The sequence below is a fragment of the Pseudoalteromonas luteoviolacea genome (assembly GCF_001696455.1).
Taxonomy (GTDB): Bacteria; Pseudomonadota; Gammaproteobacteria; order Enterobacterales; family Alteromonadaceae; genus Pseudoalteromonas; species Pseudoalteromonas luteoviolacea_C.
This window is the reverse complement of the sequence record NZ_MAUJ01000016.1, coordinates 1-57,671: the sequence shown is the minus strand read 5'-3', so window position 1 is coordinate 57,671 and position 57,671 is coordinate 1. Positions and strand designations below refer to the sequence as shown.

The following is a 57,671-nucleotide window of genomic DNA, read 5'->3' as shown; positions in this document are numbered from 1 at the left end:
TGTATTGCCAAAACTCTTGTTGGCTAGGAAAAAAGAAAAACGGTTGTGACAGCCCTGTTGCATCTAAATTATGTTGTCTCAAATACGTATATTGAATTTCAAGCCAGCGCTTTGACACCCAAGCCTGCGAATTGGGCCAGTTCATGACGTAGTCGCAATTTATTAGCCCTGCAAGCCTTTCTTCAAACCATGTCGATAATTGAGTGCCTTCCTCGTAGGGTAAGAAGTGAATAATATTTACACTGATAAAAAGGTTTTCAATGGGCAGTGTATCGGGGTGATATACGATGATCTCTTGGGGTTTCACGGTTTGCTTTTCAAGCAGTACAAGCGCACGCTTAAATTGAGAACACTCTGTAATATGCAACACACAGCTCAATTCAACAACGCTGGACTCTTCAACATTAAGGGGGAGCGATCCCGTATATTGCGAAAAATGCGCTTGTTTTACTTGGTTATAAAAACAAAGATCTTCCTTTATCCAATCGGGAGTCGAGACTTTTTGCCATGCACTGGCCTGAATGAGCTTACCACTGACGAAGCTCCAAGTATTATTGAGATGTCGTAGATAAACAAAATGCGCGTACCCATCCACTGCAAAAAGGTTGGCGCCAGCACTGATCATACACTCCATAAAGTCAGCATCTTCGCGAAGTGAGCTGTCTTGGTAGTCTAGTCTCCCTTCGCACCAGTACTCGCGTTTGAATACCAAAGTGCCCCCTGCAATACCGCGTCGAAACATGGCATCAAATAAGCATTCATCCGCTTGCCAAAATTGAGCGCGCCAAACATCAAAAAACAAATGATTTTTTAGACCTGTAATATCAGCCTTGCCTTCAATAATCGGCTCTAATTGAATGGCTAAGCGTTCACTTGAATACCAATCATCATCGTCCCATTGGGCGATAAAAAGACCTGTCGCATGCTTTGTTCCAAGGCTTCTCTTATATCCAATTGAGGCATTCTCTGGCGCTTGAATTAATTGGATATTATCTTGTGCGGGAAGTTTGTCGGGCAAATCGCTATTCTGTTCATAGACAATGACCAATTCCTTGTTGCCATAACTTTGTCTGTTAAAATAATCGATGCTCTGCAACAAGTAGTGAGCACGTCTGCAGGTTGGCATAACACAGCTCACTAACGGTAACACTTCGTACTGCGCTTGAGATTGTATCATGATACGCACCTTTGGCTATGCAACCACTCCTTGAGTTCAAACCAGATAGGAATAAGCGCCTGTTCCGCTTCACACAGTTGCACAATACGCTGGTAGATTTGATCACCCGTTACTGATTTCGAACGACATGATAGACGCATCAACACCTCCACTTCTTTCCAACTCTTGGCCAGATGTGGCAAAACTTCTGTCATAGGTGAACATATGTGCTTAAGTGTGGGGTCAGGAAAATCGTGTTGTAATGCCATCAACCAATCAAACGTACTGGCACGCTGCAAAGAAAATACCCACAGTCCCGGCACTACATAAGGTCGCTCCATAGTTTGTAAACATGAAATATACGCTAAACACTCAGATACAGCGGATACCCCGACGTGCGCTTTATCGGAAGTCAGCCCTGCAATATTTTGCTCGACTTGCTTGATTGCCCAATCCAGTGTCAATGGACTAGCCGGCCCAACTTGATCTAACTGGTAAACACGCACACACCCTTCATGGGCAAGTACATTTTGGAATGAGAGTTGATAATCCGATGCACTAATATAGACATCTTGCTTAAGCGCGTCATCCACCATAAATGACCCGGACGCCTCATCATAAGATTTGAAAGTCACTATGTGGTAGCCATAATGTTTATGGTAGTCTTCAATGCGATAAGGCACATGCTTAGCACTAAACTCGCAAATGACTCGCTGACTTTTGGCAAGCTGCGCTGCTAAGTATTGATCTAATGTTTCTTGTTTTGAGAAAGGTAAGGCAATGACTTTAAGCCCATACAATGCCAAAAGTTTATCACCCACATAACCCGAAAGCAGATTGTCTTTAAGGGCATAATACTGTCTGTCTTCATATCGACCAAACAAGACATCCAAGCCCTTTTTTTGTTTGCAATCAAAATAATATGAATGCTCTCCAAATAACCGTGCCATGTTTGGTATTGCAAACTCTTTTCTCGCTTCAAGTTCGATTGCCATAAAGAGACAATCAGGCAAACTCGAATGCCAAGCCTGTGTTGTATTTGCGACGCCCATTCCTATGGCATCTTTATCTGTTACTCCTTGCCCCTTTGTTAATTTCATACTCCACCATTTCCTTGTTGCCTTTTCTAATCCTCACCTATTTCTAATCACGACCGTACGAAATGGTGGCGCATTGCGATGCGCCACCTTTACTGATACTTAAAACTTATAGATTCGATTGATTTTCTATATCAGCCAGCTCAATCCGCCCTGGGCGGCGTCTGTCCGGAGATAAGGCTCTCAACTCAATGTTTTTGCCAGCCTTTAAATCCACAGGAGCGGTGTACTCTAGCCAGCTACCGTTACCAATGCGATATTGGATAGGTAGCCCCGGTATGATAGTCGACGCATGTAGCTTATTGTCGATCACTTTACTAACTACATTAGGGATACGATAAAACACACCTAACTTATCGAATTTTTCAAGCTCTTTGTGACCAACAGCATGAATAAAGTCCTGCCACTGTCTGTCGCGTAACGCACGCTTCTGAGCAGTTAAAAAATTCGTCGTATGGTCATACTTTTCACCCGCATAGTTGTATGGCACTTCCCAACTCGCGCGGTGCCATGCTTTTTCTGCAAGCGCGAGTAAACGTGGAAATAGCATGTACTCAGCAAGGTGATCTTTACGAATAACTTCAGACCACAAGTGACCTTGAATCCCTGTCACACGGAACCCTTCAGGTAACGGTTGGTGTACGAACTTACCATTTTCATCGACCTGTGTACGGTCATCAGCTACGTAGTTGCGACCGATGGTATCTTTCTTAAATTCAGCGTTGGCTGGCAAATTATCTGGCATAAACTCGAAGATAGTTTGACTGTTGGTACGTCTAGAGCCCCATTTATAGCCACTCTCTTTAGGATCAAGCTCATAAGGAAAATCTAAATATGTAACATCAGGGGTTGCAAGGATAATGTCCCAGCCACGTCTGGCATGTGCACTCACAACTTTGTGCGCATTTTGTGGCAAAGTCGCCCAAACATATGACGCCACTTTATTTGGCATCTTGTCCTGTCTCGTTTCAGACAGGCCATCATTCCACCCCGCAACTTCTATTCCTTTCGCCGCGATCATTCTCGACACACGCTCTATAAAGTAACCCGTCAACTCTTCGACTTCGTGTACATCATTTGATTTATCCGCGATGAATTGTTTACAAGCCGGAGATTCAATCCAAGCGCCCGCAGTCTCATCAGCACCGATGTGATAGATATTTAACGGTGAGCCGGCTTTTTTGTGCTGATTAGCCACTTCCGAAATCACTTTGTCTACAAAGGCGTAAGTTGACTCCATGCACACGTTCAACGTGTTGTCGTTGTAGTGTTGGATAGAGCGGTATTCAGTCACATCCTTAGGGTCGCTCACTAGATACTGTTTTGCAGCGGCATGCTCACCTTGTTTAGTCAGCGTATAGAAACGCTTTTCCATTGCTTTTACAGCTGCACGAGAGTGGCCTGGCATATCCAATGACGGGATAACCTCAATGTGATGTTGCTTAGCAAAGTTCAGAATTTCCTGATAGTCACTCAAAGAATAATAGCCATCACGACCCGCATTCAAAGCCGACCCTAATTGTGGCTGTAGGCAATCTTTATCATCCAAATCAATACAACGATGAGATGACAACTCGGTTAGTTCAGGCAGGCCAGGGATCTCAATTCGCCACCCTTCGTCATCTGCCAAATGGAAATGTAATTTATTTAATTTGTACGCTGCCATTTTACCGAGAAGGCGCAGCACAAACTCTTTTGAGCGAAAGTTTCGCGCCACATCCAAGTGTAAACCTCGGTACTCGTATCTAGGTTCATCCACCACCTTAACCGCTGGCACTTGCATGGTATCTAATGACAGCAAACTTGCCAGCGATTGAAGCCCATAGAAAGCGCCTTCGCTGTCTTGCGCTTCAATAAATACTTTGCCTTTTCGCGTATCAAGTTGATAGCTGCCCGCCATGCCCTGTGCAGTGCCTGAGACTTTCACGATGACCTTAACGCCCTCATGGCTTTGCTTTGCGCCCAATTCAGCCAAGCGAGACAAAGCCGCAGCCACCTCACCATACTCTACACCGACAAGATGTACATTGAGTCCTTTTTTAAGGTCAAGGGGTGCTGACCTTTCAAATACCTCGATGGCATTAGGTGTGGGTACAATGGCATGTTTAACCGAGTCAACGGGATAGTTATCAATGGTATACTTCTCAAATAAAGCCGCCGAAGTATGCTGCCCATATTGGTCTTCAGGGTGAGATTTCATCACACTTTCACTGTCACTGACGGCAGCATAAGGTTTAATCTCTAGCCCAGTATCCGCTTCAATATACGATTGCGTACTTTTGATGACCTTGGGGTCTAATCCGTCTGCGGTCAAAATATAATTTGGCATCAGTTCGCCTTCATTTAACAACGAACTGCCCACCCACATCTCGATAACTTGGCTTTCACCCGCTTTGAAGCCATTAAATGCTTGATTGGGTGCAATATGGTTCAAGTCGCCATTAAAATGACGCAAAGTAAGCTGCTGACTTTTGGTCTCTGAGGAAGGGTATACCTGACTGTAAAGGATTTTCCAGCCATCAACATTCACAGTGAAAGGGCTAGTGAGCTCTATTTGAGCATGATAACAAAACTCTGCTGTTGAACCAGGACATTGCTCTGGCATGTTACTTAACAAACGATACTTCACATCTAATGTATCGGCTAATCTGTCGAGTTGCTGTTGATTTATTTTGGTTAAGCTGTTGTTTGCCCACACTGGGCTTGCCAACATAATTGAAGGCAACAACATAGCTACAACACGTCCTGTTAATGCTCTTTTATGTACACGCATAAGTCAGATCCTGCTTTATCATTTTAATTTAAAACATTAAATTGGCTAAAAAATAGCTAAACCAAATCAATCTAGTGGTTTTATAAACTTGTTTCAATTTCAAAACATTCAAGTTCCTTGAATAATTTAGTTAATGACAACAAAGTGTTAAATTGCATCCACGTTCGCTCTTGGGATATAACTGCCACACCGCATTTTTAAAGAGTGGTGACAGATTTCAGACCAACTCTTGGTCGCCAACATATCGATCCATTGATCTGAATACTTGTTCATTAAGTAGGCAACATTTCCTTTGGCCTGTTGCTCTTTGTTTTCGATGTCTTTCTCATGGGGGTAATGAATTGTTAAAAGCGATTGATCTAAAACAAATTTACAGCCGTGGTGATAGAGGCGATAACCGAGGTCAACATCTTCTCCACCCCATGCACAAAAGTTCTCATCATAACCACCCACACGCTCTACATCACATCGTGAAACACTGATGCAACTTGTCCAAAAGACCACCCATGGCGCATTAAACAGCGCTAAGTCGTAATCAAACTCAGCAAAAAATCGGCCTCGACAATCCATTAATTGATGATTTTTTGAGAACAATTCAAACACAGTACTTATGTCGTTTTCTGCCACAGTCGATTTGATGAGATCACACTCACTCAACTCCACAGCTTCAATCCCATAAGACATGCCAATTAATACTAAGTTGTTTGTTTTATTGTGACGATCGAGGTGACTGCTCAATAGCAATGGGTGGGCAAGCATGCCACAATCTAGAAACAGTACAACATCAAAGCATGCTCTGGACAGCCCTTTGTTCCTAGCTTTTGCGACCTGAAATCCCTCATCTGGTTGGTACAAATAATGAATATTCGCACTACCTTTATATGCAGCAACCATCTCACCTGTGCCATCACTTGAACCGTCATCTACGATGATCACTTCATAATTTTTCGTGTCTAATATCTGGTTGCAGAGTGAATCCAAGGTTCTTTTTAGGAGCTCTCGGCGGTTATAAGTTGGGATAATCACCGAGATGCCTGTTCCTTTTTTTATAGTGCCAATATGATTTTTATTCATTTATGTACCTATCACTCCTTTAGCCAATACCAAAACCGAACTTTAAACGATGTAAACAAACATACTTTTTGGCACTTTATCCTCCCCCACTTTCATACGTTGAGATAGCGCGTCGCCATCCCCAGCAGGTCAATAAGAATAAAAACAATGGTGCCAAAGCACCCCAAATCATTTCTCCTAAGCTTAACTGCCCCATAATTGCCAAAGGCGAAAAGTTAGTGATCAAAAAAATGGGGAAAAACACAGTGCCTATGATTTGTATAGGTGAAGGAAAAATACGATGAGGTAAATTATTAAAGTCCCACAAAGCCCATATCAAGCTATGAAACGCGGATATATTGTGTAACTTGAATGCTAATAACAGTGGCAATGTAAATACACAGTACATAGTCAGAACACCAAGCACTGCATACAGCAAATATAACCCGACATGGAGTAAATCAAATGCGATTCCAGATGCGTACCATCCATACCCCACTAATCCAAGCCCAACGATAACATTCGGTATGACCATCCAAGTCTCAACATATTTTAGCGTCGCTAAGAATTGAGCCGATACCGGTTTGGTCAATATGAGGTCAAACTCCCCTTCAATAATCTGCCTGTCAAATGCCATGATATTGAACTGCAACATGGCCACAAAAAAGACGGTCATCAAAATGAATGTGCCGATAAATAAATATAAGCTCTGAGGTGCAAACCCTGAAATGTGCACACCAGTATCATGAATGATATAGGCATACAGCAACTTAACGCCTAGATATCCAATCTCAACAAGTAGCCCAAGTACAATATTGACTCGATATTCCAACTGGCGCATGGCGTTGAGTTTAATGAGTAGCGCATAGATTTTTAAATGCTTCAGAAACTGCTGCCACATAGCTAGCCCCCTAATGCGAGATAGGAGCGACTGCCTCGTCGCCACACCACGGTGGACAACAGGAATAACCCGAGGGTCCAAAACAGTTGCAACACTAAACCTGACAGCACTTGTTCAGTACTCAGTACACCCATCAGCGTCTGTAATGGAAAATATATAAGGTATTGAAATGGGAGTAAGCTAAGGTAATATTCGAACGAGGTCCCAAAGACACTCAGCGGCACCACCCCTCCAGACAGCACTAGACTGATTACTCGAACTGACTCAAACAAAGCCCATACTTCATGGAGCCAAAATGCCGTCAGGCTCAGTAAATAAAAAAGCATAAACTGTAAAAAAAAAGCGCCGACAGCTGAGAGTAAGAACAGGGCAACATGAGTCACATCAATTGATAGCGCCCAGTATGTCGTAGCAACCCATAAAGCAACCGCCATCACGATTAGCGTCGTAACAAAGTAGCCCAAATTAGTGCCAACAAACACACTCAGCCGGTAACCAAAATACGACAATGGCTGTACGATAAAACGATTTAAACCGCCGCTTTTAATATCTTCAGCCATGTCATACTCAAACCCTGTACGCAGGGCTTGCGCCATCAATGCAGCCAGAACGACATAACTGAGCATATCGGAATAAGACAAGCCATATAACTTGTCTGCTTGAGTATACGTATAAATTGATTGCCACAACATCCACTGTAAAATGATAGGGAACGCCGCTGCCAGAATAGTGACTAGATAATTAACGCGATAAGTTAGCGCTTTTTGCAACCCCATACCTAGTAACCACATGTACTTATTCACGCTACTTGCCCTTGACGCTGGTACAAGCGCTCCAAACTGTCTTCAAGCGGAGGCGCGGTTATTCGTACATCTTTCACCATGATGTCTTTGAGCAGTTGCTGTAAAACCTCATTTGCGACCCCATCATTCACTTCAAGTTCGGCGCGATGAACTTCATTACTGATCACTTTGCCATACCGACTGAGAAGCTCAGACCGTAGTGCTGATTCACTCTCAATATGGATCCGCCGCAATCCGCCCAAGCTATCTTGTAAATTTGCAATGCAATCATCGAAAATGAGTTGGCCATTTTGAATAACTAATACCCGCTCACACAATGCCGATATGTCTGCCATATTATGGCTGGTAAGCAATATTGTGAGATTATCTTCTTTTACAAGCTGCTGTAAGAATCGCATCACAGCACGCTGTGACAAAAAGTCCAAGCCAATGGTCGGTTCGTCTAAAAACAATAACTCAGGCCCATGCAACAAAGCAGCAATCAGCTCCATTTTCATTCGCTCCCCCAAAGACAGGCGACGAACTTGAATGTCCAACAAATGAGAAACACCTAAAACTTCTGACAAGCGACTCAGGCGCTGGCGAAAAAGTGGCGTTGGAATTTCATAAATGCGCTGACATAGGGCAAAACTGTCTATGGCTGGTAAGTCTGGCCACAACTGATGCTTTTGCCCCATCAAGATAGAAAATCGCTTTTTAAACTGATCCTCTCTATCGCTAGGGGTATGACCCAACACCTTCACCTTCCCTGTGGTTGGGTGCAAAATCCCTGAGAGCATTTTCATCGTCGTTGTTTTACCCGCCCCATTAGTTCCAAGAAAAGCAACCACTTGACCTCTTTCGATATTAAATGAAACATCTTTTACCGCTTCTTTGAATTCCACCTGCCGCTGCCATAAATTTTTGAATGATGCGGATAATCCTTGAGGTTTGCGGTAGAACTTAAAGGTTTTGCTCAGTCCTTCGACTTCGATAACATTCACAGCTTTCCCTTAGCGTTTATTCGGGTCGGCATAGTAACGCGCACATGAGCCGCAGATAGGAAACAACCCGCCTTCCCCTCTCAATCCTCTACGTAATTGCTGCATCCTATGGCCACGCCAAATCTCTTGCACTGATTGCTCATTCACATTGCCGATAGCGTAGTCATAGAACGTATGGCAGGGTGTCACATCACCATTGGCTGCTACTTCCATATAAATCCACGGAAAATGACACTTGTCTCGACGGTCCTCAAGGTTTTGGTAATCTTTATTGAAGTAAGCGCGGTAATTGTTCGCTGATATAGTTTTGGGATAACAGACAAAGTAAATGCCACGCTTTTGGCACTCCTTTTCTACCCAAGCGATTTGTGATTCAATCGCCTTAAAGTCCATCATCGAAAATTGATGTAGTGGCGCGACCATCCCTTCAGCACAAGCCGTATCTGGGACATCGAATAAGCGCTTGAACAAACGACGATGCTGTTCGTGCTCATCCTCAGTAGCGAAAGTTTGAAACTCTATACTGATATGATCCACTTTATCTAAATCGAGGCATTGCTCAAAAAAACCTTGGATATAAAGATGCGTAAGCGGCGTAACGATGAAGGTGTAGCCAATCTTCGGCTCTTTTAAACCTCGACTTTCACGTAGCTCGAAAAGGGTTTCAACACCTTCTTGAACCGTTTCATAAACCCCTTCCCCACGCTGCTCATCGTTAATGTGCTGGGGGCCATCCAGAGATACCCAAATCCGATTGGGCGCAGACTCCAGAAGCTTTTCCGCTTTTCGTTTTAAAAACATGCCATTGGTGGGAATATCCACGCGCGCGCCGCCTTTGCGAATGCGATGAACCACCTCATCAAACCACGGATACATCATAGGCTCACCGCCAAATAGCGCGAAATACGGCTTTACCGGTAAGCATTCATCGATCACTCTAAACACGACGTCTTTTTCTAGCCTATCGAGCTTTTTTCCATGATAAGCGCCATTCTCTCCCCACTCGTAGCACATTTTGCAACGCAAGTTGCATGCGTCAGTGAGCTGCAATGTCACCCAAAGGGGCAGTTGATTTTGTAGTATGTTCGTCATGTTTTCACCCAGTGCTATACAACAGAGTACATTTAGAACAAACAGGCATCAGGCCACACTGTACCTTTTCTCTAAATGCATTAAACGCGCGCCCTTGCCAAATATCTTTAAGTGGCAACGCTTGAAGATTACCCACCTCTAATTCAGGGAAAAACTTACAACTAGAGACTGTGCCACCAGGCAATACATCGATACGATGCGTAATTGCAGCGCAGTTGCGTTTCCCTTCAGCTGGTATCGTTCCTCCCAAGACAAATGGCTCCACTTCTTCCATGCTGAGATCGGGATGAAAACGCACTCGACAAGGCCAAGTTTGCTCAGTTATTTCACCGAGCTCGCGCTTCAAAGCAGGGATATTTTTTGGCGCAATTTTGTGGGTATAGCCGTGCCAGCTGGCTTTACTGAAGTCATGTATGTATTTGGCTCTGTATGGCAAGTGCGTTTGCACCCAAGTATCCATCTGTTCCGCCACTTGTTCTGGCATATACCAGGGAAATACAATGTAGATACTGTCTATCCCTAAGTCAGAGAAATACTCGATAAAGTCTGCTAGCTTACCAACAATGGCATCATGCAAAGTCAGACAAATAGATACCTTGCCATGGTACTGGCCGTTTTTTCGTAGTTGTAACAAGGTGGTGATCCCTCTTACGACCTTCTCAAATACACCTTTTCCTCGGATCGCATCGTTCTCAGCCTCGAGACCATCTAGACTCACTAACATGGCCAAATGTTTTGACATTTTCAGTAGATGCGGCAGATGCTTTTTAATTAACATGCCATTCGTACAAATAGTTAGCCACCTCGGATGCTGCGTGAACAACTCAGCAAGCTCGACCATTTTGGTATACATGAGCGGCTCACCACCCCAAAGATAAAATGCACTTTGACTCGACTCAGTTTGTTTCAACAATTTCTCAATCAAGCCGATATCAACTTCATCACGAACTTGCTGCTTTTCCATATGGTGATGGTAGCCGTCATCATTCCATTCGAAACAATGTGCGCAACGTAAGTTGCAGGTGTTATTCATTTTAATGCCGACTTGATCAGGGACTTCTTGCGCACCAAAAACACCGCTGTCATTTTGTCGCTTTAAACGTGAAATATTCTTAGCCCGCAGCTTGAGTCTGGCAAACTCTTCACGGGTGATTTTTTGCTCAGTTGCAGGTCTCATTGGACGCTCCAAAAATCGGTGAAACTCCAGAATGGTTCTGTAAGTTGTGGTGTAACTCTTGCAACAAAGCAAACGAATACCCGCTGTCTTGCCACTGTTCAAAAGTCACGGCAAACCCCATCGACAACCAAGTATTGGCGTTTTGTGTTTCATAGTCGCCATACGCAGGTAACAGCACCAAAGGTGTCGCAAAATTGAGACTATCTAGTAAACTCGCCCCACCCGGTTTGGTAATGATGGCGGGCGCACTTTGAGCTAACTGCTCAAAGTTGATGTTCAATGGAGGGCCATTTGAATTTGCCTCTGGCAAAATCGTCAGGTCGGGTAGTTTGTCGAGATTTTCCCACGGACAATAATTGGGATCGGTTGTGAGTATGCGTTGATATAGTGATGAAACAAGCGTTGTATCTGCGGGTAAAATCATGTCGCTATAGATAGCCTCACGATTAAGCAATGTGTTCAAAGTCGATAACCCCCCCATTTGCCAGCCGCCGCCATGACAAAGCACCCTTGCTGTTCGTGATTGCCAATCGAGGGGTTGCTCAACAGGATACAATGTGAAAACACGGCTGCTGTCTTTTTGATATAAATAGATATCCCTGACCGATGCCCGCACTGCCTGACTATGCGTGTTAGCATGCAGCCAAGAACTGGAAGGCACCGCATCCATATGGATCGCATCGATTGTTGTTACCGGAGAATATCCCGCCCCCATTACAGCCAGCATAGAAAGCCAAAACCCACTAAATACAATACAGCGCGTAAATTTCTCTTGCTGCCATATGTGCATCATCGTGTCGAACTTATCAGGGTCGATAATGCTTTTTAGGTCGATCCCCCCTTGCTCCACAACTTTTTGTAGTAACAATGCTTTTCGAAAGTTTGCTCGGCAATGACTACGCGTTTGCTGATGCTTACTCAATGCACACTCATCAAATAACTGCTCTAGACAGTACAAATGCGTTGCCGCTCCCTCAGAGCGTAAGTAAGCTCTTAGCCTGACCGCTGGGGCAAAAGATCCCAGCCCACTCGATGCCGTTAAGATGAGTATGTTTTCTCCACGCCAGCTGCTCATAGCAAAGAAGCTCCGACTTCAGATAAACATAAACTCAACGCCTCGCGATAATACTCACTACTTTGAGCGCCGCATTCAAGTTGCACCCAACGTCCTTTCGCTAAATTTGAGTCTGTTGGCAATAACAGGCTCGCAGTGGTCAAAGGCACAACCCCGTCTGCAGCGCCCTCTTCAAATAGTGTGCCCTGCTTGGACAGCTTACTCAGTATATCTTCTAGCTGTATTGCTGACTGATATTGCACATCGTACTGACGCAGTCGAATAGGCCCATTCAGTGATAGCTTTTGTTGCCATCGCATCGCGATACTGCCCATAGATTCACGAGCATTGACTTCAATAACTGGATAAACAGTGCCATCTTTAAGTATTGCTGAGTCAACACAAACAGGCCCAAAGTAGCCATGCTTAAATAGCGCAGACAGAAGTAATCGCACATGCTCGAAATAGTGAGACCGCTCGATGGTGTGCATCAATGCACTGCAACTGAGGTCAATTCCGGCAAATCTAAAACCGCTATTAACAACTTGGCACAAGCCAAGAAATCGAATTTCGCCATCCCCATCAATGCACCACTGACTGGAAAAGTCTATTTCAATATCTAACCATGGTTGGGCAATCAGCCCCCCATGCTTACCACTGTCAATTTGCTTGTGAAAGTGGCGCTGCAACCGCTCAGTGATACGTGATTCTTTAACCAAATATGCACCTTTGCCCGATACACCAAATGCTTCTTTTAAAACATACGGATAATCCAGCTCATGCAATTTATGCAGATCTTTGTCTTGATCAATTACAATGCCTGCACAGGGGATCTCCATATGTTGGCATAGCTGGGTTATCGTCGACTTGCTGTTGGCAAATTGAACGGCCTTCAGATCAGGCAATGTCTGCTCACTAGCAGTAGGTGCATTGGATAAATATGCATATGGCGTCTGGAAGTGCGAAGATAAGAGCACATTCACTTTTGAAAAATGGCAGTATGACTCACTAGACTGAGCGATTAATGAGAATACATTAGGCCAAGATGGTGTGTTTTCTGCCAGCCATGCTTCAGCACTGTCAAACACCGATTGGATGCGATAGTGCCCACCCAAACTTATATGGTATTCGTGCAATGCTTGGCATTTGGGTGTCATGGTCAACGCAATATCTTCGCTCCTTGCCGGCACAAACATTTCGTCCAGCAAGGCTAAATGCAATGCGCTTTTGGCACCCATAGGCGAAGGCAGAGATAAATTGTTTGCACAGTTCCAGCTTGCTTCTGGATCTAAATGCGCCCAATACACATGACCCTGCACAATTTACGCCTCTGTCACACTATGAGAGCGAATATATTCGACCAAACGCTTAGCCGAAGTGAGATTATCAAAGTCAAACGCATCAAAATCGACCTCAATATCAAATTGACTTTCTAGTTCCAGCATAAAGTCAACGATATCGAGTGAATCAATGCCAAAGTCTTCTATAAAGTTACTTTGCTCTGTTACCTGCCCCGCTAGGCTAGGATCATTTTTCACAGTGCACAGTAACTCATTAATTTCAGACAAGTAGTTTACTTTTTGCGCTTCCATTGTTTTTTTCTATTTTGGGTAGACTATTTAATAGACTTAAACGACTGCTGCACAATTTTCAATCAAAAATATCACATGTAGAACACATTATTTACAATAGTGGAACTTAAGTAAGTTTATTACTCGTCAAAACGGGAACTTATGAAATACAAGCCAACAAAAACTGCAAAAATAACAATAAAAAAATTAGGTAATTTTATGAGTAAAGATGGCTTATCCGGGTCAACCGATATGATAGCCACCATCTATACGTAGCGTATCACCCGTGTGATAACTTCCTGCACCTGACATCAAATACACAACCGCTCCGACCATTTCTTCGGCTGACGCCCAACGCTTTAAAGGCACTCTTAACCTTTTTATTGACTCAAACTGCCGCCTATCTTGCTTAATATCAGTATTCATCTCGGTGTCGACCCAGCCAGGCATTATGCAATTTACGTTGATCTTATGTGGTGCCAACTCAATGGCCAATGCCCGACAAAGACCTTCAATACCAGCTTTTGCGCTGCTGTAATCGGTGAAAAGCGCATTGCCATGCAGTGCGGCAAGACTGGAAACGGCAACAAGACGCCCCTCTCCTTGTGCTTTAAGTGGTTTAATCGCTGCTTGAAAGGTGTTCATTGTGCCTTCTAAATTGGTATTGAATGCGGCGCGCCAAGCCGTTGCATTCACCTCATCCAGCGCACACCCTGCACCGCGAACCCCGGCATTAGCAATGCAACCATACAAGCCACCAGCCCATTCCTGTGCCTGCTCAAATGCAACTGAGACACTTTTTGTGCAGGTCACATCACACTTAACCGCAAGTACACGATCACTGTCTGGGGAGATGGCATCACAGGCTCGTTGGCTCCGAGCGTGGTCTCTTGCCGCGATGATAACTTTCGCACCATACTGATGAAGGCCTTTTGCCAAGGCAAAACCGATGCCTCTGTTTCCACCTGTCACGATGACGGCTCGGTTATCTAGATCAAATAAATTCATTTCCTTCGAGATCCTTTTAATCATTTGTGTGCATTATTAATTCACAGATCGGACTTAGGAGAAAGTGAGAAAATGTATTTTTCTATCTTATTACGCGCAAATGCGGCGAAAGATGGAAATATCGTCGTGGTGATTAAAGGTAGGAAGAGAAGTGCAGCGGTACACAGCCATGGTCTACCGCTGCCAGAAACACCATACAGGGCTACCCGCCAAACAACCCCTTAAATTTGTCCTTCAACTTATCTTTAATCGTGTCTTTTGCTTTATCTTTTGCCGCACTGCTTAGATCTAAGCTAGTTTCAACTTGATGAAATGGCCCTTTAATACGTGCAGGCACTTTAAATCCAGTGCTGGTATCTTGACTGCTTTGACCCTCTATCGTATCTACGATCCCTGTTACTACGCGATAGTCAACAAAGGTTTTAGGGAGATCCACAGTGCCCGATCCCGTGACCCGGATCAACGGACTCGCCAACAACAAATCGGTATTTTTACCCACCCCTTGATTAAAGCTAAAGCTGCCTGTCAGTGCAGAGAAATCGGTTTTTTGCTCCGGATCAAAATCAGCATTAATGCCCTCTGATAAACCTGAGAAGTTGCCTTTAAGCATTTCTTGGCCTTTGCGTACCATCTCAGCTAAGTTTGCGCCTTTTACACCACCATCTTTAAATTCAAAAGCTAATTTCCCGCCAAGTCGCGAAACAAACTGCTTCTGACTGACACCTTGAGTATTTAGATTCCAATTGATACTGCCCTTACCTAACACTTTGTCAAAGTCGACGGCATCCGTGAGAAGCGGTTCAGCATTGATTGCTTTCAGTGCAAAGTTTGTTTCAATTACATAGGGTTTTTTCGCCGCATTGACTGCTATTACACCGCGTCCACTGCCTTCATAAGCATTAAACTTATCCAGTGAAACCCGCGCTTTACCCTGCGCGAGTTGAACAGATAACTGGTTTTCACCCAGTGTAATTTTACGTGCTTTTAATCCTGTAGAGCGGACTTGCAACCTCGCATCAAGTTGATTCAGTGCAGAAAGGTCAATTTCTGTATCATCCCAAACAATAGGTTGCGCTGGCGTACTTTCTTGTTCGGTAGGCGTCTCCTCAGCGACCTTCACAGGCTCTGGCAAATACGGGTTCAGGTCGAGCATGCCCAAATCAACATCTGCACTCACCGACAGGCGTTCTTTCAAGTGAACACGCGCATTGCCTTCTATCTTCAATGCATCCAACTCAGCGCTCAATCGACTCAAAGTAAAGACACTGTCAGCAAATTGCATCTCACCGTTTATTTTGAACTGATTGAATGCATTGTCTTTCGCATCTAATGGAATATTTTGCCATGCTGTAAGTGCTTTCACCGAGTCGCCCGAGACCGTTAACTCACCTTTAAAACGTTTAGCCTGCTCAACTACCTCACCCTTAAAGTCTACATTAACTAACTCATTCTTCAGTTTTTTGGAGAATTTGAAGTCTTCACTTTGAATGGCTTTAGCTGGATTATCTACTGCCAACTCTAATTCAAAACGCTGTGCTTGATAGCTAATCGCTCCGCGGATCGCCAGAGGCTGGTGCAATGAAGGCAACATCACGCTCAAGTCCAAATCCGTTACTTTTTGTTCACTGTTCGTCTGCGCGTCTTTATAAACCACAGATCCACCATATATGGCTACTTCACCCAAAGAGATATCAAATCCAGCAGGGAGCTGTGTTGCACCACTTTGCTGTCCACGCTCACTAGGCTGTTTGTCTCCAGTCGGTGCGGTTGGGAAAAGCTGCCAGTTTGGTTGTCCATTGGTGTCGACCTCGAGTAACACTTGCGGATTGTTAATCACAAAACGTTCAAGCGTAAACTCACCAGACAACAAAGATAGCCAGGGAATATGCACAGCCAATTGCTCCATTGACAGCATATTTGGTTGACTGCCCGTGGGCATGTTTGCGAACTCAACTTGATTCAGAGTGATATTAAGCTCTGGAAAAACAGACAGTTCACTGTCTCCAGAAATCGTGAGCGTTCGCCCTGTTGTTTTTTCAACTTGTGATGTTAGTTGCGAGACAATCGTCTCAGTTGGGATCAGGAGTGGCGCAAGAATTAACAACACCACTATGAACACAACAACACCCACAACACCTTTCAATATTGCCTTCATCGACAGTCCTTCCACTGAAATAAACCTCTATGCATTATCATAGCGAGGTGAATAAAAAACCACAAAAAAGTCGTAAATTCCTGTTCGACTTCGCCTCTATTCTGCGGTTACTCCAAGTTTGCAGAAATCCCCCCCCCAATTCGACCAAAGTGCGAAATAGGCCAAAACAATCACACTTACTTGTACCGAAGCAAATTGAGACAAAAAGAACAGTAAAAGCGCATTGCAACTGCGCTAGATCTAGGTATGATCCTCGCCTTTGTCAGTTTAATGATCCGTTCGCTAAACTGTATAGTCTAGATTTAAACTTAACGTTGGAGAGTTGCCGCAGCATGAAAAAGTTGCTCATATCACCGTCAAATATGGCTTTGGGCGAACAAGAAAGTCAGATTTATCAAAATATTTTAAAGCAATCTACTGAGATCAGTCTCAATCTGATGGCGGTAAAGGTTGAAAATCACCCAGAAGATTTTCTGGGCTGGTGTTATGAGTTACTTGATGTAGCAAAAAACCGCATTAATTTTGATTTACTAGATGACCATCAGTTACCAACGGTAAAAAAGCTGCAGGATATGTTGATATCTGCAATCAGCTTTTTGCAAGTAAAAACGCTGAGAATTGCACCTTGGCCTGTTGTCAGTGAGTTCATTGCCGAGCGCAAAGAGCACCTTGCGTTAGAAGAGCAACTCAAGCTGATGGAATACGTAAGTCAACTGCGTGAAACCCCGCTACAAGAAATGATTGTTGAAGATCGCTTGGCAATCGCCGGCAAGCATACAGCCAATCACGATGTCAGCGTTTATCAATTTGATGTTGAATGGTTTGCTTCAACCAAAAGCGCAAAAGGGTTCCACCAACTATTCGCTGACTTACCAGCAGAGTTTGATCAGGCCCTAGCACATATTCCTTTAGATGGCACCGTGAGCGAATCAGACTATCAAGCGTTTATGATTGCTTATCTTAGTGCATTTAACGGCAGTGATGAAAAGCCAACTTTAGCGCCGGCAACACGCTTATTGGCAATGCGCCGCCCAGACGTGTTTACGCCAATCGTAAACAATCGTTTAGATGCGTTGTGCCAAGCTTTGGGTATTACACGCCTGAATAATCGCGATTTTGAAAGGTACTGGACAGACATCGTTCAAACCATTACTAAAATGCCATGGTGTGCAATGGCAACAGCGACGAATGACTTGGAAACAGAACTCGTTAAGATTAAAGCGCTGCTCCCAACATTGTTCTATTATGCTGACAAAGACACGCCAACCTCGTCAAATTATTACAAACTATTGCATAAACCAAAGCGCACTAGCACGGCATCTGGCAGTAGATCGGTCAAACGGAGTAAAGAGTCAGCGGCAACGCTTGTTGATAGAGCCCTCAGTGATGAAAGTATTCCAGAACACATCAAGGCAAAACGTGATTCAATTATCGCCGAAGTGGAGAAAGGCCGCAGCGTTGATGAAACCATTCAATTAATGCGTACAATCTTTGGCTAAGTAACTCAGATAACCTGCATGAAAACAGTGCAGGTTATCTAAATACGCACCACCTAAGTGCAGCTTTTCGTTGCCACTCACTTGCACCTCGCCATACCCTGCTATAATTATCGTTTTCAATTTCAATCAGATATTAAAATTCTCACGCAGCTTTTTTGTACTGGCGTAAAGATTGCGTTTGCAAGGGACTGTTGACTTTTATGCTGCATCTAAAAGTTCAATGGCTCTAAGTTCAAATTACAAATTTTTCTGTGCCATATAGGAACCATTATGACAAATAAAGCTTCACTCATTGCTTGCACCTGTTTAGCCATTTTAAATTTTGATGTATTCGCTGCCAGCGGTCACAGTGTGACTGCCAATGTCGCTGCCAGTTCCAACTACTTTTGGCGAGGGCTCACCCAATCTGATGACGGCGCAGCTGTCTCTGGGGGTATCGATTACAGTAACGATTCGGGCTTTTATGTTGGGACTTGGGCATCTAATGTCGACTTTGGCGACACATCCAGCACGAGCTACGAGCTAGACTTGTATTTAGGTTTTAGCGGAGAGATCCAAAAAGTTCGCTACGATATAGGTTATATACATTACGCTTATCCTGATGCCGCAGGAGACACAGATTTTGGTGAAGTCTATGCATCACTTGGCTGGCGTAATGTTGACTTTAAGGTGAGCTATTTAACCCATGCTCAAAATGACAGTAGCACAGAAGAAGAAATGCTCTACATTGAGCTCAATGCCAGTTTTCCCGTATTTAAAGATTCTGAACTCGGGTTTCATATCGGCAACTCAAGTGGGGATACCGTTATGGAGTGGACAGGCGAAGATGATAGTTACATGGACTATGGTGTCAGTTTAAGTAAAGACGGTTATACCTTCGGCCTCGTCAAGACTGACCTTGATGCAGATGATGATATTAAGGTGTACGTCAGCTACGCGCTAGATTTTGACTTATAATGTTAAGTTGCTGCAATAGCAAAGGGCCTGCAGGCCCTTTTATGATTAAAGTTTGACGCCGATTGTGGCACTCACTTGTTTCGCCAACTCAACGGCAGACTCAGCATTCGCTGCACGGGCAAGTGCAACTCCCATTCGACGAGTCCCCTGTACTTCAGGTTTACCAAAAAGACGTACATCTGTATTGGGTGCAGACAATGCCTCTGCTACATGCGTAAATTGTACCTCTGTCGAGTTTCCTTCTACCAAAATAACACTCGAAGCCGATGGGCCGTTAAAGTGTATATTTGGGATTGGTAGCCCAAGTACAGCGCGTGCATGTAAAGCAAATTCACTTAAATGTTGCGAGATCAACGTCACCATGCCAGTGTCATGTGGTCTTGGCGACACTTCGCTGAAATACACCTCGTCACCTTTAATGAAAAGTTCGACACCAAATAGCCCGCGCCCACCTAATGCATCGGTTATCTTACGCGCTATTTCTTGGCTATGCTCTAAAGCCGTTTCGCTCATCGCTTGTGGTTGCCAGCTTTGTTGATAGTCACCATTTGCCTGTACGTGGCCAATGGGTTCACAGAAGCTCGTGCCATTTACATGTCGAATGGTCAAAAGCGTGATTTCATAATCAAACTCGACAAACCCTTCAACAATGACTCTGCCTTGACCCGCACGTCCCCCTTGCTGTGCATACGCCCAAGCCGACTCAATATCCGCATCATGCTTCACCACACTCTGCCCTTTGCCTGATGAACTCATAATCGGCTTTACAACACATGGCATGCCAATTTTATTGATGGCCGCTCTGAAGTCTGACAAATTATCAACGAATTGATAAGGAGAAGTCGCTAAGCCTAGTTCTTCGGCAGCCAAACGGCGGATCCCTTCTCGATTCATGGTTAACTGTGTCGCTTTTGCCGTGGGTACCACAGTAAATCCCTGAGCTTCCAATTCCACCAGCTTACTGGTTGCAATCGCTTCTATCTCTGGCACGATATAATCGGGTTGCTCTTGTTCGATGATCTCTGCAAGCCTTTCGCCGTCAAGCATAGATAAGGTATAACTGCGGTCCGCCACTTGCATAGCAGGGGCATGTTCATATCTATCTAATACTACAACCTCTGCACCAAGTCGTTTAAATTCAATCACGGTTTCTTTGCCCAGCTCACCGCCACCACAAAATAATATTTTACAAGCTGTCTTGCTAAAAGGTGTCCCCAGCAATTTTGTTTTCATAACTTTTCCTGATAAACGTCATCTCACAACAACATAGCCTACTTGCAGCGCATACCGTCAGTCCAGCACTATTCATCGCACTTAGAGGGAGAGTTATGAGGATTGCTTAACCACCTTGCTGCGATATACATTACCCTGCCCTAATTGTAGTTTGAGGTCGTCATCAATACTCAAGGCGCCCACCCCTTCAGGTGTACCAGTCATCACAATATCTCCTGGGTAAAGCGTAAAAAACTTCGCAATATCGGTCAGTAACTTCGCCATATTGAAAATCATGTGGGCACTGTCCCCACGCTGCTTTAACGTATCATTTTGCCAAAACTGATATGTTAAACCTGATTCAAGCATCTCCTTATTCACCGGAATAAAGGGCGTAATGCAGCCACTAGCATCAAACGCTTTGGCAGTCTCCCAAGGGTGACCTTTTTGCTTCAGTTCAGCTTGTAACGCTCGCAAGGTGAGATCAAGCCCAAGCCCCACGCCAGCAATACGGTTGAGCGGAACGGTACAACTACGGTCAATTTTTTCGCCCACCAGTAAGACCAGCTCAGCCTCATAATGATGTTCCCCAAGACTTAAATTGATCGCGGTCTCAGGGCCGAAATCACATAGTGCACTACTGGGTTTGATAAATAATAACGGTGCTTTAGGTACTGGGTTGTTGAGTTCCTTTGCATGGGCCACGTAGTTACGCCCTACACAAACAGCTTTACCCACAGGCAATGCCATGTTGACATCAGACTCCCACTTATGACGGTACATAGTACACTCCTTAAAAACGCTCTGGATTGCCCTAATAATATGATGAAAACATGTAAAAACAGAATGTTATCTATTCATACTGACTATACATCCTATTTATCACGTGGCGCATTCCAAATACATAAGTAAAGTTTTTTTGCCACTATTTCCACCAGCAAATGTTAATAAAATCGCCATAAAAGTTGAAAGCTTTATAATCACAAGTTATAAAAAGCGCTATGCAAGTAACTAGGAATCACAACCATGAAAGCCCATGACAATATCCCTTTAACCGACTTTATAGAATATACCCCAGAGGAAATGCAACAGCGTGCTGACGACAACTTAGCACTGATGAAGCGACGTCACACAATCCGTAGTTTCAGCGACAGGCCAGTCCCTAAAGAAATTATCGAGGCGTGTATTCAAACTGCCGGCTTAGCACCGAGTGGCGCAAACCACCAGCCTTGGCATTTTGTTGCGATTCATAGTAGCGACGTTAAAAAACAAATTCGAGAGGCCGCTGAGCAATTAGAGCGTTCATTTTATGAAGGCCGTGCCGGTGATGAATGGTTAGATGCCCTAAAACCGCTGGGCACTGATGCTGACAAACCTTATTTGGAACACGCGCCATGGTTAATCGCCATTTTTACTCAGAAAAAAGGCGGGATCCATAGCGAGGACAAAAATACAAACTACTACGTGCATGAATCAGTTGGCATCGCCACTGGATTTTTAATTCAAGCGTTGCACAATGCAGGATTAGCAACACTTACCCATACCCCCAAACCAATGAGCTTTTTAACCGAAATTTGTCAGCGCGACAAAGACAATGAACGTCCTTATATGTTGTTGATAGCGGGGTACCCCGCAGAAGATGCAACAGTACCAGAGCACGCGTTGGTTAAAAAACCACTTGAAGAAATTGCGTCTTTCATCTGATATGAAAGACCCACAAGAGATATTGGCTTACATGGCCAATATCTCACCGTCACTCAATCCCGATATCACCATGACTTTTTCATCATAACTTGAACCTAATCGTATTAATCTACGTGACTTCACACCACTCTCAATCACATCAACCATAGTGAGCTGCCCCGCACGCTTCACCAGCTTGCGAGGGATCAATACCCTTTTCACTCGTTGTGCTGGTAAGTACACTTCAGCATACATACCGGGCTTGATGCCTGCTGGCGTCACAACATCTAGCTTGATTAAAAATTGTCGTGCTAAATTATCTGCAACAGGCACTATCTCACTAATTTTACCACTGAGGGTACGTTCTGATGCACCGATCCTGACGGACAATTCCGCTCCCACTTGTAGTTTTCCAACCAAACTGGCCCCGACGGATGCTGTAATTTGTAAGCTTGCGGGGTTAAACAAGTCTAATACTGGTGTGCCGGGTGTCACCATATCACCTGGCTCAACCAAGCGCTCTACCACGACACCGGAAATGGGCGCCACGATTTGCGTGTAGCCCAACGCGACCTTTGCGCCTTTAAGCTGCTCCATTAATGCCGTGCGCTTTGCACTTAGCTCATCCACATTACTCTGCCAATTATCCACCTGATCTCTGGCCACCAAGCCCCTATCTAATAAAGCACTTACTCGGTTTAATTGCTTTTGCGCTTGCGTTAATTGAACTTCATTTGCCGCGCTTTGTGCACTCACTTGCTTCACAGTCGCTTGTAGCTGTTCATCCGCTAAAGTGGCTATGACCTCGCCTTGCTTAACGGCTTGCCCAGCACGCACTGCGATAGTTTCGATCTGTGCCAAGATACGACTCGCCACACGCGTATTTTCTTGTGCAGAGACATTGGCACTAATAGTATCTTGCAGTTCAATAACTTGTGCTGTGACTAAGTAACGCTCGCCCGTGTGTAATTGAGATGCGCGCAAATTTATGGGACTGAGTTTATCCTCAAAGGCACCTGTAAAAATAGCGAGTGTCAAAACCAAAGTGCACATTGCCACAATGGCCACCATTTTCTTATGAACCATCGGCATGCTATATCTCCTCTTTAGTTTCGTCGTTAAACACCAAGTAATACACAATCGGCACGACCACCAAAGATAATAATGTCGATGCCAAGGTGCCAAAAATAATCGCCAGTGCTAAACCACTGAATACGGGGTCAAATATGATGACAATATTACCCAGCATCGTGGTTCCGGCGGCCAGTAATACGGGCCTCATTCTTACCTCACCTGCACGGTATAGGGCCTCTTTAATCGCCACTCCTTGCGCCCTTAATTGATGAACAAACTCAATTAAGATCAGGCTGTTTCGCACAACAATACCTGCAAGTGCTATCATACCTATCATGGCAGTTGCACTAAACAGTACGGGATCTGGTGCACCAGCTATATTGCGCTCACCAAATTGGTTCAATAACCAAAAGCCCGGCATAATGCCAACCATTGTCAATGGAATGGATGACATAATAATCCCAGCCAGCGCGCTCGAAGCGGTTTGCAAGCGTAAAATTAAAAAGATAGCACTTAGGGCAAAAGCAAATGCTATCCCCATATCACGAAACACATCCACAGTAATACGCCATTCACCTTCACCCGAGAAGGTATAAGAGGTACCTTGTGGCATGTGCCATTCAATACCTGCACCACTGCTCAAAAATGTGCGTTCAAGCCAATCCTTGGTCTCAGTTTGGGCACTCCCTTCATCACTCACGACATCCGCAATCACGGCAGCGGGTACTCGACCATTCAATTCAGCAGTGACATAAATCACTTCAGCCAAATCTTTTCTGTATATGGGTTGCTGTGCAGCTCTTTGTTGCCACTGCCCAAGCTCATAAATAGGTACTAGTGGACGAGCAGCTTCTTCTAATGCACTGTTCGCCGATGTCTTAGCTAGCTCATAGCGACCACGCACTTGGAGTGCGTTCAATTCAGACCACTGATTGCGATCAACATAAGACATCTGTAGTTCAATCGTTAATGGCGCTGCTTCATAAGGCACATGCAATAAACCCGCCTCAACACCTGCGCCAGCTATCTGGAGCGTATGGTTCACATCCTGCGTGCCAATTCCTGACAATGCAGCCTTGCGTTTATCCAAGACAAAGCGATGCACTTGAGAGGGAGCCGCGATACTCGTGTCCACATCTATTACGTGGGCTTCTTGACGCAGGCGCTGAGCTAGCCCCCTTGCAGCCTGTTGATGTATAGACTTGTCGGCAAAAATATCTTCTTTATATACTTCAGCAACTAAGGTAGACATCACAGGGGGTCCAGGTGGTACTTCCACCACTTTGATATGAACCCCTTCTTTTATCGATGTTGCAAGTATTTCTCTCATTCGTAACACAACGGCGTGAGATTGATGTTCACGGAGATCTTTATCAATCAGCAGCACTCTGATATCCGCTAAATGACTGCCATGGCGTTGATAGTAGCCTCGCACTAGTCCATTAAAATCCATACTCGAAGGTGACCCCACATACGCAGCAACAGAACTGACCTCTGGCAACTGCCAGAGTTTATTTTGTACCTTTTGCACAACACTTGCTGTGTATTCGAGACTACTCCCCTCTGGTAAGTCAATCAGCACCTGCACCTCATTTTTGTTATCAAAGGGCAGGAGTTTTAAAGGTACTGCACGCATGAGAGGCAGACTAACACTTATGATAAAAGCACCGAGTACCAACCATAAAAGCCACTTTGCTTGTCGAGGGTTGGTTAATAACGCTGTCAACACACGACGGTAAGTGCTCGTATCAACCTTTGAAACCAACTCTTCTGTAGGCCCCGCACCACTGAGAAGCTTCATCGCCAACCAAGGTGTAACAAAAAGCGCAACCAATGTGGATACCACAACACTCAAGGGGATATTAAATGCCATAGGGGCCATATACGGACCCATCATGCCCGTAATAAACCCAAGCGGAATAAACGCAACAATGATAGTTAAAGTCGAGATCAATAGCGGTGTTTTCACCTCTAGCATTGCCAGTGTCACTACCCTCGGCTTGTTTCCTCTACGGCTGACAAAGCGGGTAATGTTATCCATCCCAGTGATCGGGTCATCGACCAGCAGACCCAGCGCTAAGATCAGTGCAAACAACGTAACTCGATTAATGGTATAACCAAAGAAATATCCGATAATCAGTGTGATGCCATAACAAATCGGAATTGCTAGCCCCACAACAATCGCTGGACGCCAGCCCAAAAAGACGCCGACAAAAATAATCACACTGAGCACCGCGAATGCTAAACTAGCAGTGAGATTATCGACCTTGGCATCGGCTGTTTGGCCATAATTCCGTAAGACCTTATAACTCACACCTTCAGGTAATAACTGCGTTTCGAGCAGCGCCATGCGCGCCAAGACTTGCTGTGATACCGTGACCGCATTACTACCCCGCTGTTTGGCTATGCTGATAGTCACCATAGGCAGATTTTCACTGCTTCTATTTTGTGATAACCATTGATATCGAGTCGGTTCACTTGGTCCATCTTTAACCGACGCCACATCCGTTAGATAAATTTGTTTTCCATTGATCACATTGACCACAAGCTTTTTAAGCGCATCTTCACTGCGCAGCACATCACCCGTTTGTAATTGCCACTGGGCTTTACCCGCAACAAACGCTCCTACTTGCTGTAATTGATTGGCATATTGAATCGCATTAAACACATCTAAAGGGGTGGTGTGATGAGCAGCCAATGCTGTGGCGTCCAGTTCAATTTGCACTTGCCGTGTGCGACCAGCCAGTACTTTTACTTCATTGGTGTCGGTAATGGTTTGAAGCTGAGTTGAGACCTCTTGTGCAATGCGCGTCAACTCATAATCGCTATATCGTGCGGGGTCGTCGCTAAAGATACCCAGCATGAGAATAGCAACATCGTCCACTTCAACAGGCTTGATTTGCCAATTAGATACAACATTTGCCTTGCTATCTTCATTGGCATACAGCTTGGTGTAAGTATTCAGAATAGCACGCTCTCTGTCCTCCCCAACTTCAAAACGCAAGGTTACCCTCGTTTTGCCAGTAACCGTAGTGGAGTACACATGCTCTACGCCGGGGATCTGCATCAGCAACTTTTCCAAAGGCTCAGTCACGAGCCTAGTTACCTCAGGCGCATCAACATTAGGTACTTCTACATGAATATCTAAAATAGGCACCACAATCTGTGGCTCTTCTTCTCTGGCTGTGTATTGCAGTGCAAATAACCCCAGTATGAAACTGGCAAGTAAAACATAGAGTGGCAATCTGCTTAGCAATATACGCCGACTAACGGATACAAACATCTCAGTCCCTCACAGATTAAGCTTGGCAGAACAACTCGTACAATTTTTCCAGCATCGCTGCGACATTTTCATCGACCACTCGATAATATATTGTTTGGCCCTCGCGTCGCGTTGCGACTACTTCTGCCTTTCTGAGCCCAGCTAAGTGTTGAGATAAAGCGGATTGTGCAAGAGGAACCTGTGTATTCAACTCAGTGACACTCATTTCTGACTGCTGCAAACAACATAAGATCATCAAGCGATTTTTATTGGCCATAAGTTTTAATAGCGCTTCGGCTTTGGCCGCATTGCTTGCCATATCCTGTGGGGTCATTCGAAAACTCTTTGCAATTAATATGGTAGCGAGTATAGATATTTACATTAGCAATGTCTAATATTAGTAGTGACTAATATAAATATGGGAGCAAATAAAGAGTGCTTACGACAACGCAATCTTTAATTCAATCTGTGAAAAGTACCATTCGATGTATTGATGCCAACCAGGCGCAACATGAGATAATGGGTATGACTGCACTGTTAATCGACGTACGGGAACCGCATGAACATCAGCAGCAAGCGCCCAAAGACGCCATCAACATACCCAGAGGCATGCTAGAATTTACTCTTCCACAGAAAGCACCGAACTTAGACAGCGCCCTTTACCTTCATTGTGCAATCGGTGGCAGAGCGGTATTAGCTGCTGAGCAACTACACAGAATAGGATATACAAATATCACCGCCATTGATTCACCGGTTGCCCAGCTATGTGAGGTACTTGGCGATTAAGTTTTATTAAGGGGTTGAGATGTTGCTTCGCGGTATATCCATACCATTCGGTCAAGAAACCAAGTTTTCGCCAAAATTAACCCCAATGCGCCTGTACAGGTACTAATCGGTTCGTAAAAAAAGAGTCCAGCGACACACAAGGCGGTAAATATGGTTAACAAACTAGTAATGACCGTAAGCACCGAATCATGGTGCGCAGCAATGCTGTCTCGTTGGTAGATAAGTACTTGCTCCCCAAGCACGCTTTGCGACGCCCAGTTATCCGTATTGGATGGCTTTTTAAAGCACCTTGGATTAAGCCAAGTCCATAATATCAGCACCGCTAATAAGGGCCAAAACCATAGTTGCAATATATCTCGCCACCACAAGCACGCCAACAATAATGGTAAGCAACTATATCGTGTCCATACACTCCAAGGGTTGGTATGGCGCGCCCAAACCTCATCGCTCATGGCGAAGTATTTCGCCGCAAAGTGCTCAAACTTCATCACAACTTCCTTATAGATCTAAAGTGTATTACAGCCTAACGCTAAAGTTCACTGTAGACTGTTTAAAAATGTAGCATGCTCACAACAATTAATGACGCTTTTTACAAACTCCCTAACAGTACTCAAAAACAACACTTTGTAGACTCAATGTCACTTTCTGAAACATAACACCCTCAATCGCAAAGGACTGTTTATCATGACGCTGACATCGGGATACCCTTCACTTGTAATCGCGACTTTTCTGCTTTTAAGTGGTTGCCAAGATAATCAAGATCATCGTTCAGATTTACAACGTTCTGCTGGGTATTGGCAGAAGCCTGCCTATGGTGAAGCGCTCAATATCACCATGAACCGAGTCATATACTACGAATATAACCGCTATGGATGTCTTCAAACCTCTGAGCAGGCACACCATGAGCAAACAGCTCAGTTAGACTCAGTGGCACTCTCCCAAACTCGACGTTTACGTATGAATAGAAAAGGGCAAGTTTATCCAAGCTTCTATGAACAACTTGATGCCTTGCCGCCTCAATGTACTGACCCACTCACCATTTCTGAATCAATCTCACCCAGCGTGATTTTTGACTACTTTTGGCACACGTTTAATGATTACTACGCTTTTTTTTCTCTGAGAAATGTTGATTGGCAAGCACAATACGACCTATATCGCCCTCAAATCACAGACACAATGTCAGAGGATGCACTCTTTGCGGTATTAGCGGAAATGACGGCCCCGCTGCAAGATATGCATGTGACCATTTCGTCACCACAACAAGCGTTTTTTGCCCGTAAACCCACTCCCATACTTCAGGCTATTCAAGCAGACCTTGCGCAAATGCACTACCAAGGTGAGGAAGAGGATTTATCTACTCTATTTGCCCGCTATCAAAGGCAGCTACAATCAATCAGCCAACGTTACATCTCTCCAGAGACGCTAAACACTTTGCCACAACAGAGCGACAATGCGACCGCAATTTGGGGCAAGACCGCATCAAACGTCGGTATCTTAGTGCTTAACAATATGGCTGACTATGCCACGGATCCCGATGCGAATGAGTCACAACACTTAGAAGCTGCACACGAGATGATGGCTCAAGCAATAGCCGGTCTCAAAGATACTGAAGCGATGATCATTGATATCCGTCACAATACCGGAGGGGATGACGCCATTGCTCTGGCCATCGCCAGTTATTTTGCAGATCGTGATATTTTGGCATTCAACAAGCAGGCTATCAATCAAGCTGGTAGAGGTATCCCGATACGTCAAAAAATCATAGCCAATCAAGTTACCTATACGAAACCAGTGTATTTGCTTACCAGCCAGCTCACAGTCAGTGCAGCGGAAGTCTTCACCATGGCGATGGACCAATTCAATCACGTCACCAAAGTGGGGGAAGAAACCGCCGGCGCATTGTCGGATGTCTTGGAGTTCACGCTTCCTAACGGCTGGGAAATCGGTTTATCTAACGAGGTGTATCGCAATGCTCAAGGTGATACTTTTGAACATATAGGCTTTATACCCGATCACCATGTGCCCGCATTTAGCCAGCACGACATTAAGATGCAACGCTTTGAAACCTATGATTTTGTTCTCAATAGACTCAATAAATCGCCCAAACAGACGATGAGCATTGCAGACTTTGAAAACCAAGTCTCTGAATTACAATCGCACGGTAACATCTCAAACATTGCCGTCAATATCATCTCCCATGGTCAACCCATATATAGCCAAGGCTTCACAACGAATGGCACACAGCCAGTCGATGCCGATACCCCGTTTTATATTGCATCTTTGGACGAAGTATTGATAGGTGCCACCATCGCCAATGCGAGTGTGCAGGAACACCTTGAGTTAGATGCCCCCATCTATCCTCTACTGCCATTTGCGATAGAGTACCCTGACACATCCCATTATGAGCTCACGCTTTCTCAACTACTTGCACACCGCAGTGGCATTATCGATAACCCCACACTGCTTGACTGTTTAGCACGAGGCGCTCAAGAGTCTAATAAGTTGTCATCACCGTGTGCCAATTTCCCTATACAGCGTGCAGAATTTCTACAGGCTTATTTAACTAAAGGCGGGGATCTATATCGTTCGGGGAATTTTTCGAGTCATTATGGCGTGACGCCAGGGGAGTTACCCATATACTCACAAGTTGGTATTGAATTGGCCACTTTTGTATTAGAACAAAGTCATCAGGAAAGCATTTCGGCACTGAGTCAGCGTTACGTTTTCGAGCCACTTAATATGCATAATACCTATTGGCAATCTGCTCAAAAAAGTGAATTCGGTAAAGGGCAGCTTATCTCAACGGCCAATGACCTCAGTCATTTTCTCGCAATGAATTTAGCAAACAATAAAACAACCCAATTACCGGTAACCAACTATTTTTGGCAATTAGATAATCGAAAGTCTTATCATCAGGGCCAAGGGAATGCATCTAAATCCCATCTGTTTGCTGATTATCACAACCAAACCGGTTATATCTTGCTCACGGATGCCAGTGTGGAGTCTAAAAACACAGCCCTCGCATATCAAGCGCTTGAGCAGTTAGTGTTTAACCTGACCTTACAACTCAGCCATCAATCTCTCAGCCCTCATTAATGAGGCGAGAATGAGGCGGCCGAGGCTTTCGGTGATTCAATCAAATGTGCGGGGATCTTGGGCAAATGATAGGGCGCAACAAGTTTATCCAAAGTTTTGTTTCTCGCCATTTCATTCATTTGTTTAGATATTAACGTGCCGAGTTGAGAGCTCGCAAAATCTGCACTCATCGCCATATACCCATAGATCTCTTGTGTATGGCGATATGCCATTTTTTTCAATTTGTGGGTAGGTTGAGCTAGCACTCCCATAGCCACATCGGCCGTATCCTCAACGGCAATAACCAGATCGACTCGACCTTTTAATACTAAATCAACTGCGACGCGCTCCGAAGGTACCGCAACCTTATTGAGGCTATTGTCTTTATCGAATTTGGGAAAAAAAGCGCCTCCACGCATGACTGCAATACGTTTGCCACGTAAGTCTTCATAACGATTAACTTCAATACCACTGGCTTCTGTGCCATAGAAAACAAAAGAGGAAGATAACACCATGTACGGCGGCTCCACAAAAGACATGATTTTTTGCCGTTCCGGCGTTTTAATCAGACCGCCCATAACATCCACTTTGCCTTTACTGAGTAAGCGAACACATCGAGAGAATGGACAAGGGACCGTATTTATTTTGTACTTTTTCTCGCTCGTTAGCTGCGCATAGCGCAAGATATCCAGTATCAGGCCCTGAGAGCGGCTGTCATCACTAAGGCGACTATATGGAGGGGCATGATCAATGGCAACGTGCACTACTTGATCGACCGCTTGGCTTTGTGCGCTATACATCAATACCAACAAGCTCTGTATGAGCACGGCATAAAACTTCATTCAATCACCTACTCAAAAACCACGCACATAAAATGCTATATACTCAGCTTACCTGCAAAACTACTGAATTATTCCGAAACATAAAGAACTATAACATATATTATTGTCACAGAAACGCCACAACAAAATACATTCTCTGTAATAACCATACCATAAGCATAGTGCAGAGACTCATCATTTTTTAGTAATCACAAAATAGTATGGCAGCAGCGACATTTTCCAGCCGCGCACCGAAGTCATGGCAAATCGTTCGGTGGCGTGTTGGTTACTTAATTGAAGAACTGATCACTTGGTAAGGGCGCAACTCAAACTCTGACATTAAAATCAACATTTGGTCTAGGATATCCGCTTGAATATGTTCGTAACTGACCCAGCTTTTCTCTCGGCTAAAACAGTAAAACTCGATGGGTAGACCATGCTCAGTTGGCGACAATTCTCTCACCATACATGTGCATTGTGTGTTTATCTCTGGGCGCTGCTTCAATAACCATTCGGCATATTGGCGAAACACGGTTAAATTACTACATTGGCTTGGTAAAGACAACGTATCAAGAGCGGTAAACTTATTGTGGTAGTCTGCCAGCTGTTGTGCATCAAGTAACTTTACACTGTTCATATCCACCGCTATTGCACGTTTAATCCGACGCCCCGGTGACTCCTGCATTGCACGCCAATTTTTAAAAGAGTCAGAAATCAAGGCATAAGTGGGAATAGTCGTGACCGTATTGTCCCAATTTCTTACCCGGACTGTATTTAATCCTAAATCAATGACTTCACCATCAGCCCCAAAGGTGTCTACCTGGATCCAATCCCCGGTGGCAACGAGTCGATTGGCGGCTATTTGAATACTTGCAACCAACCCCAAAATGGTATCCTTAAACACCAACAAGGTCACCGCCGCTATCGCACCAAATCCGGATAAAATGTAAGTTGGTGATTTATCTACCATGGTACTCACCACTAACACACTGGTAACGATGAAGATCATCAGCTTGACTAGCTGTACGATGCCCTTGATTGGAACATCTTTGGCAAACTTTTGTTGTTGATAAATTGCATGGGCAATATTTATCAATGAACTGATCAAAAAGCCAAAGGCCACGATTAAAATCACTTGTGCTGCGACTTTCAGCTGCGCCATTGCCCATAGCGGTGCAATAAACATGTGCTTATGGATCACCACGAATAATATGCCGCAAATGAGTAAAGCGACTCGGCCACTCAACTTACTGAGTTGTGGTGCAAGAAATGCGATTTTGGCACGAGAAAAGTTAGAGACAAACTGCTTTACTTTGGGCACCAAAGCTAGCTTAATTCCAGCAAAAACAACCAATAACAGCCCAAAAGAGACTAAGTTTGTCATTACGGCCAAAATGTAAGGGGGTACATCTGCGCTGCCAAAAAGTGGCACAATAAAGTCTTGTACATGCCCTGCTTTCATAGCTGTTCTGCCTCTTCCTCGTAATCACGACTGACAGTGTGGTACTTGTCTTCTATCGCCGCAATTCGAGTCGATTTTTCTGACCAAATTGCATTCATATAGGCCTGAAATTGAATCCGATATTGTTTGTCAGTTTGGTAGTCTCCCACAGGCAATTGCGCCATGGGCGTATAGTCCACCTCAACAGTGATGGCTTCCAATTTACCTTGCATAAAGGCACGACATATATGGGATTCTGTACTGTGATAAACCAAGGTCGTATTTAATAGCCCGTCAATTTGAGAACTCAATACATCCAAGGCAAAGGCCGTACCACCAGCTTTGGGTTTTAATAAATTCACATATGGGCTCGACTGACGCTGCCGCTTACTTTGCGTAAAGCGAGTTCCTTCGGCAAAATTAATCACCGTAGTTGGATGGTGCCGAAAATTTTGACAGCTTTGCTTGGTGCGTTCAACATCCATACGTTTTAACTTCGGGTTTTTCGCAATCTCTGTTTTACTGGCCCGTTTCATAAATGGCATATCCAACGCCCAAGCACCAGTGCCAATCAGCGGCACATATTTTAACTCGTCCTTTAAAAAGAACTTAGGGGCAGGCAAGACCTCTTGTGCACTCAACACGACGATATCAAGCCAGCTTATATGATTTGATATCAACAGATACCAGCCATCAATTGAGACTTCACGTGGCATTGTAACCTGCAAAGAAACGCCACCCAGCTTGAGCCCGACACGATTACCAACACACCACTTGTGGTAAGCCCAGTGTAATAGCGATGACAACAACTTTATACGTATGCACCACTTTAATACGCCAAGTATCAGTATAATGAGTCCCCAGACAATGGTATTTAATATTAAATAAAGCGCACCTACCGCTCCACAAAACCACTTTGGTAGCATACTTTTCATTGTCTCGTTTCCTTTGTACATCCACTTACCTTAAGTTCTAACAGCTGACGCTATTCAGTCGTTTCTGCCTGCTGTGCAATACGCGCATCTTTTTCTAACCACAGGCGATTGAGTTCCCCTTGAAACTGAACTCGAAACTCATTGTCACCACTGTAGTCTCCAACCAACTTTTCACTCACTGGCATCAACTCTACCTGGACATTAATTTCTCCAGCCTTACCTGCGACAAAGTCCATAAAAGTTGGCACACCATCGGGGTAATGGATTGTGACATTAACCACTTTATTAATCTGCTCACCCATTGCCTGCATCACAAACGCAATGCCGCCAGCCTTTGGTTTCAGCAAATGCTTGAATGGGCTGTTTTGTCTTTGATGCTTTTCTTCTGTAAATCGCGTGCCTTCAACAAAGTTTACGATACTCACCGGCATGGTTTTGAATTTCTCACAGGCCTTTCGAGTGGTCTCAATGTCTTTGCCTTTGAGTTTAGGATTCTTTCTAATTTGGCTTTTGCTGGTACGAGTCATAAATGGAAAATCCAAAGCCCACCAAGCAAGGCCAAGGAAAGGTACGTAGAGCAACTCTTTTTTTAAGAAAAAATTTAAAAAAGGAATTTTTCGATGCAAAACACGCTGCAATACCAAAATATCTACCCAACTTTGATGGTTGGCGATCACTAAGTACCAGTCTTTTTCTGTGAGGGACTCCGTACCAGTCACGTTCAACTGATAGGGAGAAATGCACTGTTGATTTACGTTATTTCCAGCAACCCACATACTGGCGCACCCTTTCGCCATTTTACTCAACAAGCGTTGCAATGCAGGTATGGGGAGCAACTTAAGCAACCCGCATATAAATATGGGTACAAACCAAAATAAAGTATTTAGGATATATAAAATTAACCCTAGGAATTGACGGACTAACGACATGCGACGTTCCTTTACTACTGTTATTCTCACTCACTACACCAAGCTGCGTGGCTTTCCAGCTTTGCGACTTGGTGTATCATACGCGTTTTAACGCTCAGAAAAAATCAGAGCAGTGTGGTTATTTAATCTTCAAAATAGGTATAACCTGTTAAGCCTGACTGCAACGCCTGTAAATAAGCGTCTTTGGTTTGTTGTGTCGCACTGAGCCCTTGCACAGTCGTGGTAAAGTTATCGATTAACTGCTGCTTATCGTAATGAACAAAGCGCAACACATCTTCAACACAATCTCCTTTCAGCGCGTTGGTAAGCTGGAACCCTTCTTCATCAAGCTCGACATGCACTGAGTCGGTATCTCCAAATAAATTGTGTAAATCACCCAGGATTTCTTGATAAGCGCCCACCATAAACATAGCAATGTGATATTGTTGCCCATGTTGATATGGTGGCATAGGCAGGCTCGATTCAATACCTGCCCCTTCTACATACTCTCTAATTTGACCATCTGAGTCACACGTGATGTCTTGAATGATGGCTCGTTGCGTGAGAGGCTTATCCAAATTTTCTATTGGCATCACGGGAAATAGCTGCTCAATACCCCAAACATCAGGCAGTGATTGGAACAAAGAAAAGTTTACAAACAGTTTGTCTGCCAACTTCTCATTTAAATCATCGAGTACCTCACGATGCGCTCTCGATTGGCCATTTAAGCTGTCTCGAACATTGCGTAAAATAGTGAAATACAGGCGCTCAATTTGCGCCCATTGCTGCATGCTGATTAAGCCATGAACATACTGGTCATGTGCATCACCAAACAAATGCATCGCATCATGGTAGGTTTCTAATGCCAACCTTGGCGTTAAACGAGACAATGCTCCTTTTAATTCCTGCACTATATGATGTTCATCGCCACGTAACTGACTATCCACGTCATCGCTCGGAGCAGTTTCAATATCAATCACATCGGTAATCAAAACCGCATGATGCGCGGTCAGTGCGCGGCCAGATTCGGTGATAATATCCGGGTGCGGTAAATCATGTTGCTCTGCAACCTCAACAAAAGCATTAACAACATTTCTTGCATATTCGCTCACGGTATAATTCATTGAACATGCGCTACGAGAGCCAGAGCCTTCATAATCAACCCCCAAACCGCCGCCAACATCTACCGTTTTAAGTGGCACACCTAACTGAGTCAGTTCTGCATAATGTCTCGCACACTCCCTTAATGCACGTTGTATGTCACGAATATTTGCGATTTGAGAGCCAATGTGGAAATGCACAAGTTGCATCAGATGTAACTTATTGTGCTTGCGCAAGGTTTCAACTGCGCCGAGTACTTGGCCTGCGGTTAAACCAAACTTTCCTTTTTCGCCCCCGGTATTTTGCCATTTCCCTTTACCAATGGAGTTCAGGCGAATACGAATACCAATAGAAGGTTCAATTTGAAGGTCGTCTATTTCATCAATCAACGCATCTAGTTCAGAGAGCTTCTCAACCACAATGTGCACTTGATGACTCATAGCCTGACCAATCAAGGCCAAACGCAAAAACTCTCTATCTTTATAGCCGTTGCATACAATGGTGATTGGCGCACTTGCAAGGCCTAATATCGCCATAAGCTCTGGTTTAGAACCGGCTTCTAAGCCCACTAAGCCACTGGGATGGCTCAGCAACTTGCTCACTACTGAGCGCTGTTGATTAACTTTGATAGGATAGACACAGGTATATTTACCCTGATAACTTTTCTGTTCACGCGCTTGGGTGAATGCCTCTGTTAATGTATCTACTCGATTTTGCAAGATGTCAGTGAAACGCACAAGTACAGGCAAAGTTAACCCCTGAGATTTAAAACGCTCAGTTAACTCCGATAATGAGATCGGCATTTTATTGCGATCACCATCGGGAAAAGCCACCAGCGCCCCGGTGTCATCAATATCAAAATAACCGTCACTCCAATGTGTTACATTGTAAGTTTCTCGTGCGGTTTCAACTCCCCACTTCATCATTGTCTCAACTATTAAAACCCAATATTCTGCTCATTTTAATACGCATAACCTTGTTTAGCGATAGGCAAATTCAGCTTTTCTGCGCGACCGAGTTTTCCTTTCTCTATACGAGGTTTGTGCACAGACAAACTGACTGCTTTCGACTAAAATAGATTGAGCAAATTAGTCGGCGCTGGCAAAATTGCGCCAAGTAATAACTCAATGTGAAGGCAAAAATGTCTAATTTAGAAGCAAACCGTTGGTTTACAGAGATAAGTGACCGCGATGGCAGCGCTTTTTCTCTGCGAATAAACAAAAAGCTCGATGAAGTGCAGTCTCCATTTCAAAAAGTAGAGATGTATGAGACCACTGATTTTGGCAACCTCATGATTATTGATGGTTGTACTATGGTAAGTACTCGTGAAAACTTTTTCTATCACGAGATGATGAGCCATCCAGCCTTATTTGCCCACCCAGCACCTAAAAACGTCGTGATTATTGGTGGTGGAGACTGTGGTACGTTACGTGAAGTACTAAAACACCCTGATGTTGAGTCAGTCACACAAATCGACATCGATGAAGTTGTTACGCAAATGTCGTTGAAGTATTTTCCAGAGCTTTGCGCTTCAAACGACGACCCGCGTGCCACCGTTATGTTTGACGATGGTATCAAATATATGCGTGACGCAGCCGCCGGTTCCATTGATGTCATTATTGTTGATGGTACGGACCCAGTCGGACCTGGCGAAGGCCTCTTTAATCACGCATTTTACACGAGCTGCTTAAATGCGCTACGCGAAGGCGGTATTCTGATTCAACAAAGTGAATCCCCGCTGATGCATATGCCTCTTTTACAGGATATGCGACGAGCGATGAAAGACGTTGGTTTTGCTGATCTGCAAACTTTGCCTTTCCCACAACCTATTTATCCGAGTGGTATTTGGTCTGCAACTCTGGCTCGTAAGGGCATTGAATTTGCGGGTTTCAGAGAACATGACGTAGACAACGCAAAATTTGCGACTGAATATTACAACAGTGGTATTCACAAAGGGGCGTTAGCGACACCGACATTTATGCGTCGCGCGTTTGATAGCGAATAGTTCCCCCATAAAAAAACCCAAGCATTGCTTGGGTTTTTTTATTTTTTCACACTGCTACTTCTGGTGATACTGACGGCTAAACTCATGAACAGAGTTAATGAACACACCGGCATTTTCAGGATCAACATCAGGCGTAATGCCGTGACCTAGGTTAAATACATGACCACTGCCCTCACCAAAGCCAGCTAAAATGGATTGAACTTCTTCACGAATACGTTCAGGTGTACCATGTAACATGGCTGGATCCATATTACCTTGCAGCGCAACTTTATCACCCACACGACGTTTTGCATCCGCAATATCAATGGTCCAATCTAGACCAATGGCATCACACCCAGTTGCAGCAATCGACTCAATCCACTGACCGCCGTTCTTGGTAAATAACGTCACCGGTACTTTGCGTCCATCATGATCACGGATCAGGCCATCAACAATTTTGTGCATATATTGCAAAGAGAACTCTTTATAATCTCTTGGACTTAATACACCACCCCATGAATCGAAAATCATCAAAGATTGCGCGCCCGCTTTTACCTGAGCGTTTAAGTAATCAATAACTGAATCAGCAACTTTATCTAGTAACAAATGTAGCGTTTGCGGCTCAGCAAATGCCATTTTTTTAATCTTACCAAAGGTCTTACTACTGCCGCCTTCAATCATGTACGTAGCCAACGTCCAAGGTGACCCTGAGAAACCTATAAGCGGCACTTCTCCTTTTAGCTCTCGGCGGATTGTGCTTACCGCATTCATCACATAACCAAGGTCATCATTTGGATCAAGCTTTGGTAATTTTTGTACGTCAGCTAGTGACGAGATAGGACGCTCAAACTTTGGACCTTCACCAGTTTCAAAATAAAGTCCTAAGCCCATCGCATCTGGAATGGTCAAAATATCACTGAATAAAATCGCAGCGTCTAAAGGGTAGCGACGCAATGGTTGTAGTGTTACTTCACAGGCTAACTCTGCATTTTTGCAAAGACTCATAAAGTCACCTGCTTGAGCTCGGGTAGCTCTGTATTCAGGGAGATATCGACCAGCTTGGCGCATCATCCATACAGGGGTAACATCAACCGGCTGCTTCTGCAACGCGCGTAAGTAACGATCATTTTTCAACTCGCTCATAGCGTTATTCAATTCCAGTGCTGTAAAAATTGTTCGAATTGTACCACCTAATGGCCAAGCCCCCTAGTTGTTCACTCGTTAAAATAGACTCAATATGATCCAGATTAACATTCACTATCTTTGAATATGCAACACTCACAAAACAGCAGATTAATTTCTGTCTCGAAAGCGCAAAGATAAAGGTGATATGAATCAGAATCATATAAACCAAATAACAAAAATGCGACGAGTGTATTTGCACCTTTTTGGAAACCTTGCTATAAAATGCCTGCGCAAAACAACAACAATAAACACCTTCTAATAAGAACAAGCGAATAGCTAAACTGTATTTGACCACCCTTGGGTGGTTTTTTTGTTTATGCGATTCGCTCCATGCCAAGAAAAAGTCTTTATTAGTTAATGCTTAATTAGAATTATTAACAACCACACTCAATAAACCCAACTAAGGTACAAATGCAAGAAAATCTCCAATTTTTGCAAAAAGTGGTTGATCTTTTCATCAGTTTTCCTTTTCATAGAAGGCAAGATAACGTATTCGGTAGTACCAAATTGCTGTCTTTTTTTGGGTCCAAAGTTTTTTCAAATTTTGGGGTCTTTTTAAGTACAGAGTGCTCTTTGAGAAAATGCAATTTGGTCATTGCAGGGCCTAATAACAAAACGACCCGCTAAGGAGATAACTATGCTTTCACGGTTAGAACAAGCCCAACAAAAATGGGGAGGGAGCCATAGTGTAATCGACAATTGGCTAATGGAACGTCAGGAGCTTCTGCTGCTGTACTATAAAGTCGCGGGACTATCTCCATTCGAAAACAGCGACAACGCACTGCCTGAGCAAGTTCAAATTCAGTCTTTTTGTCAAATATTAATGGACTATCTATCAGCGGGCCATTTCGAAATTTACGACAATATTGTTGCAGCATGCAAAGAAAAAGGCCCTGAAAGCCTGAAGCTGGCACGCTCTATCTACCCCAAAATCACCGCTTCGACTGATTTAGCGCTCGATTTCAATGATAAATATGCAGAAGCAAAAACAGATAATGGGCTGGAAGATTTTGACAAAGATCTTTCTTCACTCGGCGAAGCGTTAGAGCAACGCTTTGGGCTTGAAGATGAGTTAATAGATAACTTATTCGCGAATCATAGCAGCGAATAACGCACTAACTAAAAAGGGCCCTCAGGCCCTTTTTTAATGCTGCAAATTACTCCGCAGGCTTTTCTTTATCTTCTTGGATTTCAAGCAGCTCAACTTCAAATACCAGCGTCGAGTTAGCAGGGATCTTACCAAGGTTACGCTCACCATAGCCAAGCTCTGAAGGAATCGTGAACTTGAATTTTGAACCTACAGGCATTAACTGTAGACCTTCAGTCCAACCAGCAATAACTTGATTTAGTGGGAAAGTAGCTGGCTGATTACGAGAGTATGAACTATCGAACTCAGAACCATCTAACAGAGTACCTTTGTAGTGTACTTTCACAATGTCAGTAGCCACAGGCTTTTTACCTTCACCCGTAGAGATCACTTCATATTGAAGGCCTGACTCAGTAACCGTTACGCCATCTTTCTTCGCGTTTTCAGCAAGGTACTTTTGACCTGCTTCTTTATTTTTCTTCGCGTCAGCTTCTGCTTTTGCAGTTTGCTTTTCACGTACAGAACTATCTAGGGCAGTTAAGACTTCACGGATCTTTTCTTCGTCAAGTTTTGCGTTGCCAGCTAGCGCATCTTTAAAGCCACGCATTAATAGCTCTTGATCAAGCTCAATACCAAGCTCTTTTTTGTCAGCAAGATCTTTTTGTAAGAAGTTACCAACTGACGCACCAATACCGTATGCTTGTTGTTGAATTTCAGTCTCAAGTTTTACTTCTTCGACCTTAGCAGTTTCCTGCGCTTTTTGGTTACAAGCAGTTAATGCAAGTACTGAGGCTGCAATTAAAGACAGCTTAATAGTTTGTTTCATTTTATTTTCTCCGACATCCGAGCAGCTAGAAACCAATGTTGCTCTCTAACCTCATTGTCTTGTTAAATAATTATTAATATAAAAAAGGTGATGTCACATTATCACTCATTGCCGTCAAAGCCAAGAAGCTCACTGATACAACTCCACCAGTGGAAATATCAGTGCGATAGACGACATTAGTTCCCTGATACGCTAATATCAGGTTTGTGGGCCAATCAATTTTACCACTAGTCTACTCGGTGAAAATCATAGAGTTAAGGGGAAATACCGAATTTATGGCCAAATTTTCTAAAATGCACATACTACTCTTAATAAGTACCGCAATCGTTGCAGTATCTGGGTGTTCACCGGACAGCTCAAAAGCAAACCTGACGGTAGAACATGCTGCGAGAGGTGCATTTGCAGCAGCTATTTCACACGACGGTCGTTACAGTTTAGTGTCATCTGTCGAACACGGCGTAGTTTTGTGGGACAACAAGGCGCACGGGCTGCAATATCAGTGGACACATTCTGATCAGCCTGACGACTTAGTCCACTCTCTTGCTATTGCACACGACAATTCGACCGCGGTAACCGCAGCCAGTAACCGTTTTGCCGTTTGGCGATTATCTGACGGTAATAATATTGGCTATTATCAGATAGATACAGGCACAATTCGAGACATTGCTGTAAGTAATAATGGTCGTTATGTACTGTATGGTCGCAGCGACAATGTCGTTGTCCATCTCGACTTAGATAGTGGAAGACGCTTAGAGTTCCTTGGTCACCAAGAAAAAATTAACAGCATTGCGCTATCCCCCAATGGCCACTTTGCGCTAACAGGTGCTAATGACTATAGCGCTTACTTTTGGGACACCAGAACGGGACAAGTGTTACATCGTTTCAATCACCCCAGCAGAGTGACCAAAGTCGCACTCGATCCGCAGGGGCGCTATGCATTTACTGCTGATAGCATGAAAAAAGCCAGCATATGGCAACTCACCTCAGGTGATCTTGTGGCACAATTGCAGTATATTGCTCGCCAGAAAATCTTTAGCGCTGTGCGTTTCAATCAACAGGGAGATCTTCTCGCTACGGGCTCACCCAATCGTCAACTCACACTGTGGAGAGTAAGTGACGGTGCTAAATTAGATACTTGGCTCGTTAAACCCCGTGAAGGAAGCCGACCAAAATCAGCCGTTGTATTTGACGTTGCATTTGCGAAAAGAGATGCACTACTTGTAACAGAAAGCTCAAGTGGCTTAATGGAACAATTCGAAAGAGTAAAAGAGTAATGACAGAATTAGAAAACCGCGTGATCGATCTAGAAGCAAAAGTTGCCTTTCAAGAAGACACCATAGAAACGCTCAACGATGAATTGAAAATACATCAGTCTCGGCTGGCTACCATGCAACATCAAATCAAATTGCTGGCTCAAAAAATTAGTGAAGGCAAAGACAATAACATGATGCCAGTTGAACAAGAACCACCACCACCGCACTACTAGCCGAGATCAATGGGGTGCGCCATGTTGCGCATCGCAGCCTCGTCTACTGAGGCTTAAACACACCAATCACTTGTTCAAATTGACGGGTGGATGCCTGCACCGCTTCTTCTGGTTGTGTCATTGAATGACCACACGCGACGCACTCAACTTTTTCTACATCATGTTCTTTATACAACATCATGACATCCATTTTATTACATGCAGGGCATGATGCCCCCGCGATAAAACGCTTTTTAGTTCTCACAATACTACCCCACCTTCTCTGTGAAAGGGTTATTTTATATTAGTTCATCGCGCTTTGATACGCTTGTCGCTGAGTAATAGATCCATGCTATCATTCAGCCAGAAGATTTAAGTCGAGCGTATTATGATCCAACTTTCTGATATTGAACTGTTACGTGGTGGTAAAACACTGCTAAAAAATGCCAGTGCAACTTTATTTCCCCAGCATAAAGTCGGCCTAGTCGGTGCCAATGGCTGTGGTAAATCCTCCCTATTTGCTTTGTTGAAATCGCAATTGCACGCAGATGCCGGTGATTTTCAGATCCCTAAAGATTGGTCTATCGCATCCGTAAAACAGGAAACACCTGCATTATCTATTTCCGCCCTTGAATATGTGTTACAAGGCCATCAGCAGTATTACGCATTACGTGAAGCCCTTCACCAAGCCGAAGCCAATGCGGATGGTGAACAGCAAGCTAAGATCCACCAACAACTTGAGCTAGTGGGTGGTTATGGCATTGAAGCCAAAGCGGGAGAGCTGCTTCATGGGCTAGGCTTTAGTAACGAGCAGCTGACGTTTGCCGTCAGTGAGTTTTCAGGTGGATGGCGCATGCGTCTTAACCTCGCACAGGCTCTGATCAGAGATGCCGACTTACTGCTGCTCGATGAACCTACCAACCACCTCGATCTTGATGCCGTTTATTGGCTGGAACGCTTTCTAAAAGCCTATCAAGGGACGTTAGTGCTGATCTCTCACGACAGAGAGTTCTTAGATGCAGTCATAGATCAGATTTGGCACATCGATCAGCAGTGCATCAATGTCTATAAAGGACATTACTCACAGTTTGAACGTCAAAAAGCAGAGCGTATGGCACAGCAGCAGGCTATGTATGACAAGCAGCAAGAAACCATTGCGCACTTAGAAAAGTTCATTACACGCTTTAAAGCAAAAGCAAGTAAAGCCAAGCAAGCCCAAAGTCGTGTAAAAGCACTCGAGCGGATGGAAAAGCTCGCGCCTGCACATGCAGACTCACCTTTTAGCTTCGAATTTGTAAATCCGGAGAATATCCCTAACCCACTGATGACGCTCGACCAAGCACAAGCGGGTTATGGCGATGTGACCATTTTACACCAAATAAAGCTCAATTTAGTACCAGGCAGCAGAATTGCATTACTGGGTAGAAATGGTGCGGGTAAGTCAACGCTTATCAAACTGCTTGCAGGTGATATAAAACCTCAAGCGGGTGAAGTATTTCAGCACCAAGGGCTAAAAGTGGGATACTTTGCACAGCACCAATTAGAATCACTAGACCTACAAGCCAGTGCTGTCACACATTTACAGCGACTTGATCCTCAAGCCACAGAACAAACCCTAAGGGATTTTCTTGGGGGATTTGCCTTTCATGGTGACAAAGCCCTTGAACCTGTTGCACCATTTTCAGGTGGAGAAAAGGCCCGCCTGGTACTGGCTATGCTGGTATATCAACAGCCTAACCTCTTATTACTGGATGAACCGACCAACCATTTAGATCTAGAGATGCGTCATGCGCTGGTGATGGCATTACAAGGGTTTGAAGGCGCGATGGTGACCGTCTCCCACGATCGCCATATGTTGAAAAATACCGCTGATGAATACTACCTTGTCGACAATGGCACTGTGTCCGCTTTTGGTTATGACCTTGATGAATATTATCAATGGCTACTCAATGCCAATAAAGAAGCAAAACAAAAGCCAGCTGTTGATGAAAAGGCACACTCAAGTGTTAACCGCAAAGAGCAAAAACGCTTAGAAGCTGAGTTCAGAAAGTCAGTACAGCCTCTAAAAAAATCCATAGACAAGTTAGAAAAATCGCTCGATAAGCTCACTAGTACACTTACAGAAGTAGAGAACCAGCTCGCCGATAATTCGCTGTACGAAGCTGAAAACAAAGCTAAACTCTCGGAACTATTGGCACAGCAAGCTAAGTTAACCCCTGAGCTAAACGACACAGAGGAGTCGTTACTCATCGCACTTGAAGAGTTAGAAGAAAAAGAACGCCAGTTCGCTGAAAGCGGTACTGTATGCTAAAGCAAGATCTTTTTTGGCACTACGCATGCCAACTCTACACTAATAAGCAGGTGGAGGAAGTGCTCCTGCACTTCCAAAATGCCCATGGCAAAAACGTCAATGTGTGCTTGCTACTAGACTATATTACTGATCTCAATCAACAGCTTTCGCAAGCTGATGTCGACGCTTTGATCCAGTGTGCGACGCAATTAGATGAGCAGCTGCTGTCACCCTATCGCATTATCCGTCATACGTTAAAAAACGAGCACAGTGCTAGCCCCAACTACTCTGCGGCACGATTAAGTCTGCTTAAAGCAGAGCTTGAACTAGAAAAGCTCCAACAGCACTATCTGATTGAGCAAGTAAACACCTGCTCAATATCATATAATATAAGCGCTAATAACCTTGCACTATACTTGCCAGAGTCCCTCGTACAACGGTTTCTCCGCGCTAAATCATGATCAAGATCAAGCGTTAACACGAGTCAATATCGGTTAATTTATAAACTTGATCTCGATCATAACGATCATACGGGTGCTCCTCTACTATTTACTCATCGACAAATTGAGGAGACACAGCCATGAACGTATTCTTTAGAGATTTCTTTACCGACCCAGTGTTGTTTTTATCTTTTGGCATACTTGGGATCGTGATCGCGCTGTGCATTTACTATGTTTACTACTTCGTCAAAAAGGTCAATGAAGCAGAAGTACCTGAGTAAACACATGTAGTTCGAAAAAATTGTTAAGCAAATTTAGTTCCCGTTTCAAGAATTAAGCACGACGCACAAAGCACCTTATCAGCCCAGCTGGTCGGGTGCTTTTTATTTTCAACCGCCTTATTTCGTACCGTTAATTATCTTTTATGCCCAGCTCTGATACACTGGCAGCGTTAAAGTGTTAGCAAGAGAACTTTTCTGATTTATGTCACAACAGCTTGATCTTACTTTTAGACCAGCTTGGTGGATGCGTAACCGTCACGCACAAACAATACTCCCAAGAGCATTTAGGCCCAGACTCAAAGCCAATGTCCATTATGAACATCTTCAAACACCCGATGATGATTTCCTTGAATTAGCGTGGGCTAAAAATGGCAATAGGCAGGCTCCTTTAGTGGTTGTCTTACATGGTTTAGAGGGCAACATTCATAGCTTTTATGCCAAAGGTATGCTGCAAGCCCTTACCAAAACTGGACTTGATGCTGTGCTGATGCACTTTCGGAACTGTTCTCGTGAGGTCAATAAGCAAGCGAGGGCTTACCATAGTGGTGAAACGCAAGATCTTGGCCACCTGATTAAAACATTACAAGCACGCTTTCCCAATCGCGCCTTGTTTGCGGTTGGGTTTTCTTTGGGTGGGAATGTGCTCGCGAAGTATTTGGGCGAGCGCGGTCAAAGCAGTGGGTTGCAAGGTGCCGCGGTTGTTTCCGCCCCTTATCACTTATCCTCTTCTTGCCAAGTGATCCGAAAGAGTTGCTTTAAGCTGTATCAAAAATACTTGTTAGATAGAATGAAAAAGTCGTTCTCACGAAAGCTTGATCAAATAAGTGGTCAAATTCCATTAAATGCAGCGCAACTCGCCGACATTAACGACCTATGGCAATTCGATGATCAAGTAACAGCGCCATTGCATGGCTTTAAAGGCGCTGAAGATTATTACGCGCAGGCCAGCTCTCAACCTTATTTAAGCCTGATTGAAACACCAACCTTACTGATCCATGCAGAAGATGATCCCATGTTATCTAAACAGGCAGTACCTGTTGCAGCACAGATCAGCAAACATGTTCAGCTGGCTGTATCACAGCGCGGGGGGCATGTCGGCTTTATCGCTGGAGCAAACCCCCTTAAACCCATATATTGGCTGGAGCAAGTCGTGCCAGCCTATATTCATTCTCTTATTAAATAGTGACATTTATGCTGATCCCATATCAACAGATTGACCCAACCACCCTAGTTACCCTTATTGAGCACTATGTCTTACGTGAAGGAACTGACTATGGTGACAGTGAAGTAACGACAGAGCAAAAAGTCGCACAAGTCAAAGCGCAACTGCAAAGCGGTGAGGCCTTAATCGTATTCTCTGAATTACACGAATCAGTCAATATTGTGAGTAAAGCTCAGTTCCAAGCGATGCAAAGCGAAGATTACCAATCTGAACCTATTTATTAATACTGAACGAGAATGCTGTTTTTGGGATTGAGCCGCGTGAATTAGTTGTTACAATCAAACTTCACAATCATAATAAAGGCGCAAAAATGAAGTTAAGCTCAGCTCTTTGTGTTCTCGCATTAGCGGTTTCATCGGTTCATGCTAAAGAATACTCCGCATCGGAACGTGCCATTCGTTTGGCTCAAGAGAACCTCCTGATCGACACGCATATTGATGTTCCCTATCGCATAAATGAGAAATGGGATGATGTATCAAAAGCAACCGAAGGGGGTGATTTTGATTACCCTCGCGCGATGAAAGGGGGCCTCAATGCGCCGTTCATGTCAATTTATATTCCTGCCAGCCTAGAATTTGAAGGTAAGGGGAAAAGCTACCAACTCGCCAATCAGCTCATTGATGGCATGGAAGCGCTAGCACAACGTGCGCCTCAAAAATTTGCTATGGCATATAGCACCAAAGACATTGAAGCGCAGTTTGATAAAGGTTTGATGTCTATCGCAATGGGCATGGAGAATGGTTCGCCAATTGAAGGCGATCTCGCAAATCTTACCCATTTTTTTGACCGAGGTGTTCGATACATTACGCTTGCTCATTCGCAGAGTAACCACATCTCTGACTCTTCATACGACGTCCGTAGAAAGTGGAAAGGCCTCAGCCCTTTTGGTAAGCAACTCGTTGTCGAAATGAATAAAATAGGCATGCTTATCGATGTTTCCCACATTTCTGATGCCGCATTTTATCAAGTAATGGAAGTGTCAAAGGTGCCTGTGATTGCCTCTCATTCATCCCTGAGAAAATATACGCCAGGGTTTGAGCGCAATATGGATGATGACATGCTCTTAGCATTAAAGAAAAATGGCGGCGTAATCCAAATCAATTTTGGCTCGAGCTTTGTTACTTCTTCATCTCGTAGTTGGTATGACAAACGCAGCACCGAAGAAAAAGAAGCAACCAGCCGCGGAGCTAATAAAACTGATTTCCGCGCAGCCTATATCGCTCGGAACCCATTTCCATTTGCCACATTAGAGCAAGTATTAGATCACATAGATCATGTCGTGAAGTTAATTGGGATTGAGCATGTTGGTATTGGCTCAGACTATGATGGCGTGGGTGATTCATTGCCCATAGGGTTAAAAGATGTTTCTACTTACCCCAACTTAGTTCAAGGCCTGCTAGACAGAGGGTATAGTGAAAAGGACATTAAGCTTATCCTTGGTGGCAATACACTTAGAGTGTGGAAGCAAGCTGAAGCATACGCCGCAAAATTCTAATGTCTAATTGGGTAAGTGAAGGCTTGCCCTTATTTTTGTACTCGTTCAGTCAATCGCGACTGCTAAGCACTTAAGTTTAAAGTGTCAGTGTCGACAACTGAATAGAAACCAAAGCAAAGACGAAAACACAGCATTTGAAAATTAAGTATGCGAATAAAAAAGACAAGAGATAAACACTAAAATAAAAAATTGAAGAAAAGTTAGACTGATACAGAAATTGGTTGCGGGAGCCGGATTTGAACCGACGACCTTCGGGTTATGAGCCCGACGAGCTACCAGGCTGCTCCATCCCGCGCCTGTATGCATCTAATGATGCCTCTTTAAAAAAGTGCTTTTTAAGCTCTTCCGTAAAGAGGTCGCTATAATATCTAAATTTATTTTTATTGCAAGGATTTGACGAAAATTAATTTTTTAAGCGTTCAAAAAACACACAAACAATCAAATTTAACCGTGAAAGCAGCATTTTCCGTTATTTAATCCACCATTGGGGATGCTTTTTATACGTTCTAGTTCTCTAAAAAGCACCATTCGCCAATGACTAGTTTACCTTTGATGAGGACTAATCAGCTTTTGAAATTGCCAATCAGGATGACCCATTACGATGAAATCCGGATTTTCAGTGGTTTCTCGTTGGTTATAGGTCAATGGGTTGAACTCAGCATCAGTGATACACCCGCCAGCTTCTTCAACGATAATCTGTGACGCGCCTGTATCCCACTCTCCAGTTGGACCAACTCGCAAAAAGCAATCGGCCTTACCCTCTGCAATAATACACGCTTTTAGCGAACATGAGCCAAGTGCAATGGTATCAAACTGGCTATTTAAATACTGGCTCACCGCTTCAATTTTCTGTCTGCGGCTCACAGCCAGCGTTAACGTATCGGGCGGAGAAACAAAAATCTGTTCATCATGGCCTTGTTCACGCTTAAACGCACCGCCTTCTTTCGTTGCAAAGTAGGTGATGCCCTTTGCGGGCCAGTGAATAACTCCAAGCACGGGTTGATGGTTTTCGATTAGTGCAATATTCACTGCAAAATCACCACTTTCTAGGATAAATTCACCGGTGCCATCCATTGGATCTAACAACCAATAACGCTGCCAACTCTGGCGTTGCTCTAGTGGGGGAATGGGGGTTTCTTCTGACATGATGGGGATGTCAGGTGCCAGCGCCGAAAGGCCTGTCAATAACACCTCATTGGCAGCAAGGTCCGCTGCTGTAACAGGTGTGTGATCGGATTTTTCTTGCTGGCCGATATCCTCTTTCTGGTAAATCGCCATAATCGCTTTACCAGCCAGTTGTGCTAATTCAATACAAGGCTCTAAGTAGGTTTGCAACTTAAACCTCCTTTAGTAAAAACTGCTGTAACAACAATAGTGCAGCCACACTACGCGCTTCGGTAAAGTCAGGTTGCTCAAGTAAAGTCTGCCAGTCTGATAAAGGCCACTTCACCACCACCAAAGGTTCAGGTTCGTCCCCTTCTAAACGCTCAGGATACAAATCTTTAGCAACCAAAATATGCATGTGTGCTTTGAAATAGCTTGGCGCCAAAGAAACTGTTTTTAAATCAGCGAAAAAATTTGCACCAAAGCCGACTTCTTCTTTTAGCTCTCGGTTGCCCGCTTCAACAGGCGTTTCTCCGGGGTCTATCAACCCCTTTGGAAAACCTAACTGGTAATCGTGTGTACCTGCACAATACTCTCTAACTAATAGTAGTTCATTTTCAGCAGTAATTGGCACAATCATCACAGCACCACGCTTACCGCCTTTAACTCGCTCATACAGCCTTTGTTCTCCATTTGAGAATTGCAAAGAAAGGGCTTCAACGGTAAACAGCTTACTTTTCGCAACAACTTCAGACGATAAAATTTCCGGCGGACATGGATGCTTTTTCTGTGACATAAACTTTTATTTGCTATGATGTTGATAACCTAATCATAAAGCCTTTGCAGTTAAAAGCCTATGCTAAATTGGTCAAATATCGACACAGTCCTACTTGATATGGACGGCACTTTGCTAGATCTTCACTTTGATAACCATTTTTGGTTAGAAATTATTCCCAAAGCACACGCGGTTAAACAAGGCATTAGCCTTGAACAGGCCCGAGCAGACATTCTCGCGAGATATGATGCCGTTATGGGGCAAATTGAATGGTACTGCCTAGACTATTGGCAGGCGCAGTTGCAGCTCCCCATTATGGAACTAAAAAGAGAGATCCAAGATCTCATTTCTGTACGTGAAGACGTGCCAGAATTTTTGCAAGCCTTAAAGTCGGCAGGTAAGGAGCTTATTTTGCTCACCAATGCGCACCCAGATAGCCTCAGCCTCAAAATTGAACGAACACAACTCAGTGGCACCCAATTTGATGGTTATTTAGATAGAGTGATCTCGACGCATCAATACGGTGTGAGTAAAGAAAGCCAAAGTCTCTGGCGACAAGTACAAGCAGACCTACAATTTGATAAAGCTCGAACACTGTTTGTTGACGACAGTCTGAGCGTGCTTGCAGCCGCAAAACAATATGGTATTGGCCACTTACTGGCGATTGAAAATCCAGATAGTCAGCAAGCCCCGAGGGAGATCACTGACTACCTAGCAATTAGCGATTATCGAACGCTACTGCCAATAAACTAAGCAGGATAACGTGCTTTTAATCCGGTATATACCTGCTTTGCAAAGTCTGGGTGCTCTGTATCTAGGCTTTTCACAATTTCCACTAAGTGTTCATTGTCTTCTTTTTCGTCCCACACTTTAATGTAAGTCCCTTCTTTATAGCCATGATCTTGGCGGAAGAAGTTCAGTGTATTTTTACCGACATAGCCACGGTACAGATCATCAAGCGACATACCAATTTGCTGCATGCACCCAGCAAAAGCAGCCGCATTAAATGCCTTATCTGCCACCGCACTTGCTGCCAAATGCTCTAATGTTTGTTTAAAATCTTCTGCTTGCTTGGGTGAAGCAAGTTCAGTCTCTAACTGCTTTGCCAATTCTTCAAATGAGGTTTCGCCGTCTATTCTCAACGACAGTCCGAAATGAAAAATATCTACAAGCTCCAAGATCACTTGTTCAGTATCCGGAGTCTGTTTCTTCCACCATTTCCAGCCATAATGATCAAGCATCTCTGCGCATTCAACCCATATCGCTCGATACCATTCAAAGCCTTGACTAAACCATTGCTCATGCACTTTGGTATTCATCGCATTTTGCATTTCCAGCATCACTACTAGCTTGGTGATATTTGCAGACATATTTGCTCTCTTTGAGGTGATAAATAAAAAAGGATACGCGTAATATCATACCCGAGCGAAAGCATTTCGTCACTTTGCCTGTCTAATAACATTCACTAATGCTTAATACAGAGGAACCCATGCCGATTTTACTGATTATTTGCCTGATTTTGATTACACCACTCGCTTCTGCGGCGACTGTCACCAACATCAGCAACTCGCCTGAATCTGTGTCACCTTTATTACCTGGTCTTCAAGCTCCAGCGCTTACGTTAAAAAATAGCCAAGGCAAGGCCGTTAATTTAGAGACACTGTATAAAAATAAAACGTCGATTGTTGTTGTTTATCGTGGTGGGTGGTGCCCATACTGCACACGCCAGCTAAAAGGCATCCAAGCAATTGAGTCACAGATTGCCTCATTAGGCGCTCAGATAATTGCGGTTTCACCCGATTCACCTGACGCACTTGCGAAAAGCACCATTGAGTCGCCAAACTATTTACTGCTGTCGGATAACGAAATGGCTTATGCACAAGCTTTAGGGTTAGCCTACTTCCTAGATAACAAAACAGCCTCTGCATATCGCAATAAGCTTGGTGTGAACTTTGTCGACCTTGACGGTAATGACCGTGTCGCGCTGCCAGTACCGGCCGTGTTTGTCATCGACAAAAAAGGTCTAGTCCAGTTTCAATATGCGAACCCAAACTACAAAGTTAGGTTAGATGAAAAAGTATTACTGGCAGCCGTCACAGCCGCCAGTAAACTTTAAATAAATAGCGCCGTTAAAGTGTGTTTCTAGCACTTTAACGGTTTTCTAAGCGGTTATAATCGAATAAACCGAACTCCACGCCTCGGTAACGCTTTGCCACGTCGTGCATTAAATCGCTGTATTGCCAAAACTGCGGATGTGTTCTTCGGATACCAAATTGCGCTTTCAATTTTCGGTAGCTCGCTTCATCCACAACCTGCGCAAAACCAGCCACAAATGCCTCAACATGCGCTTGATTAGGCAAATACCAAATGGCCTCTGGGTAGTCGCCCACAAACCCTGGAAGCACCGTGACATAATCCTCTTCATATGCACGCTGTCCTGATTCATTCAGCAGACTAGAAATATTGAAATGCGCATTGTGACGCAGCACCGTATAAGCCTGATGCGAACCTTGCTCATTGCGAACAAGCACAAACGTCACTTGTGGCAGCGTTTTAACCGCTGCAATTGGCAGTTGGTTCAACTGCTTTAAGTCATCTGGCACCGCATGATAATCATACTCTTGATGCATGACCTTGCTCAGTCGTTCGCGCATTTTGTGATAAAGCTCTGTTTGTGGATCATCAGAGTGATAGGCAATGTGGCTCTCTGCACCGAGTAAACTCTTGCGATTGATAAACTCACTTAAGCTTAAATGTGACTGCCTGTACCAGTACTGCTTTATCTCTTGACGGTGACTTTTCGGTAAAAGATTCAGATAATTTTGCTCACCTTCTAAACGCAAAAAATCCATGTATAAGCGAGTGATTAGCTGATGACCAATGTTGCCATAGACATCAAACCCCGCCACAAGTAAGTAGTGGATCCGTTCAAACAGCGCATAATCCAGTACCCATGCTGTCTTCGGTTGCTGACCTACAAATCCCTTAACCACAGTTGCACTATTGAAATGGCGGAATATAGTCAAAGCTGCATTTGGATTGTGACCGTCACCTTGCCAAATAAGATCGAGGTCTAATTTACCACCCTCGTTAAAAATGTGATTGGATAGCTCTGTTTTTGCCTTGAGATAATCACTCTGGCGTTTTGCATACTTCGCCCAACTCGACAGAGGAAGCACATTGCTCTGTTCAGCCGCAGGCAGTAATAAATCATCATCATGCTCCACCAGTAGTGCTTCAACCGCTGGATTGGCATTTTTATCAGGATCCACAAAGGCGACCCAAAAATGGTCGTTAATCACATTAAGCGCAATTTGCCCGCGACATACCGGACCTTTAATAAAGCCTTTTACAATTAATTCGGCTTCATCCAACATAAATTGATAACGCGACTTAACGGGGATCGCAGCAAACGTTTTAAAAGGGTTTGCGGCCAATTTTGGGGCATACCCTGGAAGCGCTTTCACTTCATAATCGCGGTTATAAAACTGAGCATATAAACGACTCATTTTGCCATCATCCAGTGCCAGTGGCAGATGTGTTTTTGACAAAATGGTGCTGCGCTCGTGCATCAAGCGATAGTAAACCCGCGACACTTTTGGGTCATCAAATGGCCGAACCGTCGCTATTAATTCAATCGGTGTACCAGGCGGGGTTTTTGAGCGAACGAGTTTAAAAAAGGTTTTCTGATCATACTGCGCAAAATAAATGTTTGCCAAATACCAGTGCTCGTAAATATAACGTGCAGCCAATTGGTGTTTATTGCCAGACTGGTTTAAAAACTGCTCCCATTTATCGACCTGATTTTGCACTTCCTTTGAGGGCGGGGAAATTTCACCCATTTGCGCGCCTTGTTCCAACCAGTTTTGTAATTGTGCAAACTCGTGGTTTGTGAGCGCAGGAAGGCCATAAGGCATACCACCATGGGGGTTAGCATTTGCATAGTCGTCATACTCTTCAATTGATGGACAGCTTTGCGATCTATCCAAAGAGAAGTCAAACTCGCTTCCTAGAATTGCTTGTTCAGGAAAACTATTGCGCTGCTTCAATAAAAGGCTTTGGTACATTACCCCACCGTGCAAATTGGCGTATTCGGTTTGCACGCGCTCATTCAGTACAGGGGAGAAGCCTTTGTCACGCCATTGTTCAGTGGTTGTAGCATCAAACAACAACCTCGTTGGAGATTCGGCTAAAAGACGTGTGCCATCGTACACTAAGGCCTTGCTTAACCCTCTATCAATGCCCTGTGGTGAACTCAGCTTAAGCTGGCACGGTGCATCATAACAACCATGGCATACAACACAGCGGTTATCTAAAACAGGTTTTACTTGTTGTAAATACTTAGCCCCACCTTGAGGGTAAGAAACCATTCGCTCTCGCGGCTGTTCGGGACCAAATAAATCATCGTAATGACTGACGCCTAGTACCGCGCACCCACTCAATAAAATGAATGCGCTCGCTAGCCAGATAAAACGCTTCTGCGCCATTGCTCGACTCCGAATTTAGTTTGCAGATTGCTCGTGACTGTTTTCTTCTTCGTCGTCATCGAGGCCTAAATCAAACGTCGGCATCATATCCACTGGCGGTGAAACAAATAGGGCTTCGGCACCACTGGGGCTAAGCACAGCACTTAATACAGGGCCGTGATTTAAAAGTAACTGCGCATGATGACCACTGGCCAACAAATCAGTATAACTGGCTTCAATGTCTTTTAGCTCATAGCGCTCTAATGGAATGCTAATACTCTGTTCTGGAGCCGGATTTTGACATAGGTTAGCGAGCAGCTCTGCCGTTAGATTAACAGATAATTGCATATCTGGGCGTTCGATATCGCGGCTTTCTAAATCATCACTCAATAAAAATAAAGGTAGGATTAATGGGGTATTTTCTTGTAGTTCCATGCTTTAACTCTAGAATCATTTTTTGCAAGTGTAGCATAGTTCTATGAACCAAAACCGAACAATCCCGTTCGTAAAGGGCTGGGTTGTACAGCCCTTTACGCGTAGCTTTACTACCAAGGTAGTTCATCGCCGTTTGAATGCCAAAAAGTACCTGTATTTGATAAGTCCAACTCATCAATGCGTTTGATCAAACGCTCAGCGGCCACATCAGGCCCAATATCCCCAGCATAATTCACCATCTCAGTTTGTACAAAACCTGGGTGTAGCAGTGCTACAGCAACACCTCTAGGCTTAAATTCATGAGCAAGGCTCACACCCGCGGCGTTCAGCGCCGCTTTAGACATTCTATAGCCAATGTATGCACCTGAACCATTATCAGCAATAGAACCCATTCGGCTCGTGACCATCGCAACTTTTGCCCCAGCAATTAACGAAGACTGCAAAGCATGGGTAATGCGCACAGGTGCAACCGCATTGACAGCGAATTGAGTTTCTATACGGTCAAAATTCATATCAGCAAGGCTTTCGTTACTAAAGATCCCCGCATTATTGATGAGGATATCGATTTCAACACCTTGCAACTGTTGCGCTAACTTTGTGACACCAGCTTCACAACTTACATCAATGTCATCAATGATGCTCAAACAAAGTGCTTCTAACGCTTCCGAGCGCTTTCTTACAACAGCCGTCACCTGATAGCCAAGCTGCAAATACTGACGGCAAAACTCAAGGCCAATACCACGATTCGCACCAGTAATAACAACGTGCTTTTTCATTCTTTATCCTCGATATACATATTAATTTAAGCATTTAGGATTGGGGCATGCTTCGACAGATTCAAGATCCGATAGCAGTATAAGATACAAGAATTCAGGAGTTCTGCTAGGCTTAGTGCATAGCCCTAATATGGACAAAGTAATGTGAAGTGCTTGATTGCATTGGTGGCAATACTATGCAACACACAATCGTTTGCCACGGAGTACAATATTAACGTCAGTGAAAGCATGTCTTTTCATTTAGGAAAACAGCATGTTGAGCGCATTTTTACAGCCATATACCACCCTTTGAATATATCGCCTCAATTTCATTATCTACCCACACAGCGAGGCCTCCAATGGGTAAACGAGGGGCACTTTGATGCCGAAGCTGGTCGCGTTGAAAGTGCAATGTATGACTTTGATGCGCTTATTCCAATACCGACACCGCTCGCAACTGTTCGCTTGGCTGTTTTTTGCTTAGAACCTCAATTTTGTGAACTTAACCCCAATGAAGATACTGTCATTATCGAAGGCAGTTTGCTGTCCATTCAATACTGCCAACGCCATAAACTTGATTGTCACGCAGTTCAAAATACTATCTCAGCTTTTCAAGCATTGGCCAAAAATCATAGCCAACAACTTTTGGCAACTGATCACTTTAGCATCGGATCGTTATGTGACTCTGGGCTACACAGAATTTACATGCAAATTCTCCCTGGGCAGGGCGTCAAGATACACCACTATATTCATAAAAAACACTTAACACTGCGCAGTAAACTCGATGACAGCATTAGGGAAAAGCTCGCCAGTGGCGAGCTTACCGCCTTTATTAATAGCTTAAGTAACGAATTCGCCAACTGTCATGGCGAAATAGTTCAATTAACTACAAACAATATGCTTAAGGAGTAATGACATCCATAGTTGGTGCCATCACTGAAAATACAGCCCCTTGTGGGTCGGTAATAACTGCGAAACGCCCGACTTCTGGAATATCAGTCGGTGGGACACACACTTGGCCACCCAACTCCGCCGCTTGCTTGGCTATTCCAGCACAATCTATAACAGCAAAGTACAACATCCAATGCGGCGGTATCCCTTGCCACTCATCGGTCATTTCCAACATCCCAGCGACTGGCTTGCCATCACTGCTAAAGATCACATAATCCATATTCTCCATTGCTTGATGTGTTGCCTGCCAACCTAATAACTTACAATAAAACGCTTCACTCTTAGCACTATCTTGGCTTGCTAACTCGTACCAATATGGCGTTCCTGCTTCTAATTCTCTTTTTGTGCCAACATGGCCTCCGGCTTGCCAAAGCGCAAAATTGGCACCTCCTGGTTCATGCAACAGCACCATTCGGCCTGCTTCCGGCACATCATGTGGCCCCGCTATGATTTCAGCACCTAAACTCTTTGCCCGCTCAGCCAGCTCATCTACATTATCCACGGCAATATATCCCAACCAATGACTGGGTACCTGTGCTTCTTTCTGTTCTGGCATCATTTGGTACATGGCAGCGACGTCATCACCTTCTTTTTGTAGCATTGTATAGAAACAATCCTCACCAATCGGTTGATCAATACTTTGCCAGTTAAATAGCTGAGTATAAAACGATTTACCTGCTCCCCAATCAGAGCTACAAAGCTCTGACCAACAAAACTCCCCTATTTGTTTTCTTTCAATACGTGCCATGATTATTATTCCTAATAGACGAACCCACTTACAGTTAAGCAGATATTAGCTTATTCGCAATCTCGAATGACTCAGGTAGGCACATAGGGTGACGAATGACCGGCACAAAGTTTCGCAGTATGAGGAAGTGAGCGCATGGATGCGCGATGGGACCCAGCTTCAGGGGTGAATTAAGTGCAAAAAGTTAGCGACGGCGAACGTAGTGAGTGCGCTCTTTTTGCGCAAGGTGAAATAAGAAATTTTAACAAGCGGTGAGGGAGTCATGACCCAACACGTTTCAATTATGAATGACTTTAATTGATACTTAGAGTCCATATCAATGCCAGTGAAAGTTACTTGCTTCACCTTGCGCTAAAGTCGCGCTAAAGCACGATTTAGCACTACAAACGCAGCGAGCACGCTTCTTTTGCGCAAGGTGAAATGAGCCGGTTTAGCTGTTGCTAAGGGACTTAAACGCAAAAAAGCCCGACTCTTTCGAATCGGGCTTTCTTTTATTTGGTGCTTGGCGATGTCCTACTTTCACATGGGAAACCCCACACTATCATCGGCGCTATTTCGTTTCACTACTGAGTTCGGCATGGGATC

55 protein-coding genes, 1 tRNA gene and 1 rRNA gene (1 of these 57 running past the window's edge) are annotated in these 57,671 nt (G+C 44.2%); 19 read left to right on the top strand and 38 right to left on the bottom strand.

Annotated elements, in window-relative coordinates; translation table 11 throughout:
- The 13 genes from A7985_RS23955 to A7985_RS23895 all read right to left on the bottom strand — a co-directional run.
- Positions 1-1,177 carry the 5' portion of a glycosyltransferase gene (locus tag A7985_RS23955; RefSeq protein WP_065792935.1) on the bottom strand. It extends 2,273 nt beyond the left edge of the window, so the window shows 1,177 of its 3,450 coding nt (coding positions 1-1,177); its start codon is at positions 1,175-1,177; its stop codon lies off the left edge, out of view.
- Positions 1,174-2,256 (bottom strand): BtrH N-terminal domain-containing protein, encoded by a 1,083-nt coding sequence (locus A7985_RS23950; protein ID WP_065792934.1) that lies wholly within the window; start codon positions 2,254-2,256, stop codon positions 1,174-1,176. Before A7985_RS23950 ends, A7985_RS23955 begins: the two co-directional genes overlap by 4 nt.
- 106 nt (positions 2,257-2,362) lie before the next feature.
- A complete protein-coding gene (locus A7985_RS23945) occupies positions 2,363-5,026 on the bottom strand; it encodes a family 20 glycosylhydrolase (protein WP_065792933.1) in 2,664 nt (887 codons plus the stop codon).
- A gap of 147 nt (positions 5,027-5,173) precedes the next feature.
- The gene (locus tag A7985_RS23940) at positions 5,174-6,100 is read right to left on the bottom strand and encodes a glycosyltransferase (protein ID WP_065792932.1); all 927 of its coding nucleotides are present in this window, start codon (positions 6,098-6,100) and stop codon (positions 5,174-5,176) included.
- A gap of 76 nt (positions 6,101-6,176) precedes the next feature.
- Entirely contained in the window at positions 6,177-6,980 is an 804-nt protein-coding gene (locus A7985_RS23935; protein ID WP_081310719.1) for an ABC transporter permease, read from the bottom strand.
- A 2-nt stretch (positions 6,981-6,982) separates the two neighbouring features.
- Complete coding sequence (locus A7985_RS23930; RefSeq protein ID WP_065792931.1) at positions 6,983-7,783, bottom strand: ABC transporter permease; 801 nt, start codon at positions 7,781-7,783, stop codon at positions 6,983-6,985.
- Positions 7,780-8,766: an ABC transporter ATP-binding protein gene (locus A7985_RS23925; RefSeq protein WP_065792930.1), complete on the bottom strand. Its 987-nt coding sequence runs from the start codon at positions 8,764-8,766 to the stop codon at positions 7,780-7,782. The genes A7985_RS23930 and A7985_RS23925 overlap by 4 nt, the downstream gene beginning before the upstream one ends.
- Before the next feature lie 9 nt (positions 8,767-8,775).
- Entirely contained in the window at positions 8,776-9,858 is a 1,083-nt protein-coding gene (locus A7985_RS23920; RefSeq protein WP_081310718.1) for a radical SAM protein, read from the bottom strand.
- A 4-nt stretch (positions 9,859-9,862) separates the two neighbouring features.
- Positions 9,863-11,035, bottom strand: coding sequence for a radical SAM protein (locus A7985_RS23915; RefSeq protein WP_065792929.1), 1,173 nt, complete (start codon positions 11,033-11,035; stop codon positions 9,863-9,865).
- A complete protein-coding gene (locus tag A7985_RS23910) occupies positions 11,019-12,110 on the bottom strand; it encodes a hypothetical protein (RefSeq protein ID WP_065792928.1) in 1,092 nt (363 codons plus the stop codon). The genes A7985_RS23915 and A7985_RS23910 overlap by 17 nt, the downstream gene beginning before the upstream one ends.
- Positions 12,107-13,408, bottom strand: a complete 1,302-nt coding sequence (locus A7985_RS23905; RefSeq protein WP_065792927.1) for a hypothetical protein — start codon at positions 13,406-13,408, stop codon at positions 12,107-12,109. Before A7985_RS23905 ends, A7985_RS23910 begins: the two co-directional genes overlap by 4 nt.
- 3 nt (positions 13,409-13,411) lie before the next feature.
- A complete protein-coding gene (locus A7985_RS23900; RefSeq protein ID WP_065792926.1) occupies positions 13,412-13,681 on the bottom strand; it encodes a phosphopantetheine-binding protein in 270 nt (89 codons plus the stop codon).
- A 222-nt stretch (positions 13,682-13,903) separates the two neighbouring features.
- Positions 13,904-14,668: an SDR family NAD(P)-dependent oxidoreductase gene (locus tag A7985_RS23895; protein ID WP_065792925.1), complete on the bottom strand. Its 765-nt coding sequence runs from the start codon at positions 14,666-14,668 to the stop codon at positions 13,904-13,906.
- A gap of 72 nt (positions 14,669-14,740) precedes the next feature.
- Between A7985_RS23895 and A7985_RS26670 the strand changes: the two genes are divergently transcribed.
- Positions 14,741-14,893, top strand: a complete 153-nt coding sequence (locus A7985_RS26670; RefSeq protein ID WP_176716802.1) for a hypothetical protein — start codon at positions 14,741-14,743, stop codon at positions 14,891-14,893.
- Here the strand turns inward: A7985_RS26670 and A7985_RS23890 are convergent.
- A complete protein-coding gene (locus tag A7985_RS23890) occupies positions 14,871-16,823 on the bottom strand; it encodes an AsmA family protein (protein ID WP_065792924.1) in 1,953 nt (650 codons plus the stop codon). The genes A7985_RS26670 and A7985_RS23890 overlap by 23 nt on opposite strands.
- 332 nt (positions 16,824-17,155) lie before the next feature.
- Here A7985_RS23890 and A7985_RS23885 point away from each other — a divergent pair, with 332 nt between their 5' ends.
- On the top strand, positions 17,156-18,322 hold the full coding sequence (locus A7985_RS23885; RefSeq protein ID WP_065792923.1) for a hypothetical protein: 1,167 nt from the start codon (positions 17,156-17,158) through the stop codon (positions 18,320-18,322).
- Here A7985_RS23885 and A7985_RS26665 read toward each other — a convergent pair.
- The gene (locus A7985_RS26665; RefSeq protein WP_176716801.1) at positions 18,299-18,442 is read right to left on the bottom strand and encodes a hypothetical protein; all 144 of its coding nucleotides are present in this window, start codon (positions 18,440-18,442) and stop codon (positions 18,299-18,301) included. The genes A7985_RS23885 and A7985_RS26665 overlap by 24 nt on opposite strands.
- A gap of 150 nt (positions 18,443-18,592) precedes the next feature.
- On the opposite strand from A7985_RS26665, the gene A7985_RS23880 reads away from it, so the two are divergent.
- Positions 18,593-19,279 (top strand): TorF family putative porin, encoded by a 687-nt coding sequence (locus tag A7985_RS23880; protein WP_081310716.1) that lies wholly within the window; start codon positions 18,593-18,595, stop codon positions 19,277-19,279.
- Between the two features lie 45 nt (positions 19,280-19,324).
- Here A7985_RS23880 and purT read toward each other — a convergent pair whose 3' ends face one another.
- Both purT and A7985_RS23870 read right to left on the bottom strand, forming a co-directional pair.
- Positions 19,325-20,512 (bottom strand): formate-dependent phosphoribosylglycinamide formyltransferase, encoded by a 1,188-nt coding sequence (gene purT, locus A7985_RS23875; protein ID WP_065792922.1) that lies wholly within the window; start codon positions 20,510-20,512, stop codon positions 19,325-19,327.
- Positions 20,513-20,605: 93 nt separating this feature from the next.
- Positions 20,606-21,274, bottom strand: a complete 669-nt coding sequence (locus tag A7985_RS23870; RefSeq protein WP_065792921.1) for a fumarylacetoacetate hydrolase family protein — start codon at positions 21,272-21,274, stop codon at positions 20,606-20,608.
- A 243-nt stretch (positions 21,275-21,517) separates the two neighbouring features.
- Between A7985_RS23870 and A7985_RS23865 the strand changes: the two genes are divergently transcribed.
- The gene (locus tag A7985_RS23865) at positions 21,518-22,195 is read left to right on the top strand and encodes a nitroreductase family protein (protein ID WP_065792920.1); all 678 of its coding nucleotides are present in this window, start codon (positions 21,518-21,520) and stop codon (positions 22,193-22,195) included.
- 27 nt (positions 22,196-22,222) lie between these two features.
- Here the strand turns inward: A7985_RS23865 and A7985_RS23860 are convergent, their stop codons facing one another.
- From A7985_RS23860 to A7985_RS23850, 3 genes are read right to left on the bottom strand one after another with little or no spacing between them, the layout of a single operon-like run.
- Entirely contained in the window at positions 22,223-23,266 is a 1,044-nt protein-coding gene (locus tag A7985_RS23860) for an efflux RND transporter periplasmic adaptor subunit (RefSeq protein WP_081310715.1), read from the bottom strand.
- A 1-nt stretch (position 23,267) separates the two neighbouring features.
- Positions 23,268-26,531, bottom strand: a complete 3,264-nt coding sequence (locus A7985_RS23855; RefSeq protein ID WP_065792919.1) for an efflux RND transporter permease subunit — start codon at positions 26,529-26,531, stop codon at positions 23,268-23,270.
- Positions 26,532-26,547: 16 nt separating this feature from the next.
- Positions 26,548-26,844: an ArsR/SmtB family transcription factor gene (locus A7985_RS23850; protein ID WP_065792918.1), complete on the bottom strand. Its 297-nt coding sequence runs from the start codon at positions 26,842-26,844 to the stop codon at positions 26,548-26,550.
- A gap of 101 nt (positions 26,845-26,945) precedes the next feature.
- On the opposite strand from A7985_RS23850, the gene A7985_RS23845 reads away from it, so the two are divergent.
- Positions 26,946-27,296: a rhodanese-like domain-containing protein gene (locus A7985_RS23845; protein WP_065792917.1), complete on the top strand. Its 351-nt coding sequence runs from the start codon at positions 26,946-26,948 to the stop codon at positions 27,294-27,296.
- Here the strand turns inward: A7985_RS23845 and A7985_RS23840 are convergent.
- The gene (locus A7985_RS23840; protein WP_065792916.1) at positions 27,293-27,784 is read right to left on the bottom strand and encodes a DUF6653 family protein; all 492 of its coding nucleotides are present in this window, start codon (positions 27,782-27,784) and stop codon (positions 27,293-27,295) included. The genes A7985_RS23845 and A7985_RS23840 overlap by 4 nt on opposite strands.
- A 196-nt stretch (positions 27,785-27,980) precedes the next feature.
- Between A7985_RS23840 and A7985_RS23835 the strand changes: the two genes are divergently transcribed.
- Positions 27,981-30,392, top strand: a complete 2,412-nt coding sequence (locus A7985_RS23835; protein ID WP_065792915.1) for a S41 family peptidase — start codon at positions 27,981-27,983, stop codon at positions 30,390-30,392.
- Here the strand turns inward: A7985_RS23835 and A7985_RS23830 are convergent.
- From A7985_RS23830 to speA, 5 genes are all read right to left on the bottom strand, one after another.
- The gene (locus tag A7985_RS23830; protein WP_081310714.1) at positions 30,389-31,213 is read right to left on the bottom strand and encodes a substrate-binding periplasmic protein; all 825 of its coding nucleotides are present in this window, start codon (positions 31,211-31,213) and stop codon (positions 30,389-30,391) included. The genes A7985_RS23835 and A7985_RS23830 overlap by 4 nt on opposite strands.
- 265 nt (positions 31,214-31,478) lie before the next feature.
- A complete protein-coding gene (locus A7985_RS23825; RefSeq protein ID WP_065792914.1) occupies positions 31,479-32,654 on the bottom strand; it encodes a mechanosensitive ion channel family protein in 1,176 nt (391 codons plus the stop codon).
- Entirely contained in the window at positions 32,651-33,568 is a 918-nt protein-coding gene (locus tag A7985_RS23820) for an acetyltransferase (RefSeq protein ID WP_065792913.1), read from the bottom strand. The genes A7985_RS23825 and A7985_RS23820 overlap by 4 nt, the downstream gene beginning before the upstream one ends.
- A gap of 50 nt (positions 33,569-33,618) precedes the next feature.
- Entirely contained in the window at positions 33,619-34,497 is an 879-nt protein-coding gene (locus A7985_RS23815) for an acyltransferase (protein ID WP_065792912.1), read from the bottom strand.
- A gap of 122 nt (positions 34,498-34,619) precedes the next feature.
- On the bottom strand, positions 34,620-36,500 hold the full coding sequence (speA, locus tag A7985_RS23810; protein WP_081310713.1) for a biosynthetic arginine decarboxylase: 1,881 nt from the start codon (positions 36,498-36,500) through the stop codon (positions 34,620-34,622).
- 218 nt (positions 36,501-36,718) lie between these two features.
- Between speA and speE the strand changes: the two genes are divergently transcribed.
- Entirely contained in the window at positions 36,719-37,582 is an 864-nt protein-coding gene (gene speE / locus A7985_RS23805) for a polyamine aminopropyltransferase (protein ID WP_065792910.1), read from the top strand.
- Positions 37,583-37,636: 54 nt separating this feature from the next.
- On the opposite strand, the gene hemE is transcribed toward speE, so the two are convergent.
- Positions 37,637-38,704: a uroporphyrinogen decarboxylase gene (gene hemE / locus A7985_RS23800; RefSeq protein WP_065792909.1), complete on the bottom strand. Its 1,068-nt coding sequence runs from the start codon at positions 38,702-38,704 to the stop codon at positions 37,637-37,639.
- A 679-nt stretch (positions 38,705-39,383) separates the two neighbouring features.
- Between hemE and A7985_RS23790 the strand changes: the two genes are divergently transcribed.
- A complete protein-coding gene (locus A7985_RS23790; protein WP_065792907.1) occupies positions 39,384-39,857 on the top strand; it encodes an Rsd/AlgQ family anti-sigma factor in 474 nt (157 codons plus the stop codon).
- A 46-nt stretch (positions 39,858-39,903) separates the two neighbouring features.
- Here the strand turns inward: A7985_RS23790 and fkpA are convergent, their stop codons facing one another.
- Positions 39,904-40,659 (bottom strand): FKBP-type peptidyl-prolyl cis-trans isomerase, encoded by a 756-nt coding sequence (gene fkpA / locus A7985_RS23785; protein ID WP_065792906.1) that lies wholly within the window; start codon positions 40,657-40,659, stop codon positions 39,904-39,906.
- Positions 40,660-40,934: 275 nt separating this feature from the next.
- Between fkpA and A7985_RS23780 the strand changes: the two genes are divergently transcribed.
- Both A7985_RS23780 and A7985_RS23775 read left to right on the top strand, forming a co-directional pair.
- The gene (locus A7985_RS23780) at positions 40,935-41,933 is read left to right on the top strand and encodes a WD40 repeat domain-containing protein (protein WP_065792905.1); all 999 of its coding nucleotides are present in this window, start codon (positions 40,935-40,937) and stop codon (positions 41,931-41,933) included.
- The gene (locus tag A7985_RS23775) at positions 41,933-42,145 is read left to right on the top strand and encodes a SlyX family protein (RefSeq protein WP_065792904.1); all 213 of its coding nucleotides are present in this window, start codon (positions 41,933-41,935) and stop codon (positions 42,143-42,145) included. The genes A7985_RS23780 and A7985_RS23775 overlap by 1 nt, the downstream gene beginning before the upstream one ends.
- Positions 42,146-42,188: 43 nt before the next feature.
- On the opposite strand, the gene A7985_RS23770 is transcribed toward A7985_RS23775, so the two are convergent.
- Complete coding sequence (locus A7985_RS23770) at positions 42,189-42,389, bottom strand: YheV family putative zinc ribbon protein (RefSeq protein ID WP_023401300.1); 201 nt, start codon at positions 42,387-42,389, stop codon at positions 42,189-42,191.
- A gap of 123 nt (positions 42,390-42,512) precedes the next feature.
- Between A7985_RS23770 and A7985_RS23765 the strand changes: the two genes are divergently transcribed.
- From A7985_RS23765 to A7985_RS23745, 6 genes are all read left to right on the top strand, one after another.
- Positions 42,513-44,435 carry an ATP-binding cassette domain-containing protein gene (locus A7985_RS23765; protein ID WP_065792903.1) on the top strand — a complete coding sequence of 641 codons (1,923 nt, stop codon included), beginning with the start codon at positions 42,513-42,515 and terminating at the stop codon, positions 44,433-44,435.
- Positions 44,429-44,875, top strand: a complete 447-nt coding sequence (locus A7985_RS23760; RefSeq protein WP_065792902.1) for a TIGR02444 family protein — start codon at positions 44,429-44,431, stop codon at positions 44,873-44,875. Before A7985_RS23765 ends, A7985_RS23760 begins: the two co-directional genes overlap by 7 nt.
- Positions 44,876-44,994: 119 nt before the next feature.
- Positions 44,995-45,135, top strand: coding sequence for a hypothetical protein (locus A7985_RS26660; RefSeq protein WP_176716800.1), 141 nt, complete (start codon positions 44,995-44,997; stop codon positions 45,133-45,135).
- 202 nt (positions 45,136-45,337) lie between these two features.
- On the top strand, positions 45,338-46,318 hold the full coding sequence (locus tag A7985_RS23755) for a hydrolase (protein ID WP_065792901.1): 981 nt from the start codon (positions 45,338-45,340) through the stop codon (positions 46,316-46,318).
- Positions 46,319-46,326: 8 nt separating this feature from the next.
- Positions 46,327-46,581, top strand: coding sequence for a YheU family protein (locus tag A7985_RS23750; RefSeq protein WP_065792900.1), 255 nt, complete (start codon positions 46,327-46,329; stop codon positions 46,579-46,581).
- Positions 46,582-46,667: 86 nt separating this feature from the next.
- A complete protein-coding gene (locus tag A7985_RS23745) occupies positions 46,668-47,852 on the top strand; it encodes a dipeptidase (RefSeq protein ID WP_065792899.1) in 1,185 nt (394 codons plus the stop codon).
- A 218-nt stretch (positions 47,853-48,070) separates the two neighbouring features.
- Here the strand turns inward: A7985_RS23745 and A7985_RS23740 are convergent.
- The 3 genes from A7985_RS23740 to nudE all read right to left on the bottom strand — a co-directional run bounded on the left by A7985_RS23740 (position 48,071) and on the right by nudE (position 49,752).
- Positions 48,071-48,147 (bottom strand) — tRNA-Met (locus A7985_RS23740).
- Between the two features lie 248 nt (positions 48,148-48,395).
- Entirely contained in the window at positions 48,396-49,187 is a 792-nt protein-coding gene (gene cysQ, locus A7985_RS23735; protein WP_065792898.1) for a 3'(2'),5'-bisphosphate nucleotidase CysQ, read from the bottom strand.
- Between the two features lies 1 nt (position 49,188).
- Positions 49,189-49,752, bottom strand: a complete 564-nt coding sequence (nudE, locus tag A7985_RS23730; RefSeq protein ID WP_065792897.1) for an ADP compounds hydrolase NudE — start codon at positions 49,750-49,752, stop codon at positions 49,189-49,191.
- A 60-nt stretch (positions 49,753-49,812) separates the two neighbouring features.
- Between nudE and yrfG the strand changes: the two genes are divergently transcribed.
- Positions 49,813-50,484: a GMP/IMP nucleotidase gene (gene yrfG, locus A7985_RS23725; protein ID WP_065792896.1), complete on the top strand. Its 672-nt coding sequence runs from the start codon at positions 49,813-49,815 to the stop codon at positions 50,482-50,484.
- Here the strand turns inward: yrfG and A7985_RS23720 are convergent.
- A complete protein-coding gene (locus tag A7985_RS23720) occupies positions 50,481-51,101 on the bottom strand; it encodes a dUTP diphosphatase (RefSeq protein ID WP_065792895.1) in 621 nt (206 codons plus the stop codon). The two genes, yrfG and A7985_RS23720, sit on opposite strands and share 4 nt — an antisense overlap.
- A gap of 119 nt (positions 51,102-51,220) precedes the next feature.
- On the opposite strand from A7985_RS23720, the gene A7985_RS23715 reads away from it, so the two are divergent.
- Positions 51,221-51,847 (top strand): peroxiredoxin-like family protein, encoded by a 627-nt coding sequence (locus tag A7985_RS23715; protein ID WP_065792894.1) that lies wholly within the window; start codon positions 51,221-51,223, stop codon positions 51,845-51,847.
- Between the two features lie 34 nt (positions 51,848-51,881).
- Here the strand turns inward: A7985_RS23715 and A7985_RS23710 are convergent, their stop codons facing one another.
- From A7985_RS23710 to A7985_RS23700, 3 genes are all read right to left on the bottom strand, one after another.
- On the bottom strand, positions 51,882-54,218 hold the full coding sequence (locus A7985_RS23710) for a fatty acid cis/trans isomerase (protein ID WP_065792893.1): 2,337 nt from the start codon (positions 54,216-54,218) through the stop codon (positions 51,882-51,884).
- Between the two features lie 15 nt (positions 54,219-54,233).
- Positions 54,234-54,632: a hypothetical protein gene (locus A7985_RS23705; protein WP_065792892.1), complete on the bottom strand. Its 399-nt coding sequence runs from the start codon at positions 54,630-54,632 to the stop codon at positions 54,234-54,236.
- 110 nt (positions 54,633-54,742) lie between these two features.
- Complete coding sequence (locus tag A7985_RS23700) at positions 54,743-55,408, bottom strand: SDR family oxidoreductase (protein ID WP_065792891.1); 666 nt, start codon at positions 55,406-55,408, stop codon at positions 54,743-54,745.
- 144 nt (positions 55,409-55,552) lie between these two features.
- Between A7985_RS23700 and A7985_RS23695 the strand changes: the two genes are divergently transcribed.
- Positions 55,553-56,299 (top strand): hypothetical protein, encoded by a 747-nt coding sequence (locus A7985_RS23695; RefSeq protein ID WP_065792890.1) that lies wholly within the window; start codon positions 55,553-55,555, stop codon positions 56,297-56,299.
- Here A7985_RS23695 and A7985_RS23690 read toward each other — a convergent pair.
- Together A7985_RS23690 and rrf are read right to left on the bottom strand one after the other, a co-directional pair.
- Complete coding sequence (locus A7985_RS23690) at positions 56,289-57,086, bottom strand: VOC family protein (protein WP_065792889.1); 798 nt, start codon at positions 57,084-57,086, stop codon at positions 56,289-56,291. The genes A7985_RS23695 and A7985_RS23690 overlap by 11 nt on opposite strands.
- 500 nt (positions 57,087-57,586) lie before the next feature.
- Positions 57,587-57,671, bottom strand: a 5S ribosomal RNA gene (rrf, locus tag A7985_RS27235); the annotation flags it as partial.

Coding starts and splice junctions, on each gene's coding strand:
- A7985_RS23950 (WP_065792934.1), bottom strand. CDS start 2,256: ATGAAATTAACAAAGGGGCAAGGAGTAACAGATAAAGATGCCATAGGA.
- A7985_RS23945 (WP_065792933.1), bottom strand. CDS start 5,026: ATGCGTGTACATAAAAGAGCATTAACAGGACGTGTTGTAGCTATGTTG.
- A7985_RS23940 (WP_065792932.1), bottom strand. CDS start 6,100: ATGAATAAAAATCATATTGGCACTATAAAAAAAGGAACAGGCATCTCG.
- A7985_RS23935 (WP_081310719.1), bottom strand. CDS start 6,980: ATGTGGCAGCAGTTTCTGAAGCATTTAAAAATCTATGCGCTACTCATT.
- A7985_RS23920 (WP_081310718.1), bottom strand. CDS start 9,858: ATGACGAACATACTACAAAATCAACTGCCCCTTTGGGTGACATTGCAG.
- A7985_RS23915 (WP_065792929.1), bottom strand. CDS start 11,035: ATGAGACCTGCAACTGAGCAAAAAATCACCCGTGAAGAGTTTGCCAGA.
- A7985_RS23910 (WP_065792928.1), bottom strand. CDS start 12,110: ATGAGCAGCTGGCGTGGAGAAAACATACTCATCTTAACGGCATCGAGT.
- A7985_RS23900 (WP_065792926.1), bottom strand. CDS start 13,681: ATGGAAGCGCAAAAAGTAAACTACTTGTCTGAAATTAATGAGTTACTG.
- A7985_RS23895 (WP_065792925.1), bottom strand. CDS start 14,668: ATGAATTTATTTGATCTAGATAACCGAGCCGTCATCGTGACAGGTGGA.
- A7985_RS26670 (WP_176716802.1), top strand. CDS start 14,741: ATGTATTTTTCTATCTTATTACGCGCAAATGCGGCGAAAGATGGAAAT.
- A7985_RS23890 (WP_065792924.1), bottom strand. CDS start 16,823: ATGAAGGCAATATTGAAAGGTGTTGTGGGTGTTGTTGTGTTCATAGTG.
- A7985_RS23885 (WP_065792923.1), top strand. CDS start 17,156: ATGAAAAAGTTGCTCATATCACCGTCAAATATGGCTTTGGGCGAACAA.
- A7985_RS23880 (WP_081310716.1), top strand. CDS start 18,593: ATGACAAATAAAGCTTCACTCATTGCTTGCACCTGTTTAGCCATTTTA.
- purT (WP_065792922.1), bottom strand. CDS start 20,512: ATGAAAACAAAATTGCTGGGGACACCTTTTAGCAAGACAGCTTGTAAA.
- A7985_RS23870 (WP_065792921.1), bottom strand. CDS start 21,274: ATGTACCGTCATAAGTGGGAGTCTGATGTCAACATGGCATTGCCTGTG.
- A7985_RS23865 (WP_065792920.1), top strand. CDS start 21,518: ATGAAAGCCCATGACAATATCCCTTTAACCGACTTTATAGAATATACC.
- A7985_RS23860 (WP_081310715.1), bottom strand. CDS start 23,266: ATGCCGATGGTTCATAAGAAAATGGTGGCCATTGTGGCAATGTGCACT.
- A7985_RS23855 (WP_065792919.1), bottom strand. CDS start 26,531: ATGTTTGTATCCGTTAGTCGGCGTATATTGCTAAGCAGATTGCCACTC.
- A7985_RS23850 (WP_065792918.1), bottom strand. CDS start 26,844: ATGACCCCACAGGATATGGCAAGCAATGCGGCCAAAGCCGAAGCGCTA.
- A7985_RS23840 (WP_065792916.1), bottom strand. CDS start 27,784: ATGAAGTTTGAGCACTTTGCGGCGAAATACTTCGCCATGAGCGATGAG.
- A7985_RS23835 (WP_065792915.1), top strand. CDS start 27,981: ATGACGCTGACATCGGGATACCCTTCACTTGTAATCGCGACTTTTCTG.
- A7985_RS23830 (WP_081310714.1), bottom strand. CDS start 31,213: ATGAAGTTTTATGCCGTGCTCATACAGAGCTTGTTGGTATTGATGTAT.
- A7985_RS23825 (WP_065792914.1), bottom strand. CDS start 32,654: ATGAAAGCAGGGCATGTACAAGACTTTATTGTGCCACTTTTTGGCAGC.
- A7985_RS23820 (WP_065792913.1), bottom strand. CDS start 33,568: ATGAAAAGTATGCTACCAAAGTGGTTTTGTGGAGCGGTAGGTGCGCTT.
- A7985_RS23815 (WP_065792912.1), bottom strand. CDS start 34,497: ATGTCGTTAGTCCGTCAATTCCTAGGGTTAATTTTATATATCCTAAAT.
- speA (WP_081310713.1), bottom strand. CDS start 36,500: ATGAAGTGGGGAGTTGAAACCGCACGAGAAACTTACAATGTAACACAT.
- speE (WP_065792910.1), top strand. CDS start 36,719: ATGTCTAATTTAGAAGCAAACCGTTGGTTTACAGAGATAAGTGACCGC.
- hemE (WP_065792909.1), bottom strand. CDS start 38,704: ATGAGCGAGTTGAAAAATGATCGTTACTTACGCGCGTTGCAGAAGCAG.
- A7985_RS23790 (WP_065792907.1), top strand. CDS start 39,384: ATGCTTTCACGGTTAGAACAAGCCCAACAAAAATGGGGAGGGAGCCAT.
- fkpA (WP_065792906.1), bottom strand. CDS start 40,659: ATGAAACAAACTATTAAGCTGTCTTTAATTGCAGCCTCAGTACTTGCA.
- A7985_RS23780 (WP_065792905.1), top strand. CDS start 40,935: ATGGCCAAATTTTCTAAAATGCACATACTACTCTTAATAAGTACCGCA.
- A7985_RS23775 (WP_065792904.1), top strand. CDS start 41,933: ATGACAGAATTAGAAAACCGCGTGATCGATCTAGAAGCAAAAGTTGCC.
- A7985_RS23765 (WP_065792903.1), top strand. CDS start 42,513: ATGATCCAACTTTCTGATATTGAACTGTTACGTGGTGGTAAAACACTG.
- A7985_RS23760 (WP_065792902.1), top strand. CDS start 44,429: ATGCTAAAGCAAGATCTTTTTTGGCACTACGCATGCCAACTCTACACT.
- A7985_RS26660 (WP_176716800.1), top strand. CDS start 44,995: ATGAACGTATTCTTTAGAGATTTCTTTACCGACCCAGTGTTGTTTTTA.
- A7985_RS23755 (WP_065792901.1), top strand. CDS start 45,338: ATGTCACAACAGCTTGATCTTACTTTTAGACCAGCTTGGTGGATGCGT.
- A7985_RS23750 (WP_065792900.1), top strand. CDS start 46,327: ATGCTGATCCCATATCAACAGATTGACCCAACCACCCTAGTTACCCTT.
- A7985_RS23745 (WP_065792899.1), top strand. CDS start 46,668: ATGAAGTTAAGCTCAGCTCTTTGTGTTCTCGCATTAGCGGTTTCATCG.
- nudE (WP_065792897.1), bottom strand. CDS start 49,752: ATGTCACAGAAAAAGCATCCATGTCCGCCGGAAATTTTATCGTCTGAA.
- yrfG (WP_065792896.1), top strand. CDS start 49,813: ATGCTAAATTGGTCAAATATCGACACAGTCCTACTTGATATGGACGGC.
- A7985_RS23720 (WP_065792895.1), bottom strand. CDS start 51,101: ATGTCTGCAAATATCACCAAGCTAGTAGTGATGCTGGAAATGCAAAAT.
- A7985_RS23715 (WP_065792894.1), top strand. CDS start 51,221: ATGCCGATTTTACTGATTATTTGCCTGATTTTGATTACACCACTCGCT.
- A7985_RS23710 (WP_065792893.1), bottom strand. CDS start 54,218: ATGGCGCAGAAGCGTTTTATCTGGCTAGCGAGCGCATTCATTTTATTG.
- A7985_RS23705 (WP_065792892.1), bottom strand. CDS start 54,632: ATGGAACTACAAGAAAATACCCCATTAATCCTACCTTTATTTTTATTG.
- A7985_RS23700 (WP_065792891.1), bottom strand. CDS start 55,408: ATGAAAAAGCACGTTGTTATTACTGGTGCGAATCGTGGTATTGGCCTT.
- A7985_RS23690 (WP_065792889.1), bottom strand. CDS start 57,086: ATGGCACGTATTGAAAGAAAACAAATAGGGGAGTTTTGTTGGTCAGAG.